41 protein-coding genes (1 of these 41 running past the window's edge) are annotated in these 57,671 nt (G+C 64.6%); 13 read left to right on the top strand and 28 right to left on the bottom strand.

What is annotated here, in order from left to right; genetic code table 11:
• The 3 genes in view from sdhA to sdhC are tightly spaced (at most 3 nt apart) and all read right to left on the bottom strand, a layout consistent with a single transcriptional unit that may run on beyond the window.
• Positions 1-1,513: the 5' portion of a succinate dehydrogenase flavoprotein subunit gene (gene sdhA / locus ACFY9W_RS07545; protein ID WP_346643265.1), read on the bottom strand. Its footprint begins 260 nt before the window's first position; only the first 1,513 of its 1,773 coding nucleotides appear in the window; the start codon lies at positions 1,511-1,513; its stop codon lies beyond the left edge, outside the window.
• A gap of 3 nt (positions 1,514-1,516) precedes the next feature.
• Positions 1,517-1,885, bottom strand: coding sequence for a succinate dehydrogenase, hydrophobic membrane anchor protein (gene sdhD / locus ACFY9W_RS07540; RefSeq protein WP_003254214.1), 369 nt, complete (start codon positions 1,883-1,885; stop codon positions 1,517-1,519).
• Entirely contained in the window at positions 1,879-2,265 is a 387-nt protein-coding gene (gene sdhC, locus ACFY9W_RS07535; RefSeq protein WP_012315350.1) for a succinate dehydrogenase, cytochrome b556 subunit, read from the bottom strand. Before sdhC ends, sdhD begins: the two co-directional genes overlap by 7 nt.
• Before the next feature lie 352 nt (positions 2,266-2,617).
• Between sdhC and gltA the strand changes: the two genes are divergently transcribed.
• Positions 2,618-3,907: a citrate synthase gene (gltA, locus tag ACFY9W_RS07530; protein ID WP_391127893.1), complete on the top strand. Its 1,290-nt coding sequence runs from the start codon at positions 2,618-2,620 to the stop codon at positions 3,905-3,907.
• A 180-nt stretch (positions 3,908-4,087) separates the two neighbouring features.
• Here the strand turns inward: gltA and ACFY9W_RS07525 are convergent, their stop codons facing one another.
• The 9 genes from ACFY9W_RS07525 to ACFY9W_RS07485 all read right to left on the bottom strand — a co-directional run bounded on the left by ACFY9W_RS07525 (position 4,088) and on the right by ACFY9W_RS07485 (position 11,240).
• Positions 4,088-4,693, bottom strand: a complete 606-nt coding sequence (locus ACFY9W_RS07525) for an START domain-containing protein (RefSeq protein ID WP_391128244.1) — start codon at positions 4,691-4,693, stop codon at positions 4,088-4,090.
• Between the two features lie 33 nt (positions 4,694-4,726).
• A complete protein-coding gene (locus tag ACFY9W_RS07520; protein ID WP_009684718.1) occupies positions 4,727-4,981 on the bottom strand; it encodes a YkgJ family cysteine cluster protein in 255 nt (84 codons plus the stop codon).
• A 129-nt stretch (positions 4,982-5,110) separates the two neighbouring features.
• Positions 5,111-5,590 carry a hypothetical protein gene (locus ACFY9W_RS07515; RefSeq protein ID WP_391127889.1) on the bottom strand — a complete coding sequence of 160 codons (480 nt, stop codon included), beginning with the start codon at positions 5,588-5,590 and terminating at the stop codon, positions 5,111-5,113.
• A gap of 64 nt (positions 5,591-5,654) precedes the next feature.
• On the bottom strand, positions 5,655-7,097 hold the full coding sequence (locus tag ACFY9W_RS07510) for an aminotransferase class I/II-fold pyridoxal phosphate-dependent enzyme (RefSeq protein WP_391127886.1): 1,443 nt from the start codon (positions 7,095-7,097) through the stop codon (positions 5,655-5,657).
• Between the two features lie 282 nt (positions 7,098-7,379).
• Positions 7,380-8,192 (bottom strand): OmpA family protein, encoded by an 813-nt coding sequence (locus ACFY9W_RS07505; RefSeq protein ID WP_391127882.1) that lies wholly within the window; start codon positions 8,190-8,192, stop codon positions 7,380-7,382.
• Positions 8,189-8,542, bottom strand: a complete 354-nt coding sequence (locus tag ACFY9W_RS07500) for a DUF4398 domain-containing protein (RefSeq protein WP_391127879.1) — start codon at positions 8,540-8,542, stop codon at positions 8,189-8,191. The genes ACFY9W_RS07505 and ACFY9W_RS07500 overlap by 4 nt, the downstream gene beginning before the upstream one ends.
• A 9-nt stretch (positions 8,543-8,551) precedes the next feature.
• Positions 8,552-9,373 carry a transporter substrate-binding domain-containing protein gene (locus ACFY9W_RS07495; RefSeq protein WP_391127876.1) on the bottom strand — a complete coding sequence of 274 codons (822 nt, stop codon included), beginning with the start codon at positions 9,371-9,373 and terminating at the stop codon, positions 8,552-8,554.
• A 187-nt stretch (positions 9,374-9,560) separates the two neighbouring features.
• Positions 9,561-10,490, bottom strand: a complete 930-nt coding sequence (locus ACFY9W_RS07490) for an FAD-binding protein (protein ID WP_391127873.1) — start codon at positions 10,488-10,490, stop codon at positions 9,561-9,563.
• Positions 10,491-11,240: an electron transfer flavoprotein subunit beta/FixA family protein gene (locus ACFY9W_RS07485; RefSeq protein ID WP_391127870.1), complete on the bottom strand. Its 750-nt coding sequence runs from the start codon at positions 11,238-11,240 to the stop codon at positions 10,491-10,493.
• Positions 11,241-11,772: 532 nt separating this feature from the next.
• Here ACFY9W_RS07485 and ACFY9W_RS07480 point away from each other — a divergent pair.
• Complete coding sequence (locus ACFY9W_RS07480; RefSeq protein ID WP_391127867.1) at positions 11,773-13,455, top strand: 4Fe-4S dicluster domain-containing protein; 1,683 nt, start codon at positions 11,773-11,775, stop codon at positions 13,453-13,455.
• Between the two features lie 104 nt (positions 13,456-13,559).
• Here ACFY9W_RS07480 and ACFY9W_RS07475 read toward each other — a convergent pair whose 3' ends face one another.
• The 5 genes from ACFY9W_RS07475 to ACFY9W_RS07455 form a co-directional block, all read right to left on the bottom strand.
• On the bottom strand, positions 13,560-13,961 hold the full coding sequence (locus ACFY9W_RS07475; RefSeq protein WP_391127864.1) for a type II TA system antitoxin MqsA family protein: 402 nt from the start codon (positions 13,959-13,961) through the stop codon (positions 13,560-13,562).
• 1 nt (position 13,962) lies between these two features.
• A complete protein-coding gene (locus ACFY9W_RS07470) occupies positions 13,963-14,259 on the bottom strand; it encodes a type II toxin-antitoxin system MqsR family toxin (protein ID WP_391127861.1) in 297 nt (98 codons plus the stop codon).
• Positions 14,260-14,353: 94 nt separating this feature from the next.
• Positions 14,354-15,679 carry an MFS transporter gene (locus ACFY9W_RS07465; RefSeq protein WP_391127858.1) on the bottom strand — a complete coding sequence of 442 codons (1,326 nt, stop codon included), beginning with the start codon at positions 15,677-15,679 and terminating at the stop codon, positions 14,354-14,356.
• Positions 15,680-15,901: 222 nt separating this feature from the next.
• Positions 15,902-16,381, bottom strand: a complete 480-nt coding sequence (locus ACFY9W_RS07460; protein ID WP_391127855.1) for a histidine kinase — start codon at positions 16,379-16,381, stop codon at positions 15,902-15,904.
• 163 nt (positions 16,382-16,544) lie between these two features.
• Positions 16,545-17,036, bottom strand: a complete 492-nt coding sequence (locus ACFY9W_RS07455; protein WP_391128241.1) for a sigma-70 family RNA polymerase sigma factor — start codon at positions 17,034-17,036, stop codon at positions 16,545-16,547.
• Positions 17,037-17,251: 215 nt separating this feature from the next.
• On the opposite strand from ACFY9W_RS07455, the gene ACFY9W_RS07450 reads away from it, so the two are divergent.
• The 3 genes from ACFY9W_RS07450 to ACFY9W_RS07440 are packed head-to-tail and all read left to right on the top strand — an operon-like array spanning position 17,252 to position 21,790.
• Positions 17,252-18,424, top strand: coding sequence for an efflux RND transporter periplasmic adaptor subunit (locus tag ACFY9W_RS07450; protein ID WP_391127852.1), 1,173 nt, complete (start codon positions 17,252-17,254; stop codon positions 18,422-18,424).
• Positions 18,425-20,389: a MacB family efflux pump subunit gene (locus ACFY9W_RS07445; RefSeq protein WP_391127849.1), complete on the top strand. Its 1,965-nt coding sequence runs from the start codon at positions 18,425-18,427 to the stop codon at positions 20,387-20,389.
• Positions 20,390-20,392: 3 nt separating this feature from the next.
• Positions 20,393-21,790, top strand: coding sequence for an efflux transporter outer membrane subunit (locus tag ACFY9W_RS07440; RefSeq protein ID WP_391127846.1), 1,398 nt, complete (start codon positions 20,393-20,395; stop codon positions 21,788-21,790).
• Between the two features lie 309 nt (positions 21,791-22,099).
• On the opposite strand, the gene ACFY9W_RS07435 is transcribed toward ACFY9W_RS07440, so the two are convergent.
• The gene (locus ACFY9W_RS07435) at positions 22,100-23,710 is read right to left on the bottom strand and encodes a PvdJ/PvdD/PvdP-like protein (RefSeq protein WP_391127844.1); all 1,611 of its coding nucleotides are present in this window, start codon (positions 23,708-23,710) and stop codon (positions 22,100-22,102) included.
• Between the two features lie 187 nt (positions 23,711-23,897).
• Between ACFY9W_RS07435 and ACFY9W_RS07430 the strand changes: the two genes are divergently transcribed.
• Both ACFY9W_RS07430 and ACFY9W_RS07425 read left to right on the top strand, forming a co-directional pair.
• A complete protein-coding gene (locus ACFY9W_RS07430) occupies positions 23,898-25,244 on the top strand; it encodes a membrane dipeptidase (RefSeq protein WP_391127841.1) in 1,347 nt (448 codons plus the stop codon).
• A 17-nt stretch (positions 25,245-25,261) separates the two neighbouring features.
• Positions 25,262-26,554 (top strand): aminotransferase class V-fold PLP-dependent enzyme, encoded by a 1,293-nt coding sequence (locus ACFY9W_RS07425; RefSeq protein WP_391127838.1) that lies wholly within the window; start codon positions 25,262-25,264, stop codon positions 26,552-26,554.
• Positions 26,555-26,682: 128 nt separating this feature from the next.
• Here the strand turns inward: ACFY9W_RS07425 and ACFY9W_RS07420 are convergent, their stop codons facing one another.
• On the bottom strand, positions 26,683-27,651 hold the full coding sequence (locus tag ACFY9W_RS07420; protein ID WP_391127835.1) for an alpha/beta hydrolase fold domain-containing protein: 969 nt from the start codon (positions 27,649-27,651) through the stop codon (positions 26,683-26,685).
• Positions 27,652-27,788: 137 nt separating this feature from the next.
• On the opposite strand from ACFY9W_RS07420, the gene ACFY9W_RS07415 reads away from it, so the two are divergent.
• Together ACFY9W_RS07415 and ACFY9W_RS07410 are read left to right on the top strand one after the other, a co-directional pair.
• Positions 27,789-28,910: a cupin-like domain-containing protein gene (locus ACFY9W_RS07415; RefSeq protein WP_391127833.1), complete on the top strand. Its 1,122-nt coding sequence runs from the start codon at positions 27,789-27,791 to the stop codon at positions 28,908-28,910.
• A gap of 72 nt (positions 28,911-28,982) precedes the next feature.
• On the top strand, positions 28,983-29,951 hold the full coding sequence (locus ACFY9W_RS07410; RefSeq protein ID WP_391127831.1) for a siderophore-interacting protein: 969 nt from the start codon (positions 28,983-28,985) through the stop codon (positions 29,949-29,951).
• A 50-nt stretch (positions 29,952-30,001) separates the two neighbouring features.
• On the opposite strand, the gene ACFY9W_RS07405 is transcribed toward ACFY9W_RS07410, so the two are convergent.
• The 8 genes from ACFY9W_RS07405 to ACFY9W_RS07370 all read right to left on the bottom strand — a co-directional run bounded on the left by ACFY9W_RS07405 (position 30,002) and on the right by ACFY9W_RS07370 (position 39,954).
• Positions 30,002-31,393 (bottom strand): diaminobutyrate--2-oxoglutarate transaminase, encoded by a 1,392-nt coding sequence (locus ACFY9W_RS07405; protein WP_391127828.1) that lies wholly within the window; start codon positions 31,391-31,393, stop codon positions 30,002-30,004.
• Between the two features lie 214 nt (positions 31,394-31,607).
• Entirely contained in the window at positions 31,608-32,930 is a 1,323-nt protein-coding gene (locus tag ACFY9W_RS07400) for an ATP-binding protein (protein ID WP_391127825.1), read from the bottom strand.
• Complete coding sequence (locus ACFY9W_RS07395) at positions 32,927-33,610, bottom strand: response regulator (RefSeq protein ID WP_391127822.1); 684 nt, start codon at positions 33,608-33,610, stop codon at positions 32,927-32,929. Before ACFY9W_RS07395 ends, ACFY9W_RS07400 begins: the two co-directional genes overlap by 4 nt.
• Positions 33,611-33,839: 229 nt before the next feature.
• Positions 33,840-34,409 carry an NTP transferase domain-containing protein gene (locus ACFY9W_RS07390; protein WP_391127819.1) on the bottom strand — a complete coding sequence of 190 codons (570 nt, stop codon included), beginning with the start codon at positions 34,407-34,409 and terminating at the stop codon, positions 33,840-33,842.
• A complete protein-coding gene (locus ACFY9W_RS07385; protein WP_391127816.1) occupies positions 34,406-35,377 on the bottom strand; it encodes an XdhC family protein in 972 nt (323 codons plus the stop codon). The genes ACFY9W_RS07390 and ACFY9W_RS07385 overlap by 4 nt, the downstream gene beginning before the upstream one ends.
• 2 nt (positions 35,378-35,379) lie before the next feature.
• Positions 35,380-36,591 (bottom strand): c-type cytochrome, encoded by a 1,212-nt coding sequence (locus ACFY9W_RS07380; protein ID WP_391127814.1) that lies wholly within the window; start codon positions 36,589-36,591, stop codon positions 35,380-35,382.
• Between the two features lie 2 nt (positions 36,592-36,593).
• On the bottom strand, positions 36,594-37,130 hold the full coding sequence (locus tag ACFY9W_RS07375) for a 2Fe-2S iron-sulfur cluster-binding protein (RefSeq protein ID WP_391127811.1): 537 nt from the start codon (positions 37,128-37,130) through the stop codon (positions 36,594-36,596).
• Positions 37,123-39,954, bottom strand: coding sequence for a molybdopterin cofactor-binding domain-containing protein (locus tag ACFY9W_RS07370; protein WP_391127808.1), 2,832 nt, complete (start codon positions 39,952-39,954; stop codon positions 37,123-37,125). The genes ACFY9W_RS07375 and ACFY9W_RS07370 overlap by 8 nt, the downstream gene beginning before the upstream one ends.
• Before the next feature lie 281 nt (positions 39,955-40,235).
• Between ACFY9W_RS07370 and dsbD the strand changes: the two genes are divergently transcribed.
• The 3 genes from dsbD to dsbG are packed head-to-tail and all read left to right on the top strand — an operon-like array spanning position 40,236 to position 43,544.
• Positions 40,236-41,948: a protein-disulfide reductase DsbD gene (gene dsbD / locus ACFY9W_RS07365; RefSeq protein ID WP_391127805.1), complete on the top strand. Its 1,713-nt coding sequence runs from the start codon at positions 40,236-40,238 to the stop codon at positions 41,946-41,948.
• Positions 41,948-42,784: a prolipoprotein diacylglyceryl transferase family protein gene (locus ACFY9W_RS07360; protein ID WP_391127802.1), complete on the top strand. Its 837-nt coding sequence runs from the start codon at positions 41,948-41,950 to the stop codon at positions 42,782-42,784. The genes dsbD and ACFY9W_RS07360 overlap by 1 nt, the downstream gene beginning before the upstream one ends.
• A 1-nt stretch (position 42,785) precedes the next feature.
• Entirely contained in the window at positions 42,786-43,544 is a 759-nt protein-coding gene (dsbG, locus tag ACFY9W_RS07355) for a thiol:disulfide interchange protein DsbG (RefSeq protein ID WP_391127799.1), read from the top strand.
• Positions 43,545-43,678: 134 nt separating this feature from the next.
• Here dsbG and ACFY9W_RS07350 read toward each other — a convergent pair whose 3' ends face one another.
• Positions 43,679-56,632 (bottom strand): non-ribosomal peptide synthase/polyketide synthase, encoded by a 12,954-nt coding sequence (locus ACFY9W_RS07350; protein ID WP_391127796.1) that lies wholly within the window; start codon positions 56,630-56,632, stop codon positions 43,679-43,681.
• Positions 56,633-56,936: 304 nt separating this feature from the next.
• On the opposite strand from ACFY9W_RS07350, the gene ACFY9W_RS07345 reads away from it, so the two are divergent.
• Positions 56,937-57,467: an RNA polymerase factor sigma-70 gene (locus ACFY9W_RS07345; protein WP_201207791.1), complete on the top strand. Its 531-nt coding sequence runs from the start codon at positions 56,937-56,939 to the stop codon at positions 57,465-57,467.
• The last annotated feature ends 204 nt before the right edge of the window (positions 57,468-57,671 follow it).

Here is a 57,671-nt window from a genome sequence, read left to right as displayed (position 1 = left end):
ACTTGTCGTTGATCTTGACGTTGGCGATACGCTCGCGCAGGCCAGCCAGCTGCTCGATACCCTTCAGCATGTATTCGCCAGTACGGAATACACCGAAGTAGTTCTGCATGCAGCTCTGCAGCTCGCGCTTCAGGCTGGCAACGTCTTCACCCGTGGTACGCCCGTTGAGGTTGTTCAGGCGGCTCAGGGCAACATCGATGTCGGTGTCGCTGGCGTCGAGGTGTTCGATGCCGTCGCTCAGCGCCTTCTCCAGGTGCAGGCCGGCAGCACGGCCGAATACCACCAGGTCGAGCAGCGAGTTGCCGCCCAGGCGGTTGGCACCGTGAACCGATACGCACGCCACTTCACCTACGGCGAACAGGCCAGGGATGATGTGATCCTTGCCTTCCTCGTCCATGGTGATGGCCTGGCCATGAATGTTGGTGGCAACGCCGCCCATCATGTAGTGGCAGGTCGGCACGACCGGAACCGGCGCAACGACCGGGTCGACGTGGGCGAAGGTCTTGGACAGTTCGCAGATACCCGGCAGGCGGCTGTGCAGCACTTCCTCGCCCAGGTGGTCCAGCTTCAGCAGTACGTGGTCCTTGTTCGGGCCCACGCCGTTGCCGGCGATGATTTCCTTGACCATGGAACGGGCAACAACGTCGCGGCCAGCCAGGTCTTTCGCGTTCGGCGCGTAACGCTCCATGAAGCGCTCGCCGTGGGCGTTGATCAGGTAGCCACCTTCACCGCGGCAACCTTCGGTAACCAGTACACCGGCACCGGCGATACCGGTCGGGTGGAACTGCCACATCTCGATGTCTTGCACCGGCACGCCTGCACGCAGCGCCATGCCGATACCGTCACCGGTGTTGATCAGGGCGTTGGTGGTGGAGGCGTAGATACGACCGGCACCGCCAGTGGCCAGAACAGTGGCCTTGGACTTGATGTACATGGTTTCGCCGGTTTCGATGCAGATTGCGATCACACCGACGAACGCGCCTTCCTGGTTCTTCACCAGGTCAACAGCGTAGTACTCGTTGAGGAAGGTGGTACCGGCTTTCAGGTTGCCCTGGTACAGGGTGTGCAGCAGCGCGTGACCAGTACGGTCGGAAGCGGCACAGGTACGGGCGGCCTGGCCACCTTTACCGAAGTCCTTGGACTGGCCACCGAACGGACGCTGGTAGATGCGGCCGGTTTCGGTACGCGAGAACGGCAGGCCCATGTGGTCCAGCTCGAAGACCGCAGCCGGGCCTTCCTGACACATGTACTCGATAGCGTCCTGGTCACCGATGTAGTCGGAGCCCTTGACGGTATCGTACATGTGCCAGCGCCAATCGTCGTTCGGGTCGGCCGAAGCGATGGCGCAGGTGATGCCGCCCTGGGCGGATACAGTGTGCGAACGGGTCGGGAAGACCTTGGTGACTACGGCAGTCTTGTGGCCGCCTTGAGCCAGTTGCAGCGCAGCGCGCATGCCGGCGCCGCCACCACCGATGATGATGGCGTCGAAGGAAATGGTTGGAATGCTAGCCATGGATCAGATACCCCAGAGAATCTGCACACCCCAGACGAAGTAAGCGAACATCGCAACGCCGCATACCGCCTGGAACAGGAAACGAATCGCAGTTGCCGACTTGCCGAACGACATAGGCGTCAGGTAGTCGGTTGCAATGGTCCACATGCCGACCCAGGCGTGAGCGCCCAGGGCAACGAGGGCCAGCAAGCTGAAGATTCGCATCGCGTTGTTGGAGAACAGACCATGCCACTGGGTGTAGTCGATGCCTGGGTGGGCGACCACGTAGCCGATCAGGAAGAGGAAGTAAGCCGCGAGAACGACCGCAGAAACGCGCTGCGCCATCCAGTCATAGAGGCCCGAACGCGACAGGTTCGTGACATTGGTTACCATACCCAAACTCCCACCAGAACGATCAGCACCACGGAGATGACGATCACGATTTTCGAGCCCAGCTTGCCGCCTTCCAGCGTCTCACCGATACCCATGTCCATGATCAGGTGACGAACACCTGCCACGAGGTGATAAAGCAGGGCAGACAACAGGCCCCAGGTCACGAACTTGGCCAGCGGGCTGGTCAGACACGCCTTCACCTCACCGAAGCCTTCCTCGGAACCCAGCGACTTGCCCAGTGCATAAAGCATGATGGCAAGGCCGAGGAACAGGATGACGCCGGAGATACGGTGCAGGATGGACGTGTACGCAGTGACAGGAAGCTTGATGGTCCTTAGGTCTAGGTTTACAGGTCGTTGGCTTTTCACGGCTTTTTTCACACTGAAGAGCCCCTAGCGAATCAGGGCAAAGTTGTTGGTAAGTGTACTGGTCAGGTACCCACCACCCAGGGAACGGCGACCCCCAGCAGTTCGGGCTTGCAAGCCCCTGGCGGTCGGGTGCCGAGTATAGACAGTTAGGCTGCTTATGACAACGTGACGGGGTAGCCCAAATAGCGCATTGCCTTTAGCGAGCAAAAGGCGTAAATGGGCGAGAATTTCGGGAAAAATCAGGCTTGAATGCTTGATTCAACAAGCCTTTAGGCAAATTGACATCTGAATTTATCCCTCTATAGTGGTGCGGGCCCTGCGTGGGGGGTCTGTCTGATGATTTCTAGCATTAATAGGAGGCCACATGGCTGACAAAAAAGCGCAGTTGGTCATCGAGGGCGCTGCCCCCGTCGAGCTGCCCATTTTAACCGGCACCGTTGGTCCTGATGTAATCGACGTCCGCGGGTTGGGGGCCACTGGTCACTTCACCTTCGACCCTGGTTTCATGGCGACCGCCTCGTGCGAGTCCAAGATCACCTACATTGACGGCGACAAAGGGATCCTGCTGCACCGCGGCTACCCGATCGAGCAACTCGCCGAACAGTCCGACTACCTCGAAACCTGCTACCTGCTGCTGAACGGCGAACTGCCGAATGCCGAGCAGAAGGCCCAGTTCGTCAGCACCGTGAAAAACCACACCATGGTTCACGAGCAGCTGAAGTCGTTCTTCAACGGTTTCCGTCGCGACGCTCACCCGATGGCGGTGATGTGCGGCGTGGTCGGTGCACTGTCGGCGTTCTATCACGACTCCCTGGACATCAATAACCCGCAACACCGTGAAATTTCCGCGGTGCGCCTGGTCGCCAAGATGCCGACCCTGGCCGCGATGGTTTACAAGTACTCCATGGGCCAGCCGATGATGTACCCGCGCAACGACCTGTCGTACGCGGAAAACTTCCTGCACATGATGTTCAACACCCCGTGCGAGATCAAACCGATCAGCCCGGTGCTGGCCAAGGCAATGGACCGGATCTTCATCCTCCACGCCGACCACGAGCAGAACGCCTCCACCTCCACCGTTCGCCTGGCAGGCTCGTCGGGTGCCAACCCGTTCGCCTGTATCGCCGCCGGTATCGCCGCACTGTGGGGCCCGGCCCACGGCGGTGCGAACGAAGCAGTACTGACCATGCTCGATGAGATCGGCGATGTTTCGAACATCGACAAGTTCATCGCCAAGGCCAAGGACAAGAACGACCCGTTCAAGCTCATGGGCTTCGGTCACCGCGTGTACAAGAACCGCGACCCGCGCGCCACCGTGATGAAGCAGACCTGCGACGAAGTCCTGCGCGAGCTGGGCATCAAGAACGACCCGCAGCTGGAACTGGCCATGCGCCTGGAAGAGATCGCCCTGACCGATCCTTACTTCATCGAGCGCTCGCTGTACCCGAACGTCGACTTCTACTCGGGGATCATCCTCAAGGCGATCGGCATTCCGACCAGCATGTTCACCGTGATCTTCGCCCTGGCACGTACCGTGGGCTGGATTTCGCACTGGAAAGAAATGCTCTCCAGCCCGTACAAGATCGGCCGCCCGCGCCAGCTGTACACCGGCGAGCAGAAGCGCGACATCGTTTCGCTGAAGGACCGCAAGTAAGCTGTAACAGCCGAACGCAAAAAGGCTGCCCTCGGGCAGCCTTTTTTATTGCCTCACTCCTGTGCCGGCCTCTTCGCGGGCTTGCCCGCTCCCACAGGGACCGCACAGATGCTGAAACCTGCGCCGTACCTGTGGGAGCGGGCAAGCCCGCGAAGAGGCCGGCACAGGCAGCACAAAACCTCAGTTTTTCTCAGCCCGCTCCCGCAACCCTTTCAGGGTATTGAACGGCGCATCCACCACGAACTTGTTGGCCACCATCGCCGGCACACTACCGCCCGGCTCGGTGTGCACCTGGTAGGTCACTTCAGTGCTATCGCCCTTGGGCACCAGCTTCCAGAAGCCTTCGACCTTGGCCACCCGCACAAAGCCCTTCTCTTCCGGGACATAGGTCGGCTCTTCGACCAGATTACGGGTCAGGCTGCCGTCAGCACCCTTGACCGTGGTGATATGCAGCACGGAATCGCGCGGCGTCACCGGCCAAGGCGTATTGAACTGGGTGTAGGTCCAGCTCTGGTCGCCTTCATGCTTGAGCAGCTTCTGCGACTTGCACTCATGAATCCAGGCACAGGCCCCAGCCACGTCTTCCTGCAACGCCTGGACCTTGGCCAGCGGCGCCTTGATCACGGTGACGCCCTGATAGGCCTTGTACTTGGAACCCGCCACTTCGCTGAGGGAAATCCTGATCCCCTCCTCGTCCTTGGCCACTTGCCAGTTTTCGGCCCAGGCGGCAGGGGACAGCAGCACACCCACGCCACACAGCAGTGCAATACGCTTGAACGATCTCATCATGTTTATCCTTGTTGTCGAAGATCCAGCCTGTCACGCCGCCGTCATCTGCTCCCACCAGCCAAGAATCCTGATTGCCTCGTCACGATCACTGCCGCACACCTCGACATCCGCCTTGAAACCACCGCATACCGCCGGCCGCTCAGGCTTGCCGAACAGGTCGCAGAGGTTGGCAGCCGTCAAGTGCAGGCAGCGCTCGCCCGCCGGCTTGCCATTGGGCATGCGCGGCATCGCGGATGTGATGGACGGGGCAATGCAGCAGGCACCGCAGCCCTCACGGCAATTCATGGCTATTCACCAAAATCAGGACTCCCTGGAACAAAACGGGACGAACGTCCCTGGATAGTAACGGCTCAAACAGCTGTTTGAAATTGCTGGCACGATGAAATCTGCTGTGACCAAGCAGTCAGTTACCGTCTACTGGCGATACTCGAAATCGATGGCCGCCCCTTCCACGTCATGACGGCTGTCATTGCGCAGTTGCAGCTGCATTTCGTTGTTGATCAGCCGGCCATTGAGCTGGAACGGGCTGTCGTTGGTCTCTGGCTTTTCGGTGAACATGGGCGGCAGCAAAGGTTTGCGTCGCTGGATCGGCGACGGGGTGCCCACGTTCGGCTCGAGGTCATTGACCATATTCACTGGCAGGCTGAGGTCCAGCTTTGCCTTGGGCAGTGGTTTGGCTACCGCCTTGCTGACCGGCTTGCGCGCCTTTGCCTTGCTGTTGCCCGCCTTCTTTGCCGCCTGCTTCTGCACAGGCTTGGCTACCGCCTTTTTTTGCACTGGCTTGCTTTGGGCTGCCTGCGCCTGGCTTGCCGGCTGCGCAGCCAAGGCTGGACTGCCCGGGTAGCATAACGGTGCAAGACACACGATCAGGGCAACACAGCGCAAAGCATTCATGGCAAATGGACAGACTGGCAGGAAAGGTGCGTATGCTCCATGTTCCAAAGGCGGCTGGCAAGCCTTACAAAAGTGTGAGCGCAGGCTCCCTGCACAGCTGCTGAGCCAGCAAACCGAGGGTAATCACTGCCCGCTCGGCCTCCTTGTTCCACGGAATACCGCAATTGAGGCGGATACAATGGTTGAACTGCTCTGTATTGCTGAATATTAGCCCTGGCGCAATGCTGATGCCCTGCTCCAGCGCCCGCACGTGCAACTCCTGCGTGTTGACCCGCCCAGGCAAGCTCACCCAGAGGATGAAACCGCCCGTCGGCCGGGTCATCTGCGTACCCTCGGGGAAGTGCTGCTGCACCGCCAACTGATAGGCGCTGAGGTTCTTGCGATACTCCTGGCGAATGTAGCGCAGGTGCCGGTCGTAGCCGCCATTTTCCAAGTAGGCCGCCACCCCCATCTGCGTGACGCTGCAGGCCGAATGAGTGGTGAAAGTCTGCAGGCGCTGGATCTCGTCCTGGTAACGCCCGGCAATCATCCAGCCGACACGCACGCCGGGGGACAGGGTCTTGGAGAAGCTTGAGCAGTAGATCACCCGGTCCAGCCGGTCGAACGCTTTCAGTGCCTTGGTCTTGCCCTGCTCGAACATCAACTCGCCATAGATGTCGTCCTCGACGATCTGGATATCGAAGTCGGACGCCAGGCGCAACAGCTGCTTCTGCCGCTCTTCGGGGACGGTCCCCCCCAGCGGGTTGCTCAGCCGCGAGGTCAGCACCAGCGCCTTGATCGACCACTGGTTGGCAGCCAGCTGCAAGGCTTCAAGGCTGATGCCCGTAGACGGGTCACTGGGGATCTCGATCACCTTCAGGCCCAACAGGTCGGCCAGTTGCAGCAGGCCGTAATAGGTTGGCGACTCGGCGGCGATCAGATCCCCCGGCCGGGTCAACACACGCAGCGACATTTGCAGCGCATCGACACAGCCATGGGTCACGATCACTTCACGCGGGTCGACCAGCACGCCGGCGTCACGCATGCGAATGGCGATCTGCCGGCGCAGCGGCTCGAAACCCGGGCTGAACATGTAGCTGAAGGCGCGCGGGCTGTGAAAGCGGGTGACCTTGGCAATTTGCTGATGCAGCGCGCGCACCGGCAGGTAATCGACATGCGGTACCGCAGCACCGAACGGGAACACACCATCACGGCGCGCCTCGGTGAGTACTTGCTGGATGATGCTGGCACGGGTGACCAGGCCGGGGCGCTCCACCCGGGCAATGTCCGGCGTTTGCGCAGTCAGGGCGGGCGTCTGGTGCACGTAGTAGCCCGATTGTGGCCGTGCGCGAATCAACCCTTGGTCTTCGAGGTTGGCGTACGCCTGCAGCACCGTGGCATGGCTGACATTGAGCTGGGCGCTCATCTTGCGCACGGAGGGTACCCGCTCGCCTGGCTGGTAGACACCACGACGGATGTCATCGGCCAGTTGCTGGGCGATACGCTGGTACAGCAGCAGGTTGGTCATGGCGGCAGGCTCGTTGTTCTTGTGCGGCTCAGTGACGGTAGAGGATACCGTAACAGTTGCAAAGTGTACTGGGACAGAATGCAACATAGTCGACAATACAACAGCGTGATAGCTATCGAAACGATTAAACCGTGCCTAACCGATGGAAAGCGGGGCTGCTTCGCAGCCCATCGCCGGCAAGCCAGCTCCCACAGGGATTACACAGGGCTAGAAGTCTGCGCGATCCCTGTGGGAGCTGGCTTGCCGGCGATGGGCCGCAAAGCGGCCCCTTTTTCACATCAATCAGCGCGCTGGCGCGAGCTTGCCCTTGTCATCGGAGAATACAATCTCGACCCGGCGGTTCTGCGCCCTGCCCCGCTCCGAGGCATTGGCCTCGATCGGGTACTGGTCACCATAGCCTTCAACCTGCAGGCGCTTTTCGTCGATGCCAAGGTCAACCAGCATGTCGGCCACAGCCTGCGCACGGTCGCGGGACAACTTCAGGTTGTCCTCGGCCGCGCCGGTGCTGTCGGTATAGCCCTCGATACGCACCACCCGCCGCGGGTTGAGCTGAAGGAATTGCACCAGCTTGAGCACCGTGCGGCTGGCCGAGTTCTTCAGGTCGGCACGGCCGGTATCGAACAGCACGTCCCCCAGGGTCATTACCAGGCCACGGTCGGCCTGCTCCGATGCCAGTGCCGCAATTTGCGACTCGACCCACTTGCCCTGCTGCTGCACGCTGGCCAGCTTGGCCTCGCGCAACGCCAGTTGCAGGCGCTGACGCTCAAGGTCAAGCTTGGCCTGGCGCTCCTGGTTCAGCGACAGCTTGGCATGCTCACTGGCAATCTCGCTGTAGCGCTGGCTGAGGTAAGCATAATGACGCACATCGGAACCGGTGCCGATGTAGCTGGACAGCCGCTCGGCGCGGGCCAGCGACTCGCCTGCGCGGATCACGTCACGCGGCGCACTGCGCAGCACATCGGAATCATCCTTGACCTTCGCGAAGGCGGCACTGGCCTCATCCAGCGCGGCCGAGCTGCGCTGGCTGGCGCAGCCTTGCAAGCCTGCCGCCAGCATCAGCAAGGCCAGCGCAGCCAATGGAGTACGGCGGATCATGGCTGCACCTCCAGCTGCTTGCGCAAGCGCTTGACCCGCGATTGCAGCAACTGCAGTTGCTCTTCGCTCTTCTGGTTCAGCACCTGAGCCTCGGCCAGGCGTGCATCCAGCTCGGCCTGCTCGGCCCGCATGCGTGCATCGCGGTAGTCTTCGGTGAGCATGTTGGTCTTGGCACGGGCCAGCTTGTCTTCAGCCAGCTTCAACGTTTCGACCTGCTCGGTGGCGCCTACGGCCCTGGCCTGCTCCAGTGCCTGTTCGGAAATGCGCATCTGCTCGTCAGGAGCCGGATCATTGGCGCAGCCAGCCAGGCCAAGCACGGCCAAGGCAAGAATCAAGGGTTGGGTTCTCACGCAATCTTCCTAGTGTTTGGGGGCATCCGCCGGTACCTGCAACTGCGCTTTCCAGCGCTCTACATTGCGTTGCAGGACGGCCTCGGACGCACCGGAGATCGGCAATTCTGTCAGTTTTTTCGCCAATTGCCCACGCAACCAGCTGTCATTGCATGCCGAGTTGTGCGAAAGGGCCAGGTACAGGCCCGGCCGGTCCACCGGCAGGCCGCGGGCGATAAGGTCGTTGCTCATGCCCAGGCTCTGGGCCATGGCCATGCCCGAATAGCGGCCGGCCAGCACATAATCCACCTGGCCGAGCACCAGTTTCTGGAACGCCTGGGTCAAATTCTGCGCCGGCACCAGCTTCAACTGGGCCTTGGCGAAGGCGGTGAAGGCCGGGGTCAGCCGCGCTCGCTCGGACAAGCTGCCCTGGTACCGGGCCAGGTCTGCCGGGCCGTCGAAGGTCAACTCGGCATCGTGACGGGTCCACACCAGGTATTCATTCAGTTGCAACGGCGGATGAATGTAGTCCAGCGCAGTCAGTTGCTCGACCTGCATCGGTGTATCGAGCAGCAGATCCATACGCCCGCTGCGCACTTCCTCCAGTGCCTGGTCGCGACGGCCGGCATTCAGCACTTCCACCTTTACACCCAGCTCGCCAGCCACCTGGCGCAACAGGTCGACATTGGCACCGATCAGGTGTTTCGGGTCTTTCGGGTCTTGCCACGAATAGGGCGGCGCATCCGGGCTGCCGGTTGCCACCAGGCGCTCGCATTTACCTGCGGCCATGGCCAGTGGTGACATCAACAGCGCCACACATGCCAGCGCCCTGCCCGCTCCGCGCAACATCATCCCTCACTCCTTGTATTGCTTGACCCGGCCCTATCGCCGGCAAGCCAGCTCCCACAGGTACGGCACAGCGCTCAAGGGCAGTGCTGTACCTGTGGGAGCTGGCTTGCCGGCGATAGGGCCGGTACAGGCCAAAAAAAACCCGGCCCCCTGTACGAGGGCCGGGTTCTTTATAAGTGAAGCAGGCGGATCAGACCAGCTTTTCCAGCTCCGGAACCGCTTCGAACAGGTCGGCAACCAGGCCGTAGTCGGCTACCTGGAAGATCGGCGCTTCTTCGTCCTTGTTGATCGCAACGATCACCTTGGAGTCTTTCATGCCGGCCAGGTGCTGGATCGCGCCGGAGATACCGACGGCGATGTACAGCTGTGGCGCAACGATCTTGCCGGTCTGACCGACCTGCATGTCGTTCGGTACGAAGCCTGCGTCGACCGCGGCGCGCGATGCACCGACGGCAGCGCCGAGCTTGTCGGCCAGGCTGTACAGGTGCTTGAAGTTGTCACCGTTGCCCATGCCGCGGCCGCCGGAAACGACGATCTTGGCAGCGGTCAGCTCTGGGCGGTCGGACTTGGCCAGCTCTTCACCAACGAAGGCCGAGATGCCAGCGTTGTGCGCAGCACCAACAGCTTCAACAGCAGCCGAGCCACCTTCAGCGGCGACCGGGTCGAAGCCGGTGGTACGCACGGTGATCACCTTGACCGAAGCGCTCGACTGCACGGTGGCAATGGCGTTACCGGCGTAGATCGGGCGCTTGAAGGTATCGGCAGACTCAACCGAGATGATCTCGGAGATCTGGTCCACATCCAGCAGGGCGGCAACGCGCGGCAGGATGTTCTTGCCGTTGGTGGTGGCCGGGGCCAGCACGTGGCTGTAGCTGCTCGCCAGCTCTTTGATCAGCGGCGCGACGTTCTCTGGCAGCACATGGGCGTAGGCAGCGTTATCGGCAACCAGCACCTTGGCAACACCAGCGATCTTGGCAGCGGATTCAGCAACACCACCGACGTTCTGGCCAGCGACCAGCACATGCACATCACCACCGATCTTGGCGGCAGCAGCAACAGTGTTCAGGGTAGCCGGGGCTACGGCACCGTTCTCGTATTCAGCGACAACCAGGATAGTCATTTAGATTACCTTCGCTTCGTTCTTCAGCTTCTCGACCAGTTCGGCCACCGATTTGACCTTGATGCCAGCGCTGCGGGCAGCCGGGGCTTCAACCTTCAGGGTCTTGTTGGTGGAGGCGAGGGAAACGCCCAGCGCGTCCGGAGTAACGGTCTCCAGCGGCTTCTTCTTGGCCTTCATGATGTTCGGCAGCGACGCGTAGCGCGGCTCGTTCAGGCGCAGGTCGGTGGTGACGATGGCTGGCAGGTTCAGCGAAACGGTCTGCAGGCCGCCATCGATCTCACGGGTCACATTCAGCTTGTCGCCAGCGACTTCTACCTTGGAGGCGAAGGTGCCTTGCGCGTAGCCGGTCAGCGCGGCCAGCATCTGGCCGGTCTGGTTGTTGTCGCTGTCGATGGCCTGCTTGCCGAGGATGACCAGCTGTGGCTGCTCCTTGTCGACAACGGCTTTCAGCGCCTTGGCCACGGCCAGGGAGTTCAGTTCGTCAGCGGCTTCTACCAGGATGGCGCGGTCGGCACCCAGGGCCAGGGCAGTACGCAGTTGCTCCTGGGCAGTGGCCGGGCCAACGGAAACGACGACGATCTCGGTCGCAACGCCCTTTTCCTTCAGGCGGACAGCCTCTTCCACGGCGATTTCGCAGAAGGGGTTCATGGACATCTTGACGTTAGCAAGGTCGACGCCGGAGTTGTCCGCCTTGACGCGAACCTTGACGTTGTAGTCGACCACTCGTTTGACAGCTACAAGAACCTTCATGGATTCCTCGTTACTCTCCGGTGAATAGATAGTCGCCTGGGGCTGAGCCCGGCGATGCGCGTGGGTACAAGGGCACCTCTAAAAACGTACCGGGAGCCAGTATCTTCACTGTGACCGAACAGTCTTGTCCGGACTCTTGCGACAAATACTCACGGGTCATTTTCTGTCGTGGCGTGTAAACTCCACTACAAGCCGGCCAAAGGCCGCAAAACCCTGCTCCACACCTGGTCTTTAGAGGTGTACCTGCGCCCGGCTGCAAGCCTACGGCGAACGTAAAACCGCTCGTATCTTGACCGTAACACCCCATCCGGTCAATACGGCAAATCGGTCACCCTCCAGCCGCGTTCCTGTGATTTTACTGGCCTGCGGCAAATTCAAACAAACGTTTGTATTGGACCCGCCAAGTGGTGTAGATATAATGCGCGGCCAAGACAAAACGGTGTAGTCCGTCATTTGCGCAGCTACAGTTTCGCTCCCGTGATGAGCCACTGTGCGCAAGCACCCATAAGACAAAGCAACAGCACGAGCCTTGATGAGTAGGAGAGAACCAGTGGAACGCGAATACATGGAATTCGACGTGGTCATCGTCGGCGCCGGCCCGGCGGGCCTGTCCGCCGCCTGCCGCCTGAAGCAGAAGGCCGCCGAAGCCGGTAGCGAAATCAGCGTCTGCGTGGTGGAAAAAGGCTCTGAAGTCGGCGCCCACATCCTCTCCGGCGCGGTGTTCGAGCCCCGCGCCCTGAACGAGCTGTTCCCTGACTGGAAGGAACTCGGCGCGCCGCTGAACACTGAAGTGAAGCGCGACGACATCTACGTGCTCAAGGATGCCGGCAGTGCCACCAAGGTGCCTGACCTGTTCGTGCCCAAGACCATGCACAACCATGGCAACTACATCATCTCGCTGGGCAACCTGTGCCGCTGGCTGGCCCAGCAGGCCGAGAACCTGGGCGTGGAAGTCTACCCGGGCTTCGCCGCCCAGGAAGCGCTGTTCGATGAAAACGGCGTGGTGCGCGGCATTGTCACCGGTGACATGGGTGTAGACCGTGAAGGCAACCCGAAAGACGGCATGTACACCCCGGGCATGGAGCTGCGTGGCAAGTACACCCTGTTCGCCGAAGGCTGCCGTGGCCATATCGGCAAGCAACTGATCAAGCGCTTCAACCTGGACAACGAGTCTGATGTGCAGCACTACGGCATCGGCCTGAAGGAAATCTGGGAAATCGACCCGGCCAAGCACGAGCAAGGCCTGGTGGTGCACACCGCCGGCTGGCCGCTGGACGTAGTGGCCAAGGACAACACCGGTGGTTCGTTCCTCTATCACCTGGAAAACAACCAGGTCGTGGTCGGCCTGATCGTCGACCTGTCCTATGCCAACCCGTACCTGTCGCCGTTCGATGAATTCCAGCGCCTGAAACACCACCCGGTGATGAGCCAGTACCTTGAAGGCGGCAAGCGCATCAGCTACGGCGCCCGGGCCATCTGCAAAGGCGGCCTGAACTCGCTGCCGAAGATGGTCTTCAACGGCGGCGCGCTGATCGGCTGCGACCTGGGCACCCTGAACTTCTCCAAGATCAAGGGCAGCCACACCGCGATGAAGTCGGGCATGCTCGCGGCCGAAGCCGTGGCCGACGCGCTGATCGCCGGCAGCGAAGGCGGCGACCAGCTGAACGGCTACGTCAGCGCCTTCAAGGCCAGCTGGCTGTACGAAGAACTGTTCGCCAGCCGCAACTTCGGCCCGGCCCTGCACAAATTCGGCCCGCTGCTCGGTGGCGCGTTCAACTATGTCGACCAGAACTGGTTCGGCGGCAAGCTGCCGTTCACCCTGCACGACACCAAGCCGGACTATGCCTGCCTCAAGCTCGCGGCAGACTCGAAAAAGATCGACTACCCGAAACCGGACGGCAAGCTCAGCTTCGACAAGCTCAGCTCGGTATTCCTCTCCAGCACCAACCACGAAGAGGAACAACCCTGCCACCTGAAGCTGACCGACCCGAACGTGCCGATCGCCAGTAACCTGCCGCTGTACGACGAACCGGCCCAGCGCTACTGCCCGGCCGGCGTGTACGAAGTGGTTACCCAGGAGGACGGCAACAAGCGCTTCCAGATCAACGCGCAGAACTGCGTGCACTGCAAGACCTGCGACATCAAGGACCCAGCCCAGAACATCACCTGGGTTACGCCTGAAGGCGCTGGCGGGCCGAACTACCCGAACATGTAACGCCCCAGCTCTTGCTGCAACAAAAAGCCCCCGGTCCTGCCGAACCGGGGGCTTTTTGTTGGCCTGTGCAGGAGCGACCGCGCCATTCGGCAACCGAAATCGCATCAGGCCGTACGCACTTCCTCGAAAAGCTCTGGATGGCGATCCAGCAGTTTGAACAGTTTTACCAGCGCCACCGGCGGCGTGGTCTTGCCGTTTTCATAACGGGAGAATGCATTGACACCACCACCGAAAATTTCCCCAGCCTCTCGCTGATCAAGGTCGAACTTCCTGCGCATGGCAGCAATGAAACCTGGATCGACAACGGCCGCATTGACCTTGCGCTCAAACGCCGTCATCAGATCATTCATACGCTGTGCCTCGTCCATGCTCAGTACCACCTCACCGCACGCCAGGCAGTGGTCACCCGAGATATCCGGGATAACGGTCGACTCACCTTTGTAGCGATAAGGCATATCCCGAGACTGCGCGACCAACTCCGCGCCCCCACACAAAGGACATTTCATTTCAAAGCTCCTTGAAAGATACGATGAGCAAATCGTCGACCACTGTCAGCTTGAGGTAGACACTGCCAACGGCGGTTTGCGCCCGATACACATCCTGCCAGACACGGTGATCGTGGTAGCTCGTCATGCTTTTGTGGAAGTCGCCTGGCGATAGCCTGCGGACAACATCCAACATGTCATAGGGCCCTAGCCCAAGTGACCGCGCGCCCAGGGCCGCTGCCTGGGTAGTACGGACCTTGCCTTGGCTCAACAGCGTTTGCAGCCGATCCAGCGGGCAGTGAGGCGTTCTCTTTTCCATGAGAAATTAACCTTCCAGGTTAAATTTGGCTAATAGGTTATTTCAATAACCCCCACCCGGAAGTCTGCCTCAGCCTGCAAAGGCCTCTATCCAGTCATTTGTCACTGCACATGATCGGCATCGGCTCCGCCGCAAACGCCAACGGCTCACGGCGCCCGAAATACAAGGCCGTCAGCAACCCCACGGTGCCCATGACCAGACAAAAGCCGACACACACCCACGGGCTCCACGGCATCAGTGCAATCAGTGCCAGCGGTGTGGTGCTGGCCCACAGTGCGTAGGCCACGTTGTAGGTGAAGGAAATGCCCGACACGCGGATTTCAGCCGGGAACAGGCCGACCATCACCGACGGCACCACCCCCACCACGCCGCAGCTCAGCCCTGCCAGCGCATAGGCCAGCCAGGTCATGCCCCACTGCCCTACCAGGCTGGCGTACAGCGCGCCAATACCCAGCGGCAGCAGCAGGCTGTAGAACATCAGCGCACGCCAGGCGCCCACGCGGTCGACCAGCAGCCCCGCCAGTACACAACCAATGTTGAGGAAGACAATGCCCACGCTGCTCAGGGCGAAGGTGTGCCCGGCTGTCATGCCGAAGCGTTGTTGCATCACCGTCGGGGTAATCACCACCAGCACCACCACGGCGGAGGTCAGTACACAGGTCAGCAGCGCCGCCGGGACCAATGCCCGGCGGTGTTCACCCAGCACCCGCCGCAGCGGGAACGTCACCGGCTGCTCCTGACGCGCGCGCAGGGCGAGGAACACCGGCGTTTCGCTGAGCCAGCGGCGCAGCCACACGCCGATCACACCAAACACCCCGCCCAGCAGGAACGGGTAGCGCCAGGCGTAGTCGAGGATTTCCTGTGGGGTATACGCCTGCGCCAACAAGGTTGCGGTCAGCGCGCCCAGCAGGTAGCCAAAGGTCAGCCCGGCCTGCAGGAAGCCCAGGGCGTAACCCCGCCGCCCGGCGGGCGCATGCTCGGCGACGAAGGTCCAGGCACTCGGCACCTCGCCCCCCACTGCCGCCCCCTGGAGAATACGCAGCGCCAGCAGGATCAGCGGTGCGGCGTAGCCAATGTCGGCATAGGTCGGCATCACCCCGATCAGCAGGCATGGCAGGGCCATCATCAGGATGCTCAGGCTGAACACCCGCTTGCGCCCCAGGTGGTCGGCAAAGTGCGCCATCAGGATGCCGCCCAGTGGCCGCGCCAGGTAGCCGGTGACGAAGATGCCGAAGCTTTGCAGCAAGCGCAGCCACTCGGGCATCTCGGGCGGGAAGAACAGCTGGCTGAGGGTCAGCGCAAAGAACACGAAAATGATGAAGTCGTAGATTTCCAGCGCGCCGCCCAGCGCGGCCAGGCCCAAGGTCCGGTGATCGCTACGGCTGAACCGTGGCGGGCGAGCGGTATCGATGGCAGTCATGGCAGGGTCCGCAAATCGGCAAAGGGCAAGAGGATAACAAATAGCGGCCCCCTTGCCCCTAATGCCACTCAGTCAGCACCATGGGGCTGCTTTGCAGCCCATCGCCGGCAAGCCAGCTCCCACAGGGTGAGTGCAAACCTCTGGGCTTGCGTGGTCCCTGTGGGAGCTGGCTTGCCGGCGATGGGCCGCAACGCGGCCCCAGACTGCTAGGCTGTTACGGCGCTAGCGGTTGAACACCGTGTGCGCGAAGTTGGCCCGTGGCCGGGGCCGGGCCGTCACTGCCGGCATGGCGCCCGGCAGCGGCAGCTTGCCGACCAGCAGCGGCGCGTCGATGATCGCCATGAACGACTCCAGCGCCTCGTTATCGGGCACCTGCGGCAAGCTCAGGCTGACCGCCTGGCGTTCAGTTTGCGGTACTGAAGGCACTTTCAACTGCGCGGAGTGGTAAAGCAGGGCGTGCTGGATCTGCGTGCTGACACGGCAGAAGCGCGCCAGGTCGACCCCGGCATGGCTGGCCAGTTCGATATTGCCCAGCAGCAGGTGGAAAGGCTGCAAGGCGCAATGCACCAGGCGCTGCAACTCCTCGAAGCTGTCTACGGGGGCTATGCGGTAATAGCCCAGCCCATTGAGCAGCCGCTCCAGCTGCAGGCGCTGGCAGGGGTGTGAGTCGGCGATGAGGATGCGCAGGGTCTTGTTAGCCATGGTCGGACCTGGGCAGTTGGGTAATGGGTAAGCTCCATGACCATACTGCGCCGGTGACGGCTACTGCCTACGTTCGGCAGGGGTCTACTTTGATAGAAGTCGGGAAAACCGCATAAATCAAGTGATTGACTGACGGAATTTTCATTTGCCTTTGACCCGCCCTTCAGGACTCCCACTCGCGCATGCGCACCCGGCAGTGCTTCATGGCGTTGACGATGTGCTTCTCCACCACGCTACGGGAAATGCCCAGGTGTTCGGCAATCTGCGGGTGCGAGAGGCCGTCGAGCTTGCGCAGCAGGAAGCAGTCACGGCACACCTTGCTCAGCTCATCCAGCGCACGCTGCATCAGCGCCAGGCGCTGGTCCAGCTGCAAATCATGGGACGGCGCCGCCGTGTGCCAGCGCTCGTCGCTATCCAGCACTTCCAATGGCTCGGCCTGGCGCACCTGGTGCCGCCTGTGGCGGTCGACCACCAGGTTGAGCGCGGTACGGTAAAGGAACGCGCGCGGGTGCTCGATGCGCTCGGCGTCGGTGCGCTCCAGCACCCGCAGGTAAGCATCATGCGCCACGTCTTCGGCGGCTTGGCGACTGCCCAGGCGCGCGGAGAGGAAACCCACCAGTTCGCGATAGTAATGTTCCACGACGTTACCTGAGATGTCCTGCCAGCCTTTGCCAGAAGCCCTGTTCAGGCAGCAACGCAGGACCAAGTGATATCAGCGTGCAATCTTACAAACTATAATGATTCTCAGCAACACGCCAACACCCCGCCTGCCTGGGCTAAATCCACTGGTGGGGCTTTCGTCTATCTGTGACCTCGGTGCGCGCGCCGTCACCTGGCAGCGCGTGGCCCTCACTCTGGCTGGAAGTCTGCATGCGACCTTTAACCAACACCCGCCGCCGCGTCGTGCTCGCGGGCCTGGGCCTGCTCGGCGCGGGCTGCCTGCTGGCCTGGAAGGCCCTGCCCTACGGTGCACAGCCACTGAGCACGGTGGCCGTCACACGCGCCGACATCGAAAGCAGCGTTACCGCCCTGGGCACCCTGCAACCCCGGCGCTACGTGGATGTTGGCGCGCAGGCCTCCGGCCAGATCCACAAGCTGCACGTCGAAGTCGGCGATACGGTACGCAAAGGCCAGTTGCTGGTAGAGATCGACCCTTCGACCCAGCAAGCCCGGCTGGATGCCGGGCGCTACTCGATCGACAACCTCAAGGCCCAACTGGCCGAACAGCGGGCCCAAGGCCTGCTGGCCCAGCAGCAGCTCAAGCGCCAGCGCGACCTGGCCGCTGCCGGCGCCACCCGTGAAGAAGACGTGCAAACGGCAGCAGCGCAGTTGAAAGTGACCCAGGCGCGCATCGACATGTTCCAGGCGCAGATCCGCCAGGCCCAGGCCAGCCTGCGCAGCGACGAGGCCGAGCTGGGCTACACGCGCATCTACGCGCCCATGGACGGCACGGTGGTGGCCGTGGATGCCCGCGAAGGGCAAACCCTCAACGCCCAGCAGCAAACCCCGTTGATCCTGCGCATCGCCAAGCTCTCGCCCATGACCGTCTGGGCCCAGGTCTCCGAGGCTGACATCGGCAAGGTCAAGCCGGGCATGACCGCCTACTTCACCACCCTGGCCGGCGGCAAGCGCCGCTGGACCAGCACCGTGCGGCAAGTGCTGCCGATTCCGCCCAAGCCGCTGGAGCAGGCCAGCCAGGGCGGTGGTAGCCCAGCCAGCGTCAGCAACGGCAGCGCCGGCAGCCAGGTGGTGCAATACAGCGTACTGCTGGATGTCGACAACCCGGACGGTGCGCTGATGGCCGAGATGACCACACAAGTATTCTTCGTGGCAGGCAAGGCCAACCAGGTGTTGACCGTGCCGCTGGCAGCGCTGGACGACGGCGAAGGCCTGCGCCTGGCGCATGTGCTGACCGTTGACGGCAAGGTAGAACAGCGCCAGGTACGCACCGGCCTCAGCGACCGCCTGCGGGTGCAGGTACTGGACGGCCTCACCGAAGGCGAGCGCCTGGTCATCGGTGCCCCCACGCTGAGCGGAGGCTGAATGAGCGCCCCCCTGATCGAACTGGTCGACATCCGCAAATCCTACGGCGGCCTCGACACCCCCAAGGTCGACATCCTCCACGGCATCAGCCTGAGCATCCACCCTGGCGAATTCGTCGCCATCGTCGGTGCCTCAGGCTCTGGCAAGTCAACCCTGATGAACATCCTCGGCTGCCTCGACCGCCCCACCTCCGGCAGCTATCGCTTCGCCGGCAAGGACGTGGCCACGCTGGACAGCGACGAACTGGCCTGGCTGCGCCGCGAGGCGTTCGGCTTCGTGTTCCAGGGCTACCACCTGATCCCCTCGGGCTCGGCACAGGAAAACGTCGAGATGCCGGCCATCTATGCCGGCATCGACGCCAGCGAACGCCACGCCCGCGCCAGCGCCCTGCTCGGCCGCCTGGGCCTGGCCAGCCGCACCGGCAACCGCCCGCACCAGCTGTCCGGCGGCCAGCAGCAACGGGTGTCGATTGCCCGCGCCCTGATGAACGGCGGCCATATCATCCTCGCCGACGAACCTACGGGTGCCCTCGACAGCCACAGCGGCACCGAGGTCATGGCGCTGCTCGACGAACTGGCCAGCCAAGGCCATGTGATCATCCTGATCACCCACGACCGCGATGTGGCGGCGCGGGCGCAGCGGGTAATCGAAATTCGTGATGGCCTGATCATCAGCGACTCGGCCGCCGACCAACCTGCGACCCAGAGTGGCCAAGGGCTGCAAGCCGACCAGTTGCGTCAACGCCTGGACCGCGGCGCGACCTTGCGCGGGGCATGGAAAGGTGAACTGATCGAAGCCTTGCAAGCCGCCTGGCGGGTAATGTGGGTCAACCGCTTCCGCACCGCCCTGACCCTGCTGGGCATTGTCATCGGTGTGGCCTCGGTGGTGGTGATGCTGGCAGTGGGCGAAGGCAGCAAGCGCCAGGTCATGGCGCAGATGGCCGCCTTCGGCTCCAACATCCTCTACCTCAACGGCAAGCCGGCAAGCCTGGGCGAACAGGCCGGCACCATCACGCTGGATGACGTTGCCGCCATCGGCCAGTTGCCGCAAGTCAAACATGTGATGCCGGTAATCGGCGAGAAGATGATGGTGCGCCACGGCAACAGCAGCCAGCAGTTCTACGTGGGCGGCAATAACACCTGGTTCCCCGAGATCTTCAACTGGCCGGCGGTAGAAGGCAGCTTTTTCACCGATGCCGACGAGGCCAATGCCGCGGCAGTGGCCGTGATCGGCCAGAAGGTGCGGGAAAAGATGCTCGACCCCGGGCGCGACCCGCTGGGGCAGTACATCCTGATCGGCAACGTGCCGTTCCAGGTAGTCGGCATCCTGGCCGGCAAGGGTGCCAGCTCTGGCGACCAGGACAGCGACGGGCGCATTGCGGTGCCCTACTCCGCCGCCGCCATCCGCCTGTTCGGCCAGCGCGACCCGGACTACATCACCGTCGCTGCGCAGGACTCCACCCGGGTCAACGAAGCCGAAGCCGCCATCGACCGCCTGCTGCGCCAGCGCCACAACGGCCGCCAGGACTTTGAGCTGACCAACGACGCGGCACTGATCCAGGCCGAAGCGCGCACGCAGAACAGCCTGTCGCTGATGCTGGGGGCCATTGCCGCGATCTCGCTGCTGGTAGGCGGTATCGGCGTGATGAACATCATGCTGATGACCGTGCGCGAGCGCACCCGGGAAATCGGTATCCGCATGGCCACCGGCGCGCGCCAGCGCGACATCCTGCGGCAGTTCCTCAGCGAGGCGGTGATGCTGTCGATGGTCGGCGGCCTGGCCGGTATCGTGCTGGCCCTGGCCATCGGCGGCGGCCTGATGCTGGCTGAAGTGGCGGTGGCCTTTGCCCTGCCTGCCATGCTCGGCGCCTTCGCCTGCGCCGTCGTCACCGGCATCGTGTTCGGCTTCATGCCTGCGCGAAAAGCCGCCCGCCTCGACCCGGTCAAAGCCCTTACCAGCGAATAACCCATGACACTGCCTAGCCGTATCTGCCTGTTGTCCTTGTGTGTAAGCCTTGCCGCCTGCAGCACGCCACCCACACCCACCAGCGGCATCGTCGCCCCGGCTACCTGGCAAGGCGCAGCCCCAGCGGCAACCCCGCCATCAGCGCAGTGGTGGCAGGCGTTTGCCAGCCATGAACTGGACCGTCTGGTGCAGCATGCCATGCACAACGCCCACGACCTGGCCGCCGCCACGGCGCGGGTACGCCAGGCCCAGGCCCGAGCGGTCATTGCCGGCGCGCCCTTGCTGCCAGAACTGCAACTGGGCCTGAATGGCAGCCGCCAGCGCCTGCTGCACGGCGACGGCAACGACCAGCTCGACGTCAGCCGCAACGAACCCACCAGCACCTCGTTCGACGCGCAGCTAAGCGCCAGTTACGAGATCGACTTCTGGGGCGGCCTGCGCGCCACCCGCGACAACGCCTTGCGCAGCCTGGATGCCAGCCGCTTCGACCGCCAGACCGTAGAGCTGACCCTCGTCAGTGCGGTAGCCGACAGCTACCTGCAAGGCCTGGCCCTGGAAGAACAGCTGCGTATCGCCCGCCTGAACCTGCGCAATGCCCAGGACGTGCTGGGCCTGGTCGAGGCGCGCCAACGCAACGGCTCGGCCACACGCCTGGAACTGGCCCAACAGCGCAGCCTGGTGGCCACCCAGCAACGCCAGTTGCCGTTGCTGGAACAGAAGTGGCAGGACAGCCGGGTCACCCTGGCGACCCTGCTGGGTGACCCGGTGCAGTCACTGCCCGCCAGCCAGGAGGCGATCAATACCTTGCAGTGGCCCGCGATTGGCAGCGGCGTACCGAGCGAACTGCTCGCCCGCCGCCCGGATATTGCCGCCGCAGAAGCCCGGCTGGCCGCCGCCAGCGCCAACGTGCAGGTTGCCCGCGCCGCCATGCTGCCCAAGCTGACCCTGGGGGCCAGCCTGGGCGCAGGTGCAAACACGTTTGCCCACGTGTTCGACAGTTCTTACTACACCCTTACCAGCGGGCTGGTTGCGCCGATCTTCAACAACGGCCGGCTACGCGCCGCACGTGAACTGGCCGAAGCCGAGCAGGCGGAATTGCTGGAAACCTACCGCAGCAGCATCCTGGCCGGCTTTGCCGATGTCGAGAAAGCGCTGAATGCGATCCAGGGTGTAGACCGCCAGCGACAGTGGCAGGATGAAGAAGTGCAGCAGGCACGGCTGGCGTTTGACCTGGCCCAGCAGCGCTATGGCGCGGGGGCCGAGACCTTGCTGAGCGTGCTGGAAACCCAGCGCACCTTGTATGTGGCACAGGACCAACAGGCGCAGCTGCGCCTGGCCCGGCTGCAGGGTAGTGTGGCGTTGTACAAGGCATTGGGTGGGGGGTGGCAGCTCGAGCAGTAGGGTCACCAGTCCTGGCCCTATCGCCGGCAAGCCAGCTCCCACAGGTACAGTACAAGCCTTGAGGCCGAGGCTCTACCTGTGGAAGATTACCCTGCCCATTGGCTGCGCTGTCGCGCAGAAGACTGATGCCTGGCCCACCACGTACCCTGTGGGAGCGGGCGTGCCCGCGAAGAGTCCAGCGCGGTGCATGGCACCGGCTGCGCCGGTGTTCGCGGGCTTGCCCGCTCCCACAGGGTCCCTGCTAAATCAGTAAGTGATGTGCTGTTCTATGAGCTGGCTTGCCGGCGATAGGGCCAGGACAGGCAACGATTACCTGCGCACTTTAAGGTTGCGCGCGTACCACGGCCGCTGCGGCACCTTGGGCTGCAACTTGTCGAACAGGTCTTCATCGCTGTAGATGATGCGCAATGCCAGCTTCATGGTCTCCGGGTCCATCTCTACGCTGCGCCCGGGCCGCAACCCCGGCACAGTCGAGCAACCGTGGGTGTCCGGCCCCAGCCACGGGTCTGCCACCTCGACCCAGCGCCCAGGCGCAAACCACTGCACGCCATTGACCTCCAGGCGCCGCACCTCGCCCGGGTGCAGCCGCTCATGGGCACGGAACCAGTCTTCGATGCGGTCATCGATCCAGCCATGAAAGTGCCAGAACACCGGGTTCACATGGGAAGAAAACGGGTCGCCGAGGAAATCGTTATCCGCTGCGAACCAGCGCTCGGCAAAGTCGTCCGGCGTGCGTGCCGTTGGCACCGGCATGCCGTTGGACGGGTCGCGTGGCACCGATGCCCAACGCATGTGCAGCCAGTCATGCAGGCCCAGCTCAACCTCCGAGCCGAACTGGCCCAAGGTCAGGGTGCTCAGGTACTCCGGGTCGCTGTAGCGTGATTCCCAGACCTGGAAGTTGCCATGGAAGGTATCTGGCGTCTTGATGTCGCGCACCCACTGGGTGTAGTCCGCGTCACCGCTGGCCAGCCAGGTAGGCGGCAGGGCATTGCCGTCATGGTTGTCGAAGTAGCGGGCAAAACCCGCACGGTCACGCTCCAGCTCCGGCTGCGGCAACGGGAACCGCGGCCATGAAGGCAAGTCCTGCAGGGCGCGGGCACTGCCAAGCATGTGCCGGTGCATGAAGAAGAAGTCCTCGCCCGAGCCGTTGCGGTCCTTGTGCCGGCCACGGGCATCGCGCTCGCGGTCTCGCGGCCCCGGCTGCCAACCCAGGCCACGCAGGGCGCCCTGCTTGTCCTTGTCCAGCTTGTGCCACTTGTCACGCGACGAATGCCACAGCTGGTGGAACAGGCGATGCTCGGGAGCGATCAGCCAGGCCAGCAGTTGCGGGTTCAGCGGGGTACGCTCGCGCGCCTCGGGGAACGTGCGCTTCAACGCCAGGAAGTGGTTGTCCTCGATGGGCAGCGTCAAGGCACGGTCCATGCGCGCAATACGCCCGTTGAGGGTGGCCGGCCCGGCATTGCCGAAGCGGCCCCAGACCTCATCCAGCACGATATGGCACTCGTAACGCGCCTGGGCCGAAAACAGGCGCCAGCGCAACGTGCCGGGCTTGTCCGCCAGCAGGTCGCCCACCACACGGTAGCGTGGCTCCTCGTCTGCGCGCAGGCGCTCGGGGGTATCCAGGTAGCCGCGCAGGGCTCGTCCGCTGGCGGCAACGTCGAGAAACAGTTCCAGCTCGCCTGCCGGCAGGCCTTCCAGCCCCGCATCCTTGCCCTGCAGAGTCCAGCGCCAGATGCCGCGCAAGGTGTCACCCAACTGCTGCAACCGGGTATCGGCCAGCTCGACCACGGCCTCGCCCGGCGTTTCGGGAAATGCCTCGGCCTCGCGCTGGCGCTGCACATACAGCGCACCCAGCGCGCCAGGTACCACCACACCCGTCAATGCCACACCGGCGATGAAACCGCGTCGGGAAATCGTCATTGCATACCTGTGCATTCATTGCGGCCATGGAGCACGGCCCGTCCAAGGCTAGAACGTTGCACGGCCGACAAAATTTAAGCTCGGGCGGGCTCCGTGGCGGGCTAAATTTTCTGGCTGCGAGCTCGTTCACTGCAGGTAGCGGCGGCCTCTGTGCCCATCCCTCGACGGTGAACCTACTGAGACCAAGATGACGACTCCACGCTGGAAGAAAGCCCTGTTTATCAGCCTGGCCACGGCTGTTGCCGCCGGCGCCGGGTTTGCCGCCTGGTATTACCTGGCCACACCTGCCGGCTATTCCCGCGAGGTGACCCGCCAGGCCAACGACCTGCAGGAACGCATCATCTCGTTTGACAGCCACATCACCCTGCCGCTGACGTTTGGCACTGAAGGCAGCGAAGCCGACAAGGACGGCGGTGGCCGCTTCGACCTGGCCAAGGCGGCCCACGGGCGCCTGTCGAGCGCCGCCCTGACCATCTTCGCCTGGCCAGAATCCTGGACCGGCAACGATGGCCCGCACCGCCCTACCCCAGGCTTTGTCGAAGCCGCTCGCCACACCCAGGAAGTGCGCTTCAACGCCATCACCGCCATGGTCCGCGATTTCCCGCAACAGGTCGGCATTGCCTATACCCCGCAGGACATGCGGCGCCTGCATGGCGAAGGCAAGTTCGCGGTATTCCTCAGCATGCTCAACGCCTATGCGCTAGGCGATGATATCGACCAGCTCGACCGCTGGGCCGCACGCGGCGTGCGCATGTTCGGTTTCAGCTATGTGGGCAACAACAGCTGGGCCGACTCCTCACGCCCACTGCCGTTCTTCAATGACACCGTCGATGCGCTGGATGGCCTGTCGGCAACCGGCAAGCGCGCGGTGCAACGGCTGAATGACCTGGGCGTGATCATCGACGTGTCGCAGATGTCGAGCAAGGCGCTGGCCCAGGTGGCCGCCCTCAGCCGCGCGCCTTTGGTGGCGTCGCACTCGGCGCCACGGGCCATGGTCGACATCAACCGCAACCTCTCCGACAAGGAGCTGCAACTGATCAAGGACAGCGGCGGGGTGATCCAGCTGGTGGCCTTCTCCACCTACCTCAAGCCGCTGACCAGCAAGACCCAGGACAAACTCAACGCCCTGCGTGCCCGCTACGACTTGCCGCCGCTGGCCAACCTCAATTACGCACTGATGCCCGGCGACCCGGTGATCGCCGGCTGGCCCGAGCAGAAGGTTGGCCAGTACGCCAACGAGCTGTACGGCATTCTCGACGAAGAGCCGCCAGCCACGCTGAAGGACTACGGCGATGCCATCGACTACACCGTGCGCAAGGTGGGCATCGACCATGTCGGCCTGAGCTCGGACTTCAACGAAGGCGGCGGCATCGACGGCTGGCAGGACGCCAGCCAGGCCCGCAACGTCACCGCCGAGCTGATCAGCCGCGGCTACTCCGAAGCGGATATCGCCAAGCTCTGGGGCGGCAACTTCCTGCGGGTGTGGGAGCACGTGCAGCGCGCCGCGCAGCCTGTTGCCACTTCGTCCCACTGACCCTGTCGAGCACCTTGATGAACCATCGTCGTACCTTTCTCAAGCAGGCCGGCCTGCTGGCGGCCGCCCTGCCCCTGACCGGCCCCGGCCCGCTGCTACCTGCCGCCCATGCCGCAGCAGCGCAACCCGCCAGTGCAGATAACTGGGCTGCGTTTCGCGGCCTGTTCGAGCTGGACCCTGCCTATGCGCACTTCGCCAACTTCCTGATTACCTCGCACCCCAGGCCCGTGCGCGAAGCCATCGAGGCCCTGCGCGGCCAGTTCGACCGACAGCCGGCACGCATGGTCGACTGGGACAGCCAGTCGGAATGGAAGCACGAAGCGGCTGTGCGCGAATGGGCTGCACGTTACCTCGAAGTGACGCCACGGCAGATCGCCCTCACCGGCAGCACCACCGAGGGCCTGGGGCTGATCTATGCCGGGTTGAAAATCGCGCCGGGGCAGGAAATTCTCACAACCGTCCACGAGCACTCGGCAGCACGCCATACCATGGGTTTTCGGACCACGCGCGACGGCACACCGGTAAGGCGCCTGCGCCTGTTCGAGGACCCCGCCAAGGTCAGCACCGACCAGGTGCTGACTACCATTTCAGCCGCCATCAGGCCGAAAACCCGGGTGCTGGGCATGACCTGGGTGCACTCGGGCAGCGGCGTGAAGCTGCCTGTGGGCGAGATCGGCAAGCTTGTGCGCGAGGCCAATCGCCAACGTGACGAGCAGGACCAGATCATCTATGTGATCGACGGCGTGCATGGTTTTGGCGTTGAAGATGTTCGCTTTGCCGACTTCAACTGCGATTACTTCATCGCCGGCACGCACAAGTGGATGTTCGGGCCTCGGGGTACTGGAATCATTTGCGCAGCGTCTACAGAGCTGAAGCAGCTGACCCCGACCATCGCCACGTTCTCCGAGAACGAGGATTTCGCTACGGTGATGACACCCGGTGGCTACCATGCGTTCGAGCACCGCTGGGCGCTGGGCAAGGCGTTCGAGTTGCACTTGCAACTGGGCAAGGCGGCGGTACAGGCGCGCATTCATGGGCTGAACGACTTGCTCAAGCAGCGGCTTGAAGCACTGCCGGGCATCGAACTGGTGACGCCACGCAGCGCCCGCTATTCGGCGGGGTTCAGCTTCTTCCGGGTCAAGGGGCAGGATGCCGATGAGGTGGCCAAATACCTCAACAGCCAGCGTATCGTGGTAGATGCGGTGTCGCGCGATGCCGGGCCGGTGGTGCGTACGGCGCCCGGGCTGCTGAATACCGAGGCAGAGATCGAGCGGCTGGTGGACGTGCTGAAGAAGCGCGTTCGAGGGTGATCACCTGGGGCCGCTTTGCGGCCCATCGCGACGCAAGGCCGCTCCCACATTGATCAGCGGCATACAGGTCTTTGTGGGAGCGGCCTTGTGTCGCGATAGGGGCGCAAAGCGCCCCCGGCAATATCAAGTCAAGACTGGCCAGCTACCCGCTGCAACCACTCCCCGACATCCCGGTAAATCCCCTCCACCTGCCCCACAATCCCCGACATGCGCAGGAAGTCATGGGTCAACCCCTCCACCCGGGCAAAGGTCACCGCCGTCCCGCCCGCCAGCAACCAGTCACGGTAGGCAATGCCTTCATCATGTAACGGGTCATACTCGGCCACGAACAGGTACGCCGGCGCCAGGGGTGTGCGCACCGTCGACAGCAGGGGTGACACACGCCAGTCCAGGCGCTGCTCCGGCTGCGGCGCATAGTGCTGGTAGAACCACTCCAGGGTTGGCGTCTCCAGCAGGTAGCCCTCGGCATGCTCGCGGTGCGAGCCCCGTTGGCAGGAAATATCCGTGACCGGATAGAACAGCAACTGCGCCAGCGGCTTGAACGCCAGCGCTTCAGGCTGCTCGACAGCGGTAATGGCCAGTACCGCCGCCAGGCTTGCACCTACGCTGTCCCCCGCCAACACCACGCGCCGGTTATCCAGCCCCAGCGCCGCCGCCTGCTCCGCCAGCCAGTTAGCGGCGTCCAGCACGTCATGCAGGGCCACCGGGAACTGCTGCTCCGGCGCCAGCCGGTAGTCTGCCGCCAGCACCGCAAACTCGCCCAGGGCCGCCAGGCGGCGGCACACCGAATCGTGCGAATCGAGGCTGCCAACCACGTAGCCGCCGCCATGCAGGTAGAAGATCACCGGCTGCAAGGCATCGCCCGCATCGCCCTGGCGGTACAAGCGGGCCGCCAGGCTGGCCCCGTCACGCACAGTGATGTGCAGCTCACTGACCTGCACGTCGCCCGGCGGGCTCGGGTCGAGCACTTGCGAGCTGCCGGCGAACTCGGCCCGGGCCTGGGCCACGTCCATCGCGTGCATGGGCAGGCTCCTGCCCGTCAGCCGGCCAAATTCGACCAGTTCCAGAAATGCCGCCAGATCAGGGTGCAGTGCCATAGGGGTTCCTTGAGTCAACAATGTGAGCATCCCTACGGGACGTAGCAGCACGCCGGAAAATTACCCGTCCGAACGGCTAAATCCTTGGCGCAGGCGCTCGTTATCCCTGTACAACGAAAGACCGCCAGAGGCACACCGTGGACCTTCAGAGCATCCTCAGCAAACTGTTCGCCAACGCCCATGCCGTCGGCATCGAAGGCGTATTCCAGTTCGTATTCGGCCACGACCGGGCCTTCTGGTCGGAGGTGCGCGACAGCAGCCGCACCGGCGCCGGCCGCCACAGCGCGCCGGACGTCACCATCGAGGTGGCCGAGCGCGACTTCCTCGGCATCATGGGCGGCACCGCCAACGTGGAGGAACTGTTCGCCAGCGCACGCCTGAAAATCACCGGCAACATGGGCCTGGCCACCCTGCTGCCGCAAATCATCAGCAATGCCCGCCGCGGTACACCGGTTGCCAAGGCATCGATGAACCAGCGCTACCCCACTCCGGCACGCTTCAGCGAACGGGTATCGGCCGCACTACCGGTGCAGCGCGAGGTGGCACGCATTGCCCGCAGCGACATGCCGCTGGCACGCTTCCAGAGCGAGTACCTGGTGCATGGCACCCCGGTGGTCATCAGCGATGCCCTGCAGGACTGGCCGCTGTTCACCATGGGCCGCGAAGCCTCCCTGCAACATTTCGCCGAGCTGCAGGGCATCACCCGACACGGCGACTACGTGAAGAAGACCTTCTCCACCGACCGCGATTTCCGCTCCACCTCCATGGCCGAGTTCATCGCCTCGCTGGATACCCCGGCCAAACCGGGTGAAACCCCGGCCTACATGGGCAACAACATCGTGCCGGAAAAGCTGCTGACGCTGATCCGCTACCCGCAGTACTTCGCGCGCGAAAAATTCATCGCACCGCGCATCTGGATAGGCCCCAAGGGCACATTGACACCCCTGCACCGTGACGACACCGACAACCTGTTTGCCCAGGTCTGGGGGCAAAAGTCGTTCATCCTCGCCGCCCCGCACCATCGCCCGGCCGTGGGCACCTGGTCGACCAGCCCCAAAGGCGGCCTGGACGGCTGCGACTTCAACCCCGACGCCCCGGATTACCAGCGTTTCCCGGCGGCACGCGACGTGCCGTTCCTGCGCGTGGTGCTGCAGGCCGGTGACCTGCTGTTCCTGCCTGAAGGCTGGTTCCACCAGGTGGAGTCGGTATCCACCTCGCTGTCGGTTAACTTCTGGGTGAACTCGGGGCGCGGCTGGTAACGGCTAATGTGGGGCTAATTTGCAGTGCTGGCGGCTCGTCCCTAGAGAAAACCGCCAGCAAGAGGCTCCCGCATGTCCAGCTCCGCCAGCATCACCCAAGCGCTGCAGCAAGGCCTGCGCCGCCTGATCAACGGCCGCACGCCAGCCACCGGCGCCTACCGCATCTTCGACCTGGTGCTCGCCCGACGCATTCAACTCAGCCCATCGCTGACACGCCTGGTGTTCACCGGCCCGGATGTCACCGAAATGACCACGCTGGCGCCAGACCAGCGCGTCAAGCTGCTGTTCCCCGCCCCTGACGGCTCATTGCCCAACCTGACCAACGACTTGCACTGGAAGGCCGCGCACAGCGCATTGCCCCCCGCCCGGCGCCCGCCGATGCGCACCTACACCATTCGCGCCCTGCGCCGCGAGGCCATGGAGGTGGATGTCGACTTCGTGCTGCATGGCGTGAACGGCCCGGCCTCGGCCTGGGCTACCCATGCGCAGGTGGGTGACGGCTTGCAGATGGTCGCGCCCAACCTGGCCTATGAAGGCGACCCCGGCGGATACGAATGGAAACCGCCACAGGGGGTGCACAATGTGCTGCTGGTTGGCGACGAGACGGCGCTGCCGGCCATCGCTGGCATTCTTGAGCAACTGGCTGACAACCAAACCGGCCTGGCTGTACAGGCGTTCATCGAAGTGCCCCTGGAGGCCGACTGCCTGCACCTGCACCACGGCCCTGCCACCCAGTTGCACTGGCTGCCGCGCGACGTGCTGCAATGCGAACATGGCCACGCCATGCAGCATGCCGTGCGTGAACTGGCCAGCCTGCCACAGGGTGCTGCCGCGCCAAGGGCGAAGCTGGAAGACGTGGATATCGACAAGCGGATCTTGTGGGAACAGGCCAGCAGCGCCAGCAGTACGTTTCATGCCTGGGTGGCGGGGGAATCGGCGACGGTGATGGATATTCGCCGGTATCTGATCAAGGAGCGCGGGTTGCAGCGGGATTGCCTGACCTTGATGGGGTATTGGCGGGCCGGGCGCACATTCGACTGATTTGGCAGGCCCCGCTCCCACAGGGGCCGCACAGCGGCCCCGGCGGTCGGTCAGACTGCTGCGATGAAGGCCTCGGCAAAGCGCTGCGCCACGTCATCGATCTGCTCGCCGCTGATGATCAGCGGCGGCAGGAAGCGCACCACGGCGCCATGCCGCCCACCCAGTTCCAGAATCAACCCGCGCTTCAGGCATTCACGCTGCACCTTGGCCGCCAGCTCTCGGTTGGCAACCGGGTGGCCCAATGCATCCCGCTTGCCCTGCGGATCCACCAGCTCCACCCCAAGCATCAACCCGCGCCCGCGCACATCGCCCAGTTGCGGGTAATCGCGCTGCAGCTGCAACAGGTGCTTGCGCAAGCGCAGCCCCATGGCCTCGGCATGCTCGGCCAAACGGTGTTCCACCAGGTAATTGATTACCGCCGAGCCGGCCGCCATGGCCATCTGGTTGCCACGGAACGTGCCAGCGTGGGCGCCCGGCTTCCAGGTATCCAGCCAGTCGCGGTACACCACCACCGCCAGCGGCAGGCTGCCGCCAATGGCTTTGGACAAGGTAACCACATCCGGCACGATGCCGGCATGCTCAAAGGCGAACATGCGCCCGGTGCGGGCAAAACCGCTCTGGATCTCGTCGACGATCAGCGCCACACCAGCCTGCTCGGTGATCCGGCGTACACCCTTGAGCCATTCGATATCGGCCGGAACCACCCCGCCCTCACCCTGCACCACTTCCAGGATGACCGCCGCCGGCAGCGGCACACCGCTTTCCGGGTCGAGCAGCAGGTTTTCCAGGTAATGCAGGTTGGCCTTGACCCCGGCTTCGCCACCCAGGCCGAACGGGCAGCGGTAGTCGTATGGGTACGGCATGAACTGCACACCGCTACTCAGCAATGCCCCCAGTGGCTGCTTCGGCCCATGGCTGCCCATAAGGCTCAACGCCCCCTGGCTCATGCCATGGTAGGCGCCGTGGAAGGCCAGTACGGTACTGCGGCCGGTGGCCATGCGTACCAGCTTCAGCGCAGCCTCCACCGCGTCGGTGCCGGTCGGGCCGCAGAACTGCACCTTGGCCTCACGGCGCAGAGCCTCGGGCAGGATGCCGAACAGGTCCTGAACGAAGCGGTCCTTGACCGGCGTGGTCAGGTCCAGGGTGTGCAGGGGCAGCTCATCTGCCAATACCCGCTGGATCGCCTCGACCACCACCGGGTGGTTATGGCCCAGCGCCAACGTGCCGGCGCCGGCCAGGCAATCGATGAACTGCCGGCCTTCGACATCTTCCACATGGATGCCGCGGGCGCGCTTGAGCGCCAGTGGAATGCGCCGTGGATAGCTGCGGGCGTTGGACTCCTGTTGCTGCTGGCGTTGCAGCAGAGGGGAGTCGGTGAATTCGTAGAGTGGCTGCGGCACGCTGGCCGGCGGGAGCTGGGCAAGGCTGGAAGCGGTGGACATGGGTGAATCCTCGCAAGCAAGCGAATGAGCGGTTGTCGCTTTGAAAACGCTTGAGTGCGGGGAGGATTTAGCCGTTGTAGCAGGATTTTGCTTTACCTGTGCCGGCCCTTTCGCGGGCACGCCCGCTCCCACAGGGACCGCACAAATCTTGAAACCCGTGCAGTACCTGTGGGAGCGGGCGTGCCCGCGAAAGGGCCGGCACAGGCGCCAGAGATCAATGCCCCGAGCGCGCCGGCACTTGCAACAGCACTCGCAACCCATCGCTACGGCTGTCAAACCGCAGGCTACCGGCACAACGCTGCACAATCGCCTGCACGATCGCCAGCCCCAACCCACAACCACCACTCTGCCCATTACGCCAGAAGCGCTCGGTCAAATGCTCAAGGTCTGCCTCGGCAATGCCCGGCCCATGGTCGCGCACCATGAAGCCCACTTGCCCGTCAGCCATCTGCACTTCCAGCTCCACCGCCTCATCGCCGCCATGGCGCAGGGCGTTGTCCAGCAGGTTGCGCAGCGCTGCCACCGCCAACGGTGCCGGCATACCCAGGTAAATCTGCGTAGCCTCTTCAGGCAAACGCAAGACAATGCGGCGGTTATCACCCCCACCGGCATCTTGCACTGCCTGCCGGGCGACCTGCTCGGCGCTGCACTGCACGCCATCGTCGAACGACAGGCTGCCCTCCACCCGCGCCAACATCAGCAACTGCTCCAGCGTACGGTGCATGCGGTCGGCACCCTGCTCGGCATGCGCCAACGCCTGCTCGCGCACCGCACCATCGGTCATGCGCGCCACTTGCAGGTGGGTCTTGATTGCCGTCAGCGGGCTGCGCAGTTCATGGGCCGCGTCGTCGGTCAGGCGCCGCTCGCGCTCGAGGGTCTGGGCAATACGCAGGAACAGCTGGTTCTGGGTTTCCAGCAAGGGTTGCAGCTCGCTGGGCATGCCCGCCACCTGCAACGGTTCGACGCTGTCCACACGCCTTCGGCGCAAGGCGTCGCGCATACGGTTGAGCGGCTCCAGCCCCTTGCCCAGGCCGATCCACAACAGCCCCAGGCTGCCGAGCAGGGCCATCAGCACCGGCGCCGAAGCCGCCAGCAGGATCGACTGGTTCAGCGCCTCGCGCTCCATGTGCCGGTCGGCAGTGGTGATGCGTACATCGCCATGGTTATAGGTGAAGGTGCGCCACAGCGCATCATCGATGGTCTGGTCCCGGAAGCCACTGCGCTCATCGTCCATGGCGCCATCGTGCTTGTGGTTGCTGGCCAGGATTTCGCCACGCAGCGAGCTGACCTGGCAGGCCATGCCGTCCGGCACGCTGAACTGGTCGGCGGAAAAGTGTGCTTCGCCGCCCTTGGCAGTCAGTGGCTGCGGCAACTGGTCGATCAGCCCGGCGACCATGCGCGCCGACGCCACCAGACGCTGATCGAGGGAAAACATCATCTGCTGGCGCAAGTCGCGCAGCATCCACGCAGCGGCCAGCACCCAGATGATCACGAAGGCGCTGCCCAGGATCAGGCTCAGGCGTACCCGCAGGCTCACGATGCAGCCTCTTCCGGTGCCTGGGCCGGGCCCAGCCGGTAACCCAGGCCACGCACGGTCTCGACGATACCGTTGCCCAGCTTGCGCCGCAGATGGTGGATATGCACGTTCAGGGCGTTGCTCTCGACTTCGTCGCTGAAGCCGTACACGCAGTCTTTCAGTTGTTCGCTGGACAGCACCCGCCCAGGGTTTTGCAGCAGCGCCTGGAGCAAGGCCTGCTCGCGGCGCGACAGGTCGACCGGTTGCCCGGCCAGGGTCGCCTCGCAGCTGCTGGGGTCATACCGCAGCGGCCCGTGCTCGATCACATTCACCGCCCGCCCGGCCACCCGGCGCAGCAGGGTGTGCAGGCGTGCGGCCAGTTCGCGCAGGTCGAACGGTTTGAGCAGGTAGTCGTCGGCGCCGGCCTGCAGGCCATCGACGCGGTCGGTGACCGCATCGCGGGCAGTGAGCACCAGTACCGGCAAGGTTTCGCCTTTTTCGCGCAAGCGGCGCAGCAGCTTGAGGCCGTCTTCGTCGGGCAGGCCGAGGTCGAGGATCATCACGTCGAACTGCGCGGCCTGCAGCATCGCCCGAGCAGCGGCGGCGTTGCCCACCCGGTCCACGGTCAGGCCCTGTGCGGTAAGGCCGGCGCAGATGCCGGCGGCGATCAGGTCGTCGTCCTCGCAGAGAAGAACGTGCATGGTGGAGCTCCCGGAGTGGTGTGGCTGGCATTGCACTATGCAGGGATTAAGGGGGGATTATGGACCGTTCGCAAGTTTTCAGGCCAGCGCAGCCCCTGGTGGGAGCGGCCTTGCGTCGCGAAAGGGGTGCGTAGCGCCCCCGGCTTTTTTGCTTCGCAGCATAAATTGCTGGGGCCGCGTTGCGCCCCTTTCGCGACGCAAGGCCGCTCCCACATCGACCGCACAGGCCTCAAGCCATGTGCAGTACCTGTGGAGTGTCTACATCAAGCAGTACCCCTGCGTCGTCCACCTCAACCCCCACACAACAATCCCGCTGCGCCCGCACCACCGCCCGCGCCCCTTCATCGCCGGCCAATAGCGTCAGTGCCGGCCAGAAATCGCGCCCGAAAACCACCGGGTGCCCCTGCTGCCCGGCATGGCGCGGCAACACAATGCGCGAAGCGCTGGAGGCTTCGGCCAACTGGCGCAAGGTGGCCAACTCGATCCACGGCATATCACCCAGCAATATCGCTACCGCCTGCGCGTGGCTGTCGCCCAACGACCCGACCCCGGCCGCCAGGCTGTGCCCCATACCCAGCGCCGCATCCGGGCTGACGATGACCCGGCAACCGGCAGGTAAACCAAAATCCTCGCCCCGCTCCCCCTCACGCAGCACCACGCGCACATCGTCGAACACCGCCCTCGCCCGCTCCACGCTATGCGCCAGCATGCTGCGGCCGTCAGCCAGGGTCGCCAAGCGCTTGTCAGCGCCGAACCGCGTGCCGCGCCCGGCCGCCAGCACCAGCGCGACCACGCTCACAGCGCAGCCCGCCCGATGCCGTTGCGCAGGCGCAAGATATCGGCGAGCACTGCCAGGGCAATTTCGGCCGGGGTCTTGCTGCCCAGGTTGAGGCCGATCGGCGCATGGATGCGCGCCAATTCCTCGCTGCCCAGGCCGCCAATGCGCTGCAAGCGTTCGCGGCGCTTGTCGGAGGTGGCCTTCGAGCCCATCACCCCAATGTAGAACGCTTCGGTACGCACCGCTTCAAGCATGGCCAGGTCATCGATTTTCGGATCATGGGTCAATGCAACCACCGCCGTATCGGCATGGCAACCGCCATTGGCGATAAATTCCGACGGCAGCTCGCGGCGCACTTCGATGCCATCCAGCCGCACGCCGTCGAGCACATCGTCACGCGGCTCACAGAGGATGACTTCAAAGCCCATCCCCTTGCCGAACTCGGCACAAAAATGCGCCACACTCGAGTAACCGGCCAGCAGCAGGCGCTGGGCGGCGCCGACACGCAGGCGCACCCGGGCACCTTCCCGTTCGACGCGTGGCCCCTGGCTGTGGTCATCGGCCAGCTGGCGGGTTCCCTCGGGCAAGCGCACCTCGCGCAGCACCCGGCGCTGGCCCGACAAGGCGCTTTCCAGCTCACGCAGATGCCCCTGCACTTCGCACTCGGCCGCCAGGTTTTCCACCAGCACTTCCAGTACACCGCCACACGGCAGGCGAATGCTTGAACGCGCGTCGCTGCCATCGCCATACCGCACAATGGCCACCGGCTCGGGGAATTCCCCCAGGGCCACGCGTTCGAGGAAGTCGTCTTCAACGCAACCACCCGACAGCGACCCCAGCCACTGGCCGCTGGCATTGACCGCCAGCAACGAGCCTGGCGCACGCGGCGCCGAGCCGTAGGTGGCGAGCACCGTACACAGCCACACCCGCTGGCCATTGCACGACCACTGCAAGGCCTGGCGGATCACCTGTAGATCGAGATGCTGCACGTTTACTCCGCCTTCAGCTCGGCGAGCTGTTGTACGTTCAGGTCACCGGGCAATCCACCCCAGGCCTGGCGCAGGTAGTTGACCATATCCGTCACCTGTTGGTCATCGAGCTTGTCGGCAAAGCCTGGCATCGGCTGCATGCGTTCGAAGCCGGTGAACTGCTGTTCACGGATGCCTTCGAGGATGACCTTGACCAGGTTGCGCGAGTCAGCCTGGCGCAGCACGGTGTTGCCCTGCATGGCCACGGCAATGTGCGGCTTACCCTCGCCGTCGACGCCATGGCAGCCGGCGCAGACGTTCAGGTACTGCTGGCGGCCGTGCTTGGCGCTGTCGGTCAGTTGCGCAAGCGGCACCGCCTCGATCACCTTGGCCTTGGGCGGCTGGTCGCCCAGCAGGTAGGTGGCCATGGCCGCCAGGTCGACGTCTTCCAGGTGTTGGGTGCTGTGATGCACCACCGGGAACATCTCGTTGAACATGCTGCCCTGGGCGCTGATGCCATGCTTGAGGAAGGTGGTCAGGTCCGGCTGGGTCCAGCCGCGCTCGGCCAGGTCCTGGGCCAGCAGGCTGGGCGCCAGGTAACCGCCGAGCAGGCCGCCGGTCAGGCGCTGGTCCTGCTGCAACGCACCAATCGGGTTACGCGGGGTATGGCACTCGCCGCAATGGCCCATCACCTCGACCATGTACTGCCCACGCTGCCAGGCCGGGCTTTTACCCTCGCCCGGTTGCAGCTGCACGCTCTTGCCGTAAAGCATGTTCCAGCCACTCAGGCCCATGCGCACGTTGAACGGGAAACGCAGTGCGGTCTGCGGGGCCGGCCGGTTGATCGGTGGAATGGTCATCAGGTAGGCAAGGATCGCGTCCGAATCCTCGCGCTTGATCAGGTGGTACGAGGTGTACGGCATCGCCGGGTAAAGGTTGGCGCCGTCCTTGCGCTTGCCCTGGGTGACCGCAGCAAAGAACTCATCGGCACTGTAGTTGCCAATGCCGTACTGCTTGTCCGGGGTGATGTTGCTGCCATAAATGGTGCCGAACGGCGAATGAATGGGCAGGCCGCCGGCATACGGCGCGCCACCTTCGGCCGTGTGGCAGGCCATGCAGTCCGCCGCGCGGGCCAGGTATTCACCGCGCTTGACCTGCGCCTCGTCGGCCGCCAGGGCAACCGAGCTGACGGCCAGCCCCAGTGCCAGCGCGAGTGCGTTACGTACGAAACCCATGCTCAACCCTCCTTGACCAGACCGAGGTCGTTGAGCACCTTGCGGGTGGCATCGTAGTAACGCACGTAACCGGTGCAGCGGCAGATGTGGTGACCGAGGCTGGCCTCGATGCGGTCCTGCACCTCGCTGTTCTTCAGCGGCTGGCGCTGGGCGGTCTCCACCAGCACCGTGGCGGCGTTGACGAAGCCCGGCGCACAGTAGCTGCACTGGAAGGCGAACAGCTCGACGAACTTCTGCTGGATCGGGTTCAGCGTCAGGTTGCCGCTCTCGTCCTGCCTGGCATGGCCTTCGATGGTACGGACCTTCTTGCCCTCGAAGTAGTGGGCGCCCGTGATGCAGGTGCGCACTTCCTCGCAGGTGCCGTCGGGGTTGTCAACGATCACCACGCAGGCGTGACAGATGCCCTGGCCACAGCCCAGGCGCGAGCCGGTGAGGTTCTGGTGTTCGTGCAGGTAGTCGATCATTGCCAGGTCATCGGGGACCTCGACCGGGCCGACCGGTTGACCGTTGAGGGTCAGTTGCAGTGGGCGGTTAGCCATTGAGGGCCTCCTTGATACGGGCTGGGGTGATGGGGAGATCGCGCACGCGCTTGCCGATGGCATGCGCGACGGCGTTGCCGATGGCACCGACGATCGGGATCATCACCACTTCGGCAATGCCCTTGGACGGGTCGGTCGGTGACAGCGGCGGGAGGATTTCGCTGGTCTGCTTCCACACTGCCACGTCGCGCGCATGCGGCAGGCGGTAGCGGTTGAAGTTCCAGTCGCCCTCCCCGGGCCCGCCCTCGTACAGCGGCATTTCTTCGGTCAGCGCGTGGCCGATGCCCATGGCGATACCGCCTTCGAGCTGGCCCTTGACCAGCTCCGGCACCAGCACCCGGCCGCACTCGATCCAGCTATGGTGGTTGAGCACCTGCGTCTCGAAGGTACCCTTGTTGACCTTGACCTCAACGATGGTCGCGACGGGGCTGTAGTAGGTGACCATGGCGTTGTTCAGCTGGGTGTCGGGGTAGGCCGCGTTCTGCCGGTCGAGCAGTTGGTAGCCGTGGCTGCTCATCTGCGCTTTCTTGGCGTTCACCGCGCCATCGCCGTACTTCACTGCCAGGGCGTCGAGCGGGAAGCGCTCGCGTACGCCGTCGATGACAAAGTCGGCCTCGGCCCAGCTCCAGCGGTTGAAACCGTGCACACTGGCGCCGGTGACCAGGCCCATGTCGTGGGCCTTCTGTGCCAGCTGGGCGAACGGGATCGGCTGCAAGCCGTTGCCAGTCAGCTCACCGTTGACCCATACCGCGTTTTCCCGGCGCACCACCAGCGGGTTGGCCTGGCCGCCATGCGGGCCCTGGCTCCAGATGGCCATGGCTGCCGGCCACAGGCCGTGGTTGAACAGCACACGCGCCGCTTCGCGGGTGGCATGGCTGAAGTAGAACGCCGAGTTGGTCGCCGACGAGGGCGATGCCAGCTTGCCGACCCAACGCGGGTTGCGCAGCGCAGCGTCCTGTTCAGGCTGGCTGATGAGGTACGGGTTACCGCTGGTACTCAGTTGCAGCTCTGGCCATTCGGTCACGGCGGTTTTTACTTCGTCGGCCGGGCGGCCCAGGAAATCGCTGACCACCAGGGCCTGGGAGGTGGACATGCCGGTGCCCAGCTCGGTGCCGATGTGGCGCAGGCTGATACGGCCATCGCGGCTGAATTCCACACTGGCCATCGGTGCTTCAGAGCCGGTGCCAAAGTCTTTCTGGCAGATCGCAAAGCCCACGCCGTACCAGTGGTCCTGGTCCTGCGCGTCCATCTGCCGCTTGCGTGCCTCGCGGTTGCGCCACCGGTCATCCACGGCAGCCTTGTCGAGGATCTCGTACAAGCGCAGGGCGCCGGCCGGGACCGCGCCCTGGGTGTTCTTCATGCCCGACTTCAGCGCGTTGGCGCGGCGCAGGTCGATGGCATCGACGCCCAGGCGCCCGGCAATCTCGTCCACCATCATTTCGGTGGCCGCCATGCTTTGCAAGGTGCCGTAGCCGCGCATGGAGCCGGCTTCGACACCGCGCGAATAGTAGGCGGTAACCGACAAGTCGTTCTGCGGCATGTAATAGATCGATTGCGCGGCAGTAGCCCCCACCGCAGCTACCGACGGGCTGTAGTTGATGCGCCCGCCGCCATCGCAGCTCATGTCGGCGCGGAAAATCTTGAAGCTGTTGTCCTTCTTGTCCACGACCAGCTGGTAGCGGATATCGAAGGCATGGCGCTTGATGCCGCTCTGGAACTGCTCGTAGCGGTCGTTGGCCAGGCGGATCGGCACACCGGCGCCGTACAGCGCGGCCACGGCGGCGTAGAAGACGAAGATATTGTTGTCTTTGGAGCCGTAGCCCACGGTGTAGCCCGGGTGCATGTTCAGCGTGTTCAGGGCGAAGCGCGACGGTTTGATCATGTGCACGCATTCCTGCGCCACTTCGAACGGGCACTGGGTGGCGACCACGAAATGCAGCGTGCCGCTGGCCGGGTCATACCAGCCATTGCCGTTGTCCGGCTCCAGCGCGGCGGGTTCGATGGACGGCGTCTTGTAGCGCTCGTCGAACACCAGCCAGTCTTCGGGCGGGTTGTCCAGTTGCTCGGCCATGCGCCTGGCGTAGAACAGCCCCTGCTCGGTCAGGTCGCCGTGCTGGTTGGGCTGCTTCGACCACACCGGCTTGCGGTTGAGAATGGTGGGGAACAGCATGGAATTCTTCAGGCTGGAGAACTCATCGTCATCAAACGGCGTGGCACCGCCCACGCGCACAAAGCGGAAGCTGCCGTAAGGGTCGCGCTGGTACAGCGGCGCCTGGGCGCCGTAGCGGATTGCCTTGTCGTTGAACTGCAGCTTGCGCTTGGCCTGGCGGAAGCGTTCGAAGTCGTGCCAGATGAGGATGGCGACCGGGTGGCCGATAAACATCGGCACCTTGCCGGGCGGCAGCAGCGGGTCGGGCGAGTGCGCCTCGGGCCAGGCGATACCGTCCTTTTCCAGGTCGGCGGCAGTGACGATGCGGTCGGGCTGCAAGTCGGTACCGAGCAGGCTCAGGTCATGGCCTGCATAAATGCGGTCGGCCTTGGTCGCCTTCAGCAACAGCGCATGGCCCTGCTGCGCCGGCCAGCCGGGCATGTCCTTGGCGCGGATGTCGCGGGCGAACACCTTGTCGCCGCACACCTTGGACAAGGCATCGTTACGTATGCGCGCCTTGCCGTCATGGTTCATCCACTTCTGCGGCGAGGTGGTGACGCGTTCTTCCATCAGCGCGGCAAATGCCTGGCTGCCAAGTGGCGCCATGGTCACGCCGACACCAGCGATCAGGCCGCCTTGCAGGAAGGCGCGCCGGGAAATATCACGGTTGGACATGCTTGATCCTCTGGGCAGCAGGGGGGCTGCCCATCTTTTTTGATTCTTGTGCGGGGGACTCGGAAAGGTGAGAACCTTGTCGCGCGAGTCAGAAAAAACTGACTTCTGCGTCAACTTTACAACAGGAATGTGGGCATAAGCAAAGTCAAGCCGACAATATGTCGCGGTGTGTCCAGGCTGACATGCGGATCTGTAGGACCGCTGTTGTAGGACCGGGTTAACCTTGGGTTAATCGACTCCAGCCAGCATGGCCCCATTCCTAGATCTGCCAAGGCGAAGACATGCGCGTTCTCCTGCTCTTCCTTACACTGCTGCTGGCCGGCCCGTTGCAGGCCAACCCGTTCGACGTGAAACCGGACTTCCTGCCGGTCGAGCAGGCTTTCGTGCTCAGCCACGACCGCCAGGCCGACGGCCAGATGCGCCTGTACTTTCAGATCAAGCCGGGCTACTACCTGTACCAGAAACGCCTGAAATTCGACGGCCTGCCACCCGAGCAGCACCCGCAACTGCCAGCGGCGCTCAACCACCATGACGAGTTCTTCGGTGACAGCGCGGTGTACCGCGACCAGCTCGAACTGCTGCTGCCGGCCAGTGCCCAGGGCCAGTTGCGCCTGGGCTGGCAGGGCTGCGCCGACGCCGGCCTGTGCTACCCGCCGCAAACCACCTCGATCGACCTTGGCGGCAGCGTGGCGCCGGCCGCCGAACAAGCCAGCGACCAGGCTCTGGCCAGTGGCCTGCAGCAGGGCCACCTGGCCTGGAGCCTGCTGGCGTTCTTCGGCCTGGGCCTGCTGCTGGCCTTTACCCCCTGCTCGCTGCCGATGCTGCCGATTCTTGCCGGGCTGGTGCTGGGCAATGGTGCCAGCGCCCGACGCGGCTGGCTGCTGGCCGGGGTCTATGTGCTGAGCATGGCGCTGGTGTACGCCGCGCTGGGCGTAGTCGCCGCGCTGCTGGGCGCCAGCCTGCAAGCGTGGCTGCAACAACCCTGGCTGCTGGGCAGCCTGGCAGGGCTGTTCGTGCTGCTGGCGCTGCCGATGTTCGGTGCTTTCGAGTTGCAACTGCCTGCCGCCCTGCGTGACCGCCTGGACCGCGCCGGGCAAGGTACCCGTGGTGGCAACCTGTACGGTGCAGCGCTGCTCGGTGCGTTGTCGGGCCTGCTAATGGGGCCGTGCATGACCGCGCCTCTGGCCGGCGCGTTGCTGTACATCGCCCAGAGCGGCGACGTGGTGCAAGGTGCGCTGGTGCTGTTCAGCCTCGGCTTGGGCATGGGCGTGCCGCTGCTGTTGCTGGTAACGCTGGGCAACCGCTACCTGCCGCGCCCAGGCGCCTGGATGGAGCGGGTCAAGGCCGTGTTCGGCTTCGTGTTCCTCGCCATGGCCCTGTACACCCTGCGCAGCCTGCTGCCCGCCACCCTGCTGCTGGCGCTGAGCGGCGCCTGGCTGATCGCCCTGGCCTGGGCCAGCTGGCCGGCCCTGCAGCGCCTGCCAGCATTGCGCGCCGTGCCACTGTTGGGTGCCCTGTGGGGTGGCCTGTTGCTGGTAGGCGCCGCGGCAGGTGGCGACGATCTGTGGCAGCCGCTGCGACCGTTCGCCGGTGGTGGTACGCCTGTTGCTGGTCAGCATGCCGAGGACAGCTTCGTCACGGTGAGCCGCCCCGAAGACCTGCAACGTGAACTGGATGCGGCCAAGGCCCGTGGCCAGTGGGTGATGCTCGACTACTATGCCGACTGGTGCGTGTCGTGCAAGGTCATGGAAAAGCAGGTGTTCGCCCGCAGCGACGTGCAAGCCGGCCTGGCCGGCGTGCACCTGTTGCGCCTGGACGTGACCGCCGACAGCCCGGCCAGCAAAGCCCTGCTGCAACGCTACCAGGTACCCGGCCCGCCCAGCATCATCTGGATCGGCCCGGAGGGCGATGAGCGCCGTGCACGCCGTATCACCGGTGAAGTCGACGCCGCTGCATTCCAGCAACACTGGGCCCAGACCAGGAGCCAAGGCTGATGCTGACCGTAACCCTCGGGCCACTGACCATGGCCCTCAACCACCTGCTGATGCTCGCCGCCCTGGGGATTGCCTGTGTTGTCGGCTGGTGGGTCGCCCGGCGTGGTGGCGAAAGCCCGGAGTCTGCACTGTTCAACCTGTTCCTGATCGGCGTGCTGGCTGCCCGCGCAGGCTTCGTGGTGGCCTACTGGCCGATGTACCGCGATGAGCCGTTGCAGATCATCGACATCCGTGACGGTGGCTTCCTGTTCTGGTCGGGCCTGGCCGGTATCGTCCTCGCGGCCCTGTGGCAGGGCTGGCGCCAACCAGGCCTGCGTCGCCCGCTGGGCTGGGCGCTGTTCAGTGGCGCATTGTTCTGGGGCCTGGCCAGCCTGAGCGGGCACCTGTACAGCAAAGGCACCGAATTGCCGGAAATTGGCCTGCGCAACGCTGGCGGCCAATCCGTCGCATTGCACAGCTACCGTGGCAAGCCGCTGGTGATCAATATCTGGGCCACCTGGTGCCCGCCCTGCCGCCGGGAAATGCCGGTGCTGCAACAGGCGCAAAGCGACTATCCGCACGTGACCTTCCTGTTCGTCAACCAGGGCGAGACCCCGGAAAACGTCAGCACCTTCCTTGCCACCACCGGCCTGAGCCTGACCCACGTGCTGTTCGACGGCACCGGTCTGCTGGCGCAGCGCGTCGGCTCCATGGCGCTGCCCACCACCCTGTTCTACGACGCCGAAGGGCGGCTGGTCGGCAGCCACCTGGGCGAGCTGTCCCGGGCCAGCCTGCGCCACGCCCTGGAACCTTTCGACCGGGCCACTGCGCCCACCCCCGCCGTACAAGGAAACTGACATGCGACTGACTGCACTGCTGCCCCTGTCCCTGGCCCTGCTGGCCGCCCCGACCTTGCAGGCCGAAGAGCTGCCCAAGGCCGTTCAGCAACTGCAAGCCAAGGGCGCCGTGATCAAGGGCAGCTTCGATGCACCCAATGGCCTGCGCGGTTACGCCGCCGAGTACCAGAACAACGCCCTGGCCCTGTACCTCACCCCTGACGGCAAGCACGTGCTGGTTGGCAACCTGTTCGACGAGCAAGGCAAGGACCTGAGCGCCGAGCCGCTGGAAAAGCTGGTCTATGCGCCGATGAGCAAGGAAATCTGGGCGAAGATGGAGAACACCGCCTGGATCGCCGATGGCAAGGCCGATGCGCCGCGCAAGGTGTACCTGTTCAGCGACCCGAACTGCCCGTACTGCAACATGTTCTGGGAACAGGCGCGGCCGTGGGTGGAGTCGGGCAAGGTGCAATTGCGCCATATCATGGTCGGCATCATCCGCGAAGACAGCCCGGGCAAGTCGGCGGCGCTGCTGGCAGCAAAAGACCCGGCCAAGGCATTGCAGGAACATGAAAAGGCCGGCAAGGCCAGCAAGTTGAAGGCACTGGAGCAGGTGCCGGAAGCGGTGCAGCAGAAGCTGGCGGCGAACATGGCGCTGATGGAAGAGATGGGGTTGCAGGCGACGCCGGCGATTTTCTATCAGGATGAAAACGGCAACCTGCAAAGCCAGCAAGGGGCGCCGCGGCCGGAGATGCTGGGGAAGATTCTCGGCAAGCGCTGAGATACTGGCTGCCAGGACCGGCCCTTTCGCGGGCTTGCCCGCTCCCACAGGTATTGCACCGGCCTTGGCAACGGCGCAGTACCTGTGGGAGCGGGCAAGCCCGCGAAGAGGCCGGTGCAGGCTAGCCCATCACTTCAAAGTCCCTCCAGCTCAGCCATCAGGTCGCTCAGCCGGTCGACCTTGTCGTCATCCAGCGCGCTGCCCTGCAACCCTTGCACATACTCAGCCAGCTCCTCCACCGTGCTGCACTCGAACATCGCCCGCAGCGGCACGTTCAGCTGCAACTGCTTCTGCACCCGCGAAGCAATCTGCGTAGCCAGCAGCGAATGCCCGCCCAACTCGAAGAAGTTGTCGTGCACCCCCACCCGCTCGGCCTTGAGCACATCGGCCCAGATACCGGCCAACACTTCCTCCAGCTCGTTGCGCGGCGCCTGATAGGCCTGGCTGTGCTGGCCGCCGATGTCGATGGCCGGCAGCGCCTTGCGGTCGAGCTTGCCGTTGGCGTTGTGTGGCAGGTGGTCGAACCACCCCCAGTGCAGCGGCACCATGTATTCCGGCAACTCGGCACGCAGGCGTTGCTTCACCTGCTCCAGCAACGCGGCGTCGGCAGCAATGCCCTGGTGCGCCACCAGGTAACCGACCAGATGCTTGCCATTGACGCCTTCCTGCACGCCCACCGCAGCATCGCGGATTTCTGCCTGCTCGTGCAGGCGCGCCTCGATCTCGCCCAGCTCGATCCGGTAACCGCGGATCTTCACCTGGTGGTCAATGCGCCCCACGTACTCCAGCACCCCGTCCGGGCGCTGCCGCGCCAGGTCGCCGGTGCGGTACAGGCGCTCGCCTGGCGCTCCGTAAGGGTGAGGCACGAACGCCAAGGCCGTGCGCACCGGGTCGCCGACATAGCCACGGCCCACCCCGGTGCCCGCCACGCACAATTCGCCCACTGCACCCAGCGGTACCAGCGCCTGGTCTTCGCCGAACAGGTACAGGCGATTGTTGTCGGTCGGCGTACCAATGGGCAGGTAGCTGCCTTGGGTCGACGCAACATCGACACGGAAGAACGCCACGTCATCCGAGCATTCTGCCGGGCCATAAGCGTTGACCAGGCCGATCTGTGGGTAACGTTGCAGCCACTGCGCCGCCAGCTCCGGCGGCATCGCCTCGCCGGTCGGCAACATCCACCGCAGCCCATCCAGGGCCTGGTGGTCGTTGGCCAGCATGCCCTGGATCAGCGAGGGCACGCTTTCCAGCACCGTGATGCCGGTGGCTTGCACATGCGCCAGCAGGCCCTGCGGATCATGGGCGATGGCATTCGGCACGATCTCGACCTTGGCGCCAAACAGCGGCGCGGCGAGGAACTGCCACACCGAAATGTCGAAGCTCTGCGAGGCCGTCTGGGCGATCACGTCCTGCTCGCTCAGCGCCAGGTACGGCACCTTGCTCAGCTGGTTGTTGAGCATGCCGCGCTGCTCCACCATCACCCCTTTCGGCAGGCCGGTGGAGCCTGAGGTGTAGATCACATAGGCCAGGTTGTCCGGGCCGCTGTGGATGCCGGGGTTGTGGCTGGCACCGGGGCTTGACTGGATGTCTTCCCACACCAGCAACTGCGGCCGCACCGCAGCCCCCAGCTCGCCCAGCAGTTGCCGGCCTTGCTCGGCACAGGCTGCGCTGCACACCAGCACCGGGGTGCGGCTGAGCTGGATGATGCTTTGCAGCCGCGCCGCCGGCAGGCCCGGGTCCAGCGGCAAGTAGCCAGCACCGGCCTTGAAGCTGCCAACGATCATGCCCAGCAGCGGCAGGCCACGCTCGGCCAGCAGCGCCACCGGCTGGTCCACCTTCACGCCCGCCGCGATCAGGCTGTGGCCCAGGCGGTTGGCCGCCAGGTTCAGCCCGGCGTTGTCGTACGACGCCTCCAGGCAACGGGCAACGGTACGTTCCGGGTGCACCGCCACCTGCGCTTCGAACTGCGCAACGTAGCTCTGCTCCAGCGGATAAGCCCGCTCGGTGCGGTTGCAGTCTTCCAGCAGGAAGCGCTGCTCGTCGGTGCCCAGCATCGGCAGTTCGCTCACCTCGCCCTCGAACCCTTTCACAAGGGCCAACAACAGGCGCTTGAACTCGGCCAGCAGGCGCTCGACGGTCGGGAAGTCGAAGTAGCGCTGGTCGAACGACAGGTGCAGGCCCAGGTCGTCACCGGGGTAGCACACCGCCGTCAGCGGGAAGTTGGTATGTGTGCGCCCCGAGTCGGAGCTGGCGTTCAGGTGCTGGGCGTGGTCGAGCACGGCGGTTTCCACCGGCGCGTTCTCGAACACGAACAAGCTGTCGAACAGCGGCTGGCCCTTGGGCAGTTCGCTGCAGTCCTGAATCGCCACCAGCGGCAGGTATTCGTACTCACGCAGCTCCATGTTGCTTTGCAGCAGGCCTTGCAGCCACTGGCGAACGCTGCAGCGCTCACACGCTACCGGCAACTGCACGCGCAGGGCAACGCTATTGATGAACAGGCCGACGGTGCGCTGCATCTGCGGCATGCTGACCGGGCGCCCGGCCACGGTTACGCCGAAGGCTACGTCGCGGTCGCCGCTGTAGCGCGCCAGCACCAGGGCCCAGGCCGCCTGGGCGAACGTGTTGACGGTCAGCTGGTGAGCCTGTGCCAGTTCGCGCAGGCGCACACCATCACTCACCTCCAGGCGGGTGTAGCAGTCGCCAACCACCATGCCGCTACCGGCGTGGTCATGGCGCAACGGCCGGTCGCTGGGGATGGCCGTGGCGCGTTCGAAACCGGCCAGGTTGGCCTGCCACCAGGCGCGTGCATCGTCCAGGCCCTGGCGTTGCAGCCAGCCGATGTAGTCGCGGTAACGGGGTGGTACCGGCAGCTGTGCCTGACGGCCTTCGCCAAGGGCCTGGTACACCTCGAAGAAGTCGTTCATCAGCAGCGAGCGGCACCAGGCATCAATCAGGATGTGGTGGTTGCTCATCATGAACCAGTAGCGCTCGTCGGCCACGCGCACCAGCCGCAGGTGGAACGGTGCCTCGCTCAGGAGGGCGAACCCGGCCTCGCGCTCCTGCTTGTGCAGGGCTTGCAGACGCAGCTCCTGGGCATCGTCCGCGAGGCCGCGCCAGTCCTGGTAATCCACCGCCAGGTTCCCCGGTTTGTGGATGATCTGCAGCATCGCCTCGCCGCTGTTCCAGCTGAACGATGCGCGCAACGCTTCGTGGCGCGCCACCACGGCCTGCCAGGCCTGGGCGAAACGCTCGGGGTCCAGGGCGCTGTTGATGCGGTAGCGGTCCTGCATGTAGTAAAGGCCCGTGCCCGGCTCCAGCAGGGTGTGCAGCAGCATGCCTTCCTGCATCGGCGTCAGCGGGTACACATCCTCGATCTGTGCCGCGGGTACCGGCAATGCGTCGATTTGCTCCTGGCTCAGGTGCGCCAGCGGGAAGTCCGACGGGGTGAAGCTGCCGTTGCCATCGGCCAGGCAATGGGCGACCAGCGCCAACAACTCCTGGCGATAGGCTTCGGCCAAGGTGGCAATGGTGCGCTCGTCGTAGCGTTCGGCACTGAAGGTCCAGCGCAGTTGCAAGGCACCGCCATACACCTGGCCATCGACGCTCAGCCAGTTAGGCAGTGGTGCGTCGAGACCATGCGCCAGGCCAGCCGGGGCTTCCAGCGGCTGGAACAGCGCTGCGCTGTCGAACTGCTGGTCGAACTGGCCCAGGTAGTTGAAGGTGATGCGCGCCTGCGGCAAGGCCGCCATCTGCTCGCGCCCGGCCGGGTCGGCCAGGTAGCGCAGCACGCCATAGCCCAGGCCTTTGTGCGGCACCTGGCGCAGTTGCTCCTTGATGCGCTTGATCGAACCGGCACGCGCCGCCTCGTCCTCGCCTGGCAGCGGGCGCAGGCTCAATGGATAGGCGTTGGTGAACCAGCCGACACTGCGGGTCAGGTCCATGTCTTCGAACAGGCCGTCACGGCCGTGGCCCTCAAGCTGCACCAGCACTTCTTCATCGCCGCTCCAGCGGCACAGGGCACGCGCCAGCGCCGTCAGCAGCAGGTCGTTGACCTGGGTGTGGTAGGCCGCCGGGGCCTGTTGCAGCAGTTGCCGGGTCTGTTCCACGTCCAGGCCGATGGCCAGGGTATGGGCGTGGCGATGCAGGTTGCCACCTTGCGGATGGTCGCACGGCAATTCGCGGCGCACGCCGCCCAACTGGCCTTGCCACCAGCCCAGCTCGTCGCGCAGCGAATCGCTGCCGGCGTAGCTGGCCAGGCGTGCAGCCCAGTCGCCCATGGCGTGGGTCTTTGTCGGTAGCGGCTGGCCACGGTACAACGCTTGCAGGTCTTCCAGCAGTACCCGCCAGGATACGCCATCGACCACCAGGTGATGGATTGCCAGCAACAAGCGCTGGCCGCCCTGCCCGTCGCGCACCAGCAAGCCACGCAGCAACGGCCCGTGTTGCAGGTCGAGGCTGCGCTGCAGGTCGGTGTACAGCGCCTGGCAATCCGCGAAGTCGGCAACGGTTGCGGTCCACAACAGTTGCTCGGCGCCAGGCTGGGCGTACTCGGCCTGCCAGCGGCCACCGGCCTCATTGAAGCGCAGGCGCAGGCTGTCGTGGTGCTGCACCAGTGCAGCCAAGGCCTGCGCCAGTGCGCCTTCATCCAGCGGCTGACGCGCCTCCAGCAACACCGCCTGGTTCCAGTGTTGCGGCTGCGGCACCTCGCTGCCGAAGAACCAGTGCTGGATCGGCGTCAGGCCGGTCTGGCCCTGGCGCTGGCCCTGCTCGATGGTGCTGGCGGCTTCGCTGCGCTGAACAACGGCTGCCAGGGTCTGGATGGTCTGGTGCTGGAACAGGTCGCGCGGGGTGAACTGCAAGCCGGCCTGGCGGGCGCGGCTGACCACCTGGATCGACAGGATCGAATCGCCGCCCAGTTCGAAGAAGTTGTCCTGCACGCCGACCTGGGCAACGTTGAGCACGTCGCGCCAGATTTGCGCCAGCTGCGCCTCCACCTCGTTGCCGGGGGCCTGGTATTGCTGGCGTGCCTGTTCCAGGTCGGGCAGCGGCAGGGCACGGCGGTCGAGCTTGCCGTTACCCATCAGCGGCAGGCTGTCGAGCAATACCAGGTGCGCGGGTACCATGTAGTCCGGCAGGTGCTGGCGGGCATCGGCCTTCACTGCATCGCGCAGCAGGTTTTGCGCCTCGCTACCGGCAGTGGCCTGCTTGCACACCAGGTAACCCACCAGTTGCTTGCCACCCGGCAAGTCGAGGGCCAGCACCACCGCCTCGTCGACATCGGCATGCGCCTGCAAGCGGCTTTCGATCTCGCCCAGCTCGATACGAAAGCCTCGTATCTTCACCTGCTGGTCGGCACGGCCGACGTATTCCACCAGGCCATCCGTGCCCAGGCGTACCAGGTCGCCAGTGCGGTACAGGCGCCCGCCTTCGGCGCTGAACGGGTCAGCAACGAAGCGCTCGGCGCTGAGGCCCGGGCGGTCGTGATAACCCTGGGCCAGGCCAGCACCGCCAACGTACAGCTCGCCAATGCCGCCCTGTGGCAGCAAGGCCAGGTCTTCATCGAGGATGTAGGCAGTACGGCTACCAATGACGCGGCCGATCGGCACGCTGCCCAGCTCTGCCGGCAGCGTTTCTGGCGCCAGGCAGGCCAGCGGCATGACCACGGTTTCGGTCGGGCCATAGGCGTTGAAGAACTGCTGCGGCGCAAAGGCCTGGCGGATACGTTGCAGGTGCTCGCCGGTCAGCGCTTCGCCACCGGTAATCACCAGGCGCACCGGCAGTTGTTCGCCCTGCCCGCCCAGGTATTGCGCCAGCTGGCTACCGTAGCTGGGGGTGAAGCCAAGAATGCTCACCTGCTGATCACGCACCAACTGGCAGATTTCTTCGGCGCCCCACTGCCCTTGGGCACGCAGCACCACGCGGGCGCCGCACAGCAGCGGCACCCACAGGCGTTCGCTGGCGGCGTCGAAGTTGATCGAATAGAAATGCAGCTCGCAGTCGTCGCTGCGCATGCCGAACGCGGCGATCACCGCCTGGCAATGCATGGCGAATTCGCCATGGCTGACCACCACCCCCTTGGGCTTGCCGGTGGAGCCAGAGGTGTAGATCAGGTAAGCCTGGTGCTGCGGCAGGTTGAGGTTGTCCAGCGGTGCATCGCTGTAGGCCGACAGGCTGGCGGCATCGTCTTCCAGGCTCCAGCGGGCCACGCCTTGCGGCAGCTTGCCCAGGGTTTGCAGCAGCTCACGCTGGCTCAGCAGCAGGCCGATGCGGCTGTCTTCAATCATGTAGCGCAGGCGGTCGAGTGGGTATTCAGGGTCCAGCGGCACATAGGCGCCACCGGCCTTGAGGATGGCCAGCAGGCCGACGACCATTTCCAGCGAGCGCTCCAGCGCCAGGCCCACCCGCACCTGCGGGCCGACGCCACGTTCACGCAAGGCGCGGGCCAGGCGGTTGGCTTGCTGGTCGAGTTCGGCATAGGTCATGTGCTGGCCGGCGAAGGTCAGCGCACCCGCCTGTGGCGTGCGGGCCGCCTGGGCGGCGAACAGGCCGTGCAGGGTGTGGTCAAGGTCGAAATCGTGCTCGCCCTGCAACTGGCCCACCAGCACCTGCTGCTCGGCGCTGCTCAGCATTGGCAGCTCGCACAGGCGCTGTTGCGGGTTGTCGAGCAGGCCGACCAGCAACTGCTGCCAGTGCTCGGCCATGCGCGCAATGCGTGGCTCGTCGAACAGGTCACGGCTGTAGGTCAGGCAGCAGCCCAGGCGGCCGTCGAGGTCGGTCACCTCCAGGTACAGGTCGAACTTGGTGGCGCTGGCGTCGTTGACCAGGTAATCCACCTGCATGCCGGCCAGCGTGCGGCTTTGCTGGAAGGCCCAGCGTTGCACGTTGCACATCACCTGGAACAGCGGGTTGTAGGCGCTACTGCGCGGCGGCTGCAAGGCCTCGACCAGTTGATCGAACGGCAGGTCCTGGTGCGACTGGCCTTCGATGGCTGCCAGGCGCATCTGCTCAAGCAGCTGGCTGGCGGTCATCTGGCCGTCCAGCTCGCAGCGCAGTACCTGGGTGTTGAGGAAGGCGCCAATCAGGCCTTCGCTTTCCGGGCGAATGCGGTTGGCCACCGGCGCACCGATGCGCAGGTCACGCTGGCCGCTGTAGCGGTGCAGCAAGGCGGCCAGGGTGGCGGTCATGGTCATGAACAGGGTCAGGCCGCGCTGGCTGTTGAAGGCGTGCACGCGGGCGACCAGCGCCGGGTCGAGTTCAAAGCGGTACAGCTCGCCGCGGTGGCTTTGCACGGCCGGGCGCGGGCGGTCGGCGGGCAACGCCAGCACCGGGTGTTCGTCACCCAGGCGCGCCTTCCAGTAGGCCAGCTGGCGGGCGCCCTCGCCGCTTTCCAGCCACTGCCGTTGCCACACGCTGTAGTCCAGGTATTGCACCGGCAGCGGCGCCAGCGGCGATTCGCGGTCATCGACAAAGGCCTCGTACAGCTCGCCCAGTTCGCGGGCGAAGATGTCCATGGCCCAGCCTTCGGTGACGATATGGTGCAGGGTGAGGACGAAGAAGTGCTCGCGCTCTTCGGCCTTGACCAGGCAGGCGCGCAGCAGCGGGCCACGCTCCAGGTCGAACGGCCGGTGCGCCTGGTCGTCGGCCAGTTGTTGCAGGCGTTGCTGGCGGGCATCCGTTGGCAAGGCGCTGAAGTCTTGCCAGTCCAGTTGCAGGCCGCTGTCTTCAGCCACGCACTGGTAGGGCACGCCGTCGATGCTGGGGAAGGTAGTGCGCAGGGTTTCATGGCGCACGATCAGCGCCTGCAACGCACGCTCGAAGGCGTCTACGTGCAGGGTGCCGCGCAGGCGCGCCATGCCGCCGACGTTGTACGCCGGGCTGTCCGGCTCCATCTGCCAGAGGAACCACATGCGCTGCTGCGAGTACGACAGCGGCACCGCCTGGCGGCGGTCGACGCGAGCAATTTCGCCTTGCAGGTTGCGCTCGCCGGCGTCGCGGATGCGTGCGATCTCGGCGCAGAACGCGCCCAGCTCGCTGGCTTCGAACAGCGCCTTGAGTGGCAGCTCGACATCGCAGGCCTGGCGGCTGCGCGAGACGATCTGGGTGGCCAGCAGCGAGTGCCCGCCCAGGGCGAAGAAGTCGTCCTGCAGGCCGACACGCGGCAGGTTCAGCACCTCGCGCCAAATGGCGGCGACCTGCTGTTGCAGCTCGGTTTGTGGCTCGACGTGTTCGCGTTGCTGCCACACCGGAGCCGGCAGCGCCTTGCGGTCGACCTTGCCGCTGGGGCCCAGTGGCATCTGTGCCAGCGGGATGAGTTGCGCCGGCACCATGTAGGCGGGCAGTTGTTCAGCCAGCACCGCCAGCAACTCGGCGGGTTGGGCACTGCCGCTGTAATAGCCGACCAGTTGCGCGCCCACGGCATCCTTGTGAATCAGTACCAGCGCCTGCTCCACACCTGCTTGCGCCAGCAGGCAGGCCTGCACTTCCTCAGGCTCGACACGGAAGCCGCGTACCTTCACCTGCTGGTCGAGGCGGCCGAGGTACTCCAGGGCCTCAAGCTGCACCTGCCAGCGGGCGCGGTCGCCACTGCGGTACAGGCGCTCGCCATTGCCATCGGCCTGGGGCACGAAACGCTCGGCAGTGAGGCCCGGGCGGCCCAGGTAGCCACGGGCCAGGCCCGCGCCACCGAGGTACAGCTCGCCCGGTACACCGGGAGCGGTCAGTTCCAGCTCATCATCCAGCACGCGGCACAGCACATTGCCCAGCGGGCGGCCGATTGGCGAGCGCTCGCCATCCGCCACCTGGCAGTGCCAGTGGGTGACGTTGATGGCGGTCTCGGTCGGGCCATAGCGGTTGTGCAATTGCACCTGCGGCAACATTCGCAGCACACGGTCACGCAAGGCGGCAGACAGTGCTTCGCCACCCGAGAACAAGCGGCGCAGGCTGGTGCAGGCAGCTGCCTGCGGCTCCTGGACGAACACCTGCAACAGCGGTGGCACGAAGTGCAGCGTGGTCACACCATGGGCCTGCACCAGTGCGGCGATGCGCTGCGGGTCGCGGTGCTCACCGGGGCCGGCCAGTACCAGCTTGCAACCGGTGACCAGCGGCCAGAAGCACTCCCATACCGATACGTCGAAGCTGATCGGCGCCTTCTGCATCAGCACGTCGCTGTCGTTCAACGCGTAGGCGGCCTGCATCCACTGCAAACGCTCGGCCAGTGCCGCGTGGGTGTTGCCCACGCCTTTGGGCTGGCCGGTGGAGCCGGAGGTGTAGATCACGTAGGCCAGGTTGTCGCCGTGCAGGTGCAGGCCGGGCGCGTGGCTGGGCCAGCTGTCCAGGTGCAACTGGTCAAGGGCAATGGCGCTGACGCCGTCGACCTGCGGCAGCTTGCCCAGCAAGCTGCTGTGGCTGAGCAGCAGGCCGGCGTTGCAGTCGGCGAGCATGTAGGCCAGGCGTTCGGCCGGGTAGTCGACATCCAGCGGCACGTAGGCACCACCGGCCTTGAGGATGGCCAGCAGGCCGACCAGCAACTGTGGCGAACGCTCGATGGCAATCGCTACGCAGGTATCGGGGCCAACGCCTTTGTCGCGCAGGTAGTGCGCCAGGCGGTTGGCTTGCTGGTGCAGTTCGGCGTAGTCGAGGCTACCACCCTCCCAGGCCAGTGCGGTGCGCTGCGGGGTCAGGCGAGCCTGTTCGTTCAGTTGCTCGACCAGCAGGCGTTGCGGCGCCTCGGTGGGTGCCTGGCCCCAGCCCAGCAACTGTGCACGGCCAGGCTCATCCAGCAACTGCACCTCGCCCAACGCGCGCTGCGGCGCGGCACACACCTGCTCCAGCAGCGCCAGCAGGTGATGGGCCAGACGTTTGACAGTGCTGGCGTCGTACAGCTCGGCAGCATAGTCGAAGGCCAGGCTCAGGCGGCCCTGATGGTCTTCTTCACTGTGCAGTTGCAGATCGAACTTGGCTTCGCGGCTGTGCCATGGCATTTCCTCGGCCAGCAGACCCGGCAGGCGGCGCAGGGCCGACAGGTCGCGCTGCTGGTGGTTGAACATGACCTGGAACAGGCCTTGCTCACGGGCTTCGGGCAAGGCTTCGACCAGCTGCTCGAACGGCAGGTCCTGGTTGGCCTGGGCGTCCAGGGTGGCTTGGCGCACCTGGGCAAGCAACTGCGTGAACGGCAGGCGGCCATCGAGCTGTGCGCGCAGCACCTGGGTGTTGATGAAGAAGCCCACCATGCCTTGGGTTTCCAGGCGTGGGCGGTTGGCGTTGGGCACGCCGACGCGGATGTCGGCCTGGCCGCTGTAGCGGTGCAGCAGCGCCTGCCAACCGGCCAAAAGGACCATGAACAGGCTGGCCTGCTGTTCGCGGGCCAGGCCCTTGAGTGCCTCGGCGAGCTTGGCCGGCACCTTGAGGTTGAAGCGTGCGGCGCTGTGTTCGCGCTGGCTGGTGCGAGGGTGGTCGGTGCACAGGTCGAGCACCGGCAGGTCATCGCCCAATTGTGCCTTCCAGTACTGCAATTGGCGTTCGGCTTCACCGTCGGCCAGCCATTGTCGCTGCCAGGTGCCATAGTCGGCGTAGCCCAGGGCCAGCGGTGCCAGGTTGGCTTCCAGACCTTGGCAGCGGGCGGCATAGAGCTTGGCGAATTCGTCCAGCAGGATGTTCAGCGACCAGCCGTCGGCGACAATGTGATGCAGGGTCACCCACAGCTGGTGGTCTTCGTCGTCCAGGCGGGCCAGGGTCACACGCAGCAAAGGGCCTTGAGTCAGGTCGAACGGCAGGCGCGCCTCGGCTTCACGCTGGGCAGCGACCTGCTCAGCGGTTTGGCCTTCAAGGTCAAGGCGGTGCACGTTGAACGGCTGTAGCGCCAGGATGCGCTGCCGGGCCTGGCCGTCTTCCTCGCTGAAGACGGTGCGCAGCGATTCGTGGCGCTCCACCAGCGCCTGGAAGGCAGCTTCCAGGGCGTTTTCATCCAGTTCGCCACGCAGGTGCAAGCCCGCCGGAATGTTGTACGCCGCCGATTGCGGTTGCAGTTGCCAGAGCAGCCACAGGCGGTTTTGCGCCAACGACTGGGGCAAGGCCTTGGCGCGCTCCAGTGTGGCAATCGTTGCCGTGCCGGTACCGCCTTCGGCGATGATCAACGCCACGGCTTTGCTGTAATCGGCCAGCACCGGCGCTTCGAACAGGGTGCGCAGGCTCAGGTGGATACCCAGCTCATCGGCCAGTCGGGCGGTAGCCTGGGTGGCCGCGATGGAGTTGCCGCCCAGCAGCAGGAAGTGGTCGTCTGCCGCAACCGCCTCCACCTTGAGGATGTCGCGCCACACCGCAGCGATGCGTGCTTGCAGTTCATCGGCAGCACTCGCGCCTGCAACGGCTTCGCTCACATCCGGGAAGCGGGCATAGCAGTCCAGGCTGCCATCGCCCATGCGCAGGCGGCAGGCGGAGCGCTGGAGCTTGCCGCTGGAAGTCTTGGGCAGCGCACCCGGGTTCAGCAGCAGGACCACGGCCGGAGCCTGGCGGCAGGCATCGGCGATCACCTGGCGCAGGGTCTTGATCAGGTCCTGGGGCTTGAGTGCCTTTTGCACGTTGCGGCTGATTTCCACCGCAACGCCGATCCCCTCCTCGCCCTGGTGTTCGACGCCGAACACGGCCACCCGGCCTTTGCGCAGTACGTCAACTTCACGCTCGAGGGTTTTCTCCAGGTCTTGCGGGTACAGGTTCTGCCCGCGCACGATCAGCATGTCTTTCAGGCGCCCGGTGACGAACACCTCGCCCTCGCGCATGAAGCCCAGGTCACCGGTGCGCAGCCAGGTCTGGCCGTCCATTTCAACGAAGGTGCGGGCACTGGCTTCGGGGTTGCGCCAGTAGCCCAAGGCGATGCTCGGCCCGCCAGCCCAGATTTCACCCACCTGGTTATCGCCCAGCACCTGCAACTGCCGGGGCTCGACAATGCGCACGGCGTGCCCGGGCTGCGGGTAGCCGCAGCTCATCAGCACGCTGCCCTTGCCCGGCTGTGCGCGGTTGGCGGCGAAGGCTTCGGCGTCCAGTTCCAGCGCGGCGATACCCTGGCCGCGACGGCTGCCGCTGACGAACAAGGTGGCTTCGGCCAGGCCGTAGCTGGCGAAGAAGCTGGACGCATCGAAACCGCAGGCCTGGAACTTGTCGGCGAAGGTGGCCAGGCTGTCCTGACGAATCGGCTCGGAACCGGAATAGGCCACGCGCCAGCGGCTCAGGTCGAGCCCGGCCAACGAGGCCTCGCTGACCCGCTCGCTGCACAGGCGGTAGGCGAAGTCGGGGCCGCCGCTGATGGTGCCGCCATACTCGCTGATGGCCTGCAGCCAACGCTGCGGCCGGGCCAGGAAGTAACCCGGCGACATCAGCACACACGGCACACCACTGAAGATCGGCTGCAGCAGGCCACCAATCAGGCCCATGTCATGGTACAGCGGCAGCCAGCTGACGATCACGTCGTCGGGGTTGAGGTCGATGCCGAAACCTTGGCGGATCAACTGCTCGTTGGCCACCAGGTTGCCATGGCTGACCTGCACGCCCTTGGGCAGCGCGGTGGAGCCCGAGGTGTATTGCAGGAAGGCGATGTCATCGCTTTTCAGCGCGGGTTCGCGCCAGCTCGCGGCCAATGCCGGGTCCAGGCCGTCCACCGCCAGCAGTTCGGGGGCGTTGTCTGCTGCCAGGGCCTCCAGGCCCTGGAGGTTGTCGCGCAGTGCCGCCACGGTCAGCAACAGGCGCGGCTCGGCGTCGTCGATGATCGACAGCAGCCGCTCCTGATGGTGTTGGCGCGCAGACTCCGGTGGATAAGCCGGCACCGCGATCACACCGGCGTACAGGCAACCGAAGAACGCCGCTACATACTCCGGGCCACTGGGGAACAACAGCACCGCACGGTCGCCAAAGCCGGCCCGGGCCTGCAAGGCGGCGGCAATGGTGCGCGCGTGCTGGTCGAGGTCCCGATAGCTGAGCACGGCCTGCTCGCCGGGGGCGTCGGCGAGAAAGCGCAAGGCGATCTTGTCCGGGGTCTGCGCTGCGCGTTGCGCCAGGGCCTGGACCAGCGAGAGCGGGAGTTCGAAGGCGTCCGTCATGGGGTGTTCCTGCCAGTGTCTGGTTGGGGCGAGCCGGCTGCTCCGCGATCTTGAGCGGGCAACGTAAGGCGGCCGGATGTACACAGGGGAACGGATGGGCAGGGGAAGAAATTAAAGGGATTGTTCAGGTGCAGAGGGGGCTGGAGGTGAACCGGTTCACACTGGCTGCTTAGAACCGAAAGATACAGATACTAATTACGTTTCGTATTTGACAATCATTATCATCTTGAATAGTTTGTCGCACGTCGTAGGAAGCTTCCCAGCCTTGGGTGCCTCCTTTCCCCTCTGTGACAAGGTGATTTCCATGGCGGAACAACTATCCACAAGTAAGTGCGATTCACCATTACTGCAGGCCTTCGTCGACAACCGCAGCATCCTGGTCAAGATTGCTGCGCGCATTACCGGTTGCCGCTCGCGCGCTGAAGATGTGGTGCAGGATGCGTTTTTCCGGCTTAGCGCCGCCCCGCAGATTACCTCGTCGTTCAAGGCGCAGCTCAGCTACCTGTTCCAGATCGTGCGCAACCTGGCCATCGACCATTACCGCAAGCAGGCGATGGAGCTGAAGTACTCCGGCAGCGAGGAGGAAGGCCTGAACGTGGTCATCCAGAACGCCTCGCCCGAAGCCACGCACATCAACCTTGCCGCGCTGGACGACATTGCCGAGGCGCTGAACGAACTGCCCCAGCGTACCCGCTATGCCTTCGAGATGTACCGCCTGCATGGCGTACCGCAGAAGGACATTGCCAAGGAACTGGGGGTGTCGCCGACACTGGTCAACTTCATGATCCGCGATGCACTGGTGCATTGCCGCAAAACGGCTAATCGGCAGGCCTGAAACTTCAGGCTCGCGCCCACGGGGCTGCTGCGCAGCCCATCGCAGCGGTTCGTCGCCACGACAAGCCAGCTCCCACCCCGACCGCATCAACCTCAAGCCATGCATTACGCCTGTGGGAGATTCTATGGTTTTAGGGAAGTTTTTTAAGCGGCTTTTGATCGATACTCGTCTCCGCTTTTCAGTAGGGCAAATACTACTCGCGCC

The organism is Pseudomonas sp. NPDC008258 (assembly GCF_042956345.1).
Lineage (GTDB): Bacteria > Pseudomonadota > Gammaproteobacteria > Pseudomonadales > Pseudomonadaceae > Aquipseudomonas.
This window is presented reverse-complemented; position numbering and strand designations above follow the sequence as displayed.

Bases quoted from the DNA above. Each gene is read 5' to 3' on its own strand.
- sdhD (WP_003254214.1), bottom strand. From the start codon at position 1,885: ATGGTAACCAATGTCACGAACCTGTCGCGTTCGGGCCTCTATGACTGG.
- gltA (WP_391127893.1), top strand. From the start codon at position 2,618: ATGGCTGACAAAAAAGCGCAGTTGGTCATCGAGGGCGCTGCCCCCGTC.
- ACFY9W_RS07525 (WP_391128244.1), bottom strand. From the start codon at position 4,693: ATGAGATCGTTCAAGCGTATTGCACTGCTGTGTGGCGTGGGTGTGCTG.
- ACFY9W_RS07520 (WP_009684718.1), bottom strand. From the start codon at position 4,981: ATGAATTGCCGTGAGGGCTGCGGTGCCTGCTGCATTGCCCCGTCCATC.
- ACFY9W_RS07515 (WP_391127889.1), bottom strand. From the start codon at position 5,590: ATGAATGCTTTGCGCTGTGTTGCCCTGATCGTGTGTCTTGCACCGTTA.
- ACFY9W_RS07510 (WP_391127886.1), bottom strand. From the start codon at position 7,097: ATGACCAACCTGCTGCTGTACCAGCGTATCGCCCAGCAACTGGCCGAT.
- ACFY9W_RS07505 (WP_391127882.1), bottom strand. From the start codon at position 8,192: ATGATCCGCCGTACTCCATTGGCTGCGCTGGCCTTGCTGATGCTGGCG.
- ACFY9W_RS07495 (WP_391127876.1), bottom strand. From the start codon at position 9,373: ATGATGTTGCGCGGAGCGGGCAGGGCGCTGGCATGTGTGGCGCTGTTG.
- ACFY9W_RS07490 (WP_391127873.1), bottom strand. From the start codon at position 10,490: ATGACTATCCTGGTTGTCGCTGAATACGAGAACGGTGCCGTAGCCCCG.
- ACFY9W_RS07485 (WP_391127870.1), bottom strand. From the start codon at position 11,240: ATGAAGGTTCTTGTAGCTGTCAAACGAGTGGTCGACTACAACGTCAAG.
- ACFY9W_RS07480 (WP_391127867.1), top strand. From the start codon at position 11,773: ATGAGTAGGAGAGAACCAGTGGAACGCGAATACATGGAATTCGACGTG.
- ACFY9W_RS07475 (WP_391127864.1), bottom strand. From the start codon at position 13,961: ATGAAATGTCCTTTGTGTGGGGGCGCGGAGTTGGTCGCGCAGTCTCGG.
- ACFY9W_RS07470 (WP_391127861.1), bottom strand. From the start codon at position 14,259: ATGGAAAAGAGAACGCCTCACTGCCCGCTGGATCGGCTGCAAACGCTG.
- ACFY9W_RS07465 (WP_391127858.1), bottom strand. From the start codon at position 15,679: ATGACTGCCATCGATACCGCTCGCCCGCCACGGTTCAGCCGTAGCGAT.
- ACFY9W_RS07460 (WP_391127855.1), bottom strand. From the start codon at position 16,381: ATGGCTAACAAGACCCTGCGCATCCTCATCGCCGACTCACACCCCTGC.
- ACFY9W_RS07450 (WP_391127852.1), top strand. From the start codon at position 17,252: ATGCGACCTTTAACCAACACCCGCCGCCGCGTCGTGCTCGCGGGCCTG.
- ACFY9W_RS07445 (WP_391127849.1), top strand. From the start codon at position 18,425: ATGAGCGCCCCCCTGATCGAACTGGTCGACATCCGCAAATCCTACGGC.
- ACFY9W_RS07440 (WP_391127846.1), top strand. From the start codon at position 20,393: ATGACACTGCCTAGCCGTATCTGCCTGTTGTCCTTGTGTGTAAGCCTT.
- ACFY9W_RS07435 (WP_391127844.1), bottom strand. From the start codon at position 23,710: ATGACGATTTCCCGACGCGGTTTCATCGCCGGTGTGGCATTGACGGGT.
- ACFY9W_RS07430 (WP_391127841.1), top strand. From the start codon at position 23,898: ATGACGACTCCACGCTGGAAGAAAGCCCTGTTTATCAGCCTGGCCACG.
- ACFY9W_RS07425 (WP_391127838.1), top strand. From the start codon at position 25,262: ATGAACCATCGTCGTACCTTTCTCAAGCAGGCCGGCCTGCTGGCGGCC.
- ACFY9W_RS07420 (WP_391127835.1), bottom strand. From the start codon at position 27,651: ATGGCACTGCACCCTGATCTGGCGGCATTTCTGGAACTGGTCGAATTT.
- ACFY9W_RS07410 (WP_391127831.1), top strand. From the start codon at position 28,983: ATGTCCAGCTCCGCCAGCATCACCCAAGCGCTGCAGCAAGGCCTGCGC.
- ACFY9W_RS07405 (WP_391127828.1), bottom strand. From the start codon at position 31,393: ATGTCCACCGCTTCCAGCCTTGCCCAGCTCCCGCCGGCCAGCGTGCCG.
- ACFY9W_RS07395 (WP_391127822.1), bottom strand. From the start codon at position 33,610: ATGCACGTTCTTCTCTGCGAGGACGACGACCTGATCGCCGCCGGCATC.
- ACFY9W_RS07380 (WP_391127814.1), bottom strand. From the start codon at position 36,591: ATGGGTTTCGTACGTAACGCACTCGCGCTGGCACTGGGGCTGGCCGTC.
- ACFY9W_RS07375 (WP_391127811.1), bottom strand. From the start codon at position 37,130: ATGGCTAACCGCCCACTGCAACTGACCCTCAACGGTCAACCGGTCGGC.
- ACFY9W_RS07370 (WP_391127808.1), bottom strand. From the start codon at position 39,954: ATGTCCAACCGTGATATTTCCCGGCGCGCCTTCCTGCAAGGCGGCCTG.
- dsbD (WP_391127805.1), top strand. From the start codon at position 40,236: ATGCGCGTTCTCCTGCTCTTCCTTACACTGCTGCTGGCCGGCCCGTTG.
- ACFY9W_RS07360 (WP_391127802.1), top strand. From the start codon at position 41,948: ATGCTGACCGTAACCCTCGGGCCACTGACCATGGCCCTCAACCACCTG.
- dsbG (WP_391127799.1), top strand. From the start codon at position 42,786: ATGCGACTGACTGCACTGCTGCCCCTGTCCCTGGCCCTGCTGGCCGCC.
- ACFY9W_RS07350 (WP_391127796.1), bottom strand. From the start codon at position 56,632: ATGACGGACGCCTTCGAACTCCCGCTCTCGCTGGTCCAGGCCCTGGCG.
- ACFY9W_RS07345 (WP_201207791.1), top strand. From the start codon at position 56,937: ATGGCGGAACAACTATCCACAAGTAAGTGCGATTCACCATTACTGCAG.